The sequence below is a fragment of the Gemmobacter aquarius genome (assembly GCF_003060865.1).
In the GTDB taxonomy this organism is placed as follows: domain Bacteria; phylum Pseudomonadota; class Alphaproteobacteria; order Rhodobacterales; family Rhodobacteraceae; genus Paragemmobacter; species Paragemmobacter aquarius.
Window position 1 is genome coordinate 1 of record NZ_CP028920.1, and the last position, 55,293, is coordinate 55,293.

Annotated in this window: 55 protein-coding genes, 8 pseudogenes and 2 riboswitches (1 of these 65 only partly in view); of the genes and pseudogenes, 27 read left to right on the forward strand and 36 right to left on the reverse strand. The window is 63.5% G+C overall.

Annotated features, from left to right (window positions below; translation table 11 throughout):
* Positions 1-962: pseudogene (locus tag HYN69_RS19215) on the forward strand (FecCD family ABC transporter permease); the annotation flags it as partial.
* On the opposite strand, the pseudogene cobF reads toward HYN69_RS19215, so the two are convergent.
* The 7 genes and pseudogenes from cobF to cbiE form a co-directional block, all read right to left on the reverse strand.
* Positions 959-1,715, reverse strand: a pseudogene (gene cobF, locus HYN69_RS19220) (precorrin-6A synthase (deacetylating)). The pseudogenes HYN69_RS19215 and cobF sit on opposite strands and share 4 nt — an antisense overlap.
* Before the next feature lie 24 nt (positions 1,716-1,739).
* Complete coding sequence (locus HYN69_RS19225; protein WP_329608647.1) at positions 1,740-2,330, reverse strand: SAM-dependent methyltransferase; 591 nt, start codon at positions 2,328-2,330, stop codon at positions 1,740-1,742.
* A 23-nt stretch (positions 2,331-2,353) separates the two neighbouring features.
* Positions 2,354-2,584: pseudogene (locus tag HYN69_RS21845) on the reverse strand (SAM-dependent methyltransferase); the annotation flags it as partial.
* Positions 2,487-3,811, reverse strand: a pseudogene (locus HYN69_RS19230) (cobyrinate a,c-diamide synthase); the annotation flags it as partial. The pseudogenes HYN69_RS19230 and HYN69_RS21845, both read right to left, overlap by 98 nt.
* A pseudogene (gene cobM / locus HYN69_RS19235) lies at positions 3,808-4,580 on the reverse strand (precorrin-4 C(11)-methyltransferase). The pseudogenes HYN69_RS19230 and cobM, both read right to left, overlap by 4 nt.
* On the reverse strand, positions 4,540-4,938 hold the full coding sequence (locus HYN69_RS19240; protein ID WP_329608648.1) for a cobalamin biosynthesis protein: 399 nt from the start codon (positions 4,936-4,938) through the stop codon (positions 4,540-4,542). Before HYN69_RS19240 ends, cobM begins: the two are co-directional and overlap by 41 nt.
* Positions 4,935-6,112 (reverse strand): annotated as a pseudogene (gene cbiE, locus HYN69_RS19245) (precorrin-6y C5,15-methyltransferase (decarboxylating) subunit CbiE). The gene HYN69_RS19240 and the pseudogene cbiE overlap by 4 nt, the downstream one beginning before the upstream one ends.
* Between cbiE and HYN69_RS19250 the strand changes: the two are divergent.
* Positions 6,111-6,863 carry a cobalt-precorrin-6A reductase gene (locus HYN69_RS19250; protein ID WP_108437533.1) on the forward strand — a complete coding sequence of 251 codons (753 nt, stop codon included), beginning with the start codon at positions 6,111-6,113 and terminating at the stop codon, positions 6,861-6,863. The pseudogene cbiE and the gene HYN69_RS19250 overlap by 2 nt on opposite strands.
* Here HYN69_RS19250 and cobJ read toward each other — a convergent pair.
* From cobJ to HYN69_RS19285, 7 genes are read right to left on the reverse strand one after another with little or no spacing between them, the layout of a single operon-like run.
* Complete coding sequence (cobJ, locus tag HYN69_RS19255; RefSeq protein ID WP_108437662.1) at positions 6,836-7,573, reverse strand: precorrin-3B C(17)-methyltransferase; 738 nt, start codon at positions 7,571-7,573, stop codon at positions 6,836-6,838. The two genes, HYN69_RS19250 and cobJ, sit on opposite strands and share 28 nt — an antisense overlap.
* A complete protein-coding gene (locus HYN69_RS19260) occupies positions 7,573-8,313 on the reverse strand; it encodes a precorrin-2 C(20)-methyltransferase (protein WP_108437663.1) in 741 nt (246 codons plus the stop codon). The genes cobJ and HYN69_RS19260 overlap by 1 nt, the downstream gene beginning before the upstream one ends.
* A 13-nt stretch (positions 8,314-8,326) precedes the next feature.
* Positions 8,327-8,956: a precorrin-8X methylmutase gene (locus HYN69_RS19265; protein ID WP_108437534.1), complete on the reverse strand. Its 630-nt coding sequence runs from the start codon at positions 8,954-8,956 to the stop codon at positions 8,327-8,329.
* Positions 8,956-10,086, reverse strand: coding sequence for a precorrin-3B synthase (cobG, locus tag HYN69_RS19270; protein ID WP_108437535.1), 1,131 nt, complete (start codon positions 10,084-10,086; stop codon positions 8,956-8,958). Before cobG ends, HYN69_RS19265 begins: the two co-directional genes overlap by 1 nt.
* Positions 10,083-13,319: a cobaltochelatase subunit CobN gene (gene cobN, locus HYN69_RS19275; RefSeq protein ID WP_108437536.1), complete on the reverse strand. Its 3,237-nt coding sequence runs from the start codon at positions 13,317-13,319 to the stop codon at positions 10,083-10,085. Before cobN ends, cobG begins: the two co-directional genes overlap by 4 nt.
* A 9-nt stretch (positions 13,320-13,328) precedes the next feature.
* A complete protein-coding gene (cobW, locus tag HYN69_RS19280) occupies positions 13,329-14,363 on the reverse strand; it encodes a cobalamin biosynthesis protein CobW (RefSeq protein WP_108437537.1) in 1,035 nt (344 codons plus the stop codon).
* Positions 14,364-14,366: 3 nt separating this feature from the next.
* Positions 14,367-14,723 carry a DUF1636 family protein gene (locus tag HYN69_RS19285; protein WP_108437538.1) on the reverse strand — a complete coding sequence of 119 codons (357 nt, stop codon included), beginning with the start codon at positions 14,721-14,723 and terminating at the stop codon, positions 14,367-14,369.
* An 89-nt stretch (positions 14,724-14,812) separates the two neighbouring features.
* Positions 14,813-15,047: riboswitch (cobalamin riboswitch) on the reverse strand.
* A 43-nt stretch (positions 15,048-15,090) separates the two neighbouring features.
* Here HYN69_RS19285 and cobO point away from each other — a divergent pair.
* Positions 15,091-15,744: a cob(I)yrinic acid a,c-diamide adenosyltransferase gene (gene cobO, locus HYN69_RS19290; protein WP_108437539.1), complete on the forward strand. Its 654-nt coding sequence runs from the start codon at positions 15,091-15,093 to the stop codon at positions 15,742-15,744.
* A gap of 4 nt (positions 15,745-15,748) precedes the next feature.
* Entirely contained in the window at positions 15,749-17,206 is a 1,458-nt protein-coding gene (locus tag HYN69_RS19295) for a cobyric acid synthase (RefSeq protein WP_108437540.1), read from the forward strand.
* Here HYN69_RS19295 and HYN69_RS19300 read toward each other — a convergent pair.
* The 4 genes and pseudogenes from HYN69_RS19300 to HYN69_RS21595 form a co-directional block, all read right to left on the reverse strand.
* Positions 17,203-18,167, reverse strand: a pseudogene (locus tag HYN69_RS19300) (threonine-phosphate decarboxylase). The gene HYN69_RS19295 and the pseudogene HYN69_RS19300 overlap by 4 nt on opposite strands.
* A gap of 14 nt (positions 18,168-18,181) precedes the next feature.
* A complete protein-coding gene (locus HYN69_RS19305; protein ID WP_159082584.1) occupies positions 18,182-18,988 on the reverse strand; it encodes a propanediol utilization protein in 807 nt (268 codons plus the stop codon).
* Positions 18,981-19,661 (reverse strand): 5,6-dimethylbenzimidazole synthase, encoded by a 681-nt coding sequence (bluB, locus tag HYN69_RS19310; protein ID WP_108437542.1) that lies wholly within the window; start codon positions 19,659-19,661, stop codon positions 18,981-18,983. Before bluB ends, HYN69_RS19305 begins: the two co-directional genes overlap by 8 nt.
* A gap of 42 nt (positions 19,662-19,703) precedes the next feature.
* A riboswitch (cobalamin riboswitch) is annotated at positions 19,704-19,889 on the reverse strand.
* A gap of 262 nt (positions 19,890-20,151) precedes the next feature.
* Positions 20,152-20,346: pseudogene (locus HYN69_RS21595) on the reverse strand (hypothetical protein); the annotation flags it as partial.
* Positions 20,347-20,840: 494 nt separating this feature from the next.
* On the opposite strand from HYN69_RS21595, the gene HYN69_RS19320 reads away from it, so the two are divergent.
* The 5 genes from HYN69_RS19320 (at position 20,841) to HYN69_RS19340 (ending at position 25,956) form a co-directional block, all read left to right on the forward strand.
* On the forward strand, positions 20,841-22,226 hold the full coding sequence (locus HYN69_RS19320; RefSeq protein ID WP_108437543.1) for a Mu transposase C-terminal domain-containing protein: 1,386 nt from the start codon (positions 20,841-20,843) through the stop codon (positions 22,224-22,226).
* A gap of 1 nt (position 22,227) precedes the next feature.
* Positions 22,228-23,106 carry a TniB family NTP-binding protein gene (locus tag HYN69_RS19325; RefSeq protein WP_108437544.1) on the forward strand — a complete coding sequence of 293 codons (879 nt, stop codon included), beginning with the start codon at positions 22,228-22,230 and terminating at the stop codon, positions 23,104-23,106.
* Complete coding sequence (locus HYN69_RS19330; RefSeq protein ID WP_268902884.1) at positions 23,043-23,888, forward strand: TniQ family protein; 846 nt, start codon at positions 23,043-23,045, stop codon at positions 23,886-23,888. Before HYN69_RS19325 ends, HYN69_RS19330 begins: the two co-directional genes overlap by 64 nt.
* A gap of 117 nt (positions 23,889-24,005) precedes the next feature.
* On the forward strand, positions 24,006-25,364 hold the full coding sequence (locus tag HYN69_RS19335) for an ISKra4 family transposase (protein ID WP_108437546.1): 1,359 nt from the start codon (positions 24,006-24,008) through the stop codon (positions 25,362-25,364).
* Positions 25,365-25,398: 34 nt separating this feature from the next.
* Positions 25,399-25,956 carry a hypothetical protein gene (locus HYN69_RS19340; protein ID WP_108437547.1) on the forward strand — a complete coding sequence of 186 codons (558 nt, stop codon included), beginning with the start codon at positions 25,399-25,401 and terminating at the stop codon, positions 25,954-25,956.
* 73 nt (positions 25,957-26,029) lie between these two features.
* Here HYN69_RS19340 and HYN69_RS19345 read toward each other — a convergent pair whose 3' ends face one another.
* Together HYN69_RS19345 and HYN69_RS19350 are read right to left on the reverse strand one after the other, a co-directional pair.
* The gene (locus HYN69_RS19345; protein ID WP_230426603.1) at positions 26,030-26,545 is read right to left on the reverse strand and encodes a DUF411 domain-containing protein; all 516 of its coding nucleotides are present in this window, start codon (positions 26,543-26,545) and stop codon (positions 26,030-26,032) included.
* Between the two features lie 50 nt (positions 26,546-26,595).
* Positions 26,596-27,207: a hypothetical protein gene (locus tag HYN69_RS19350; protein WP_108437665.1), complete on the reverse strand. Its 612-nt coding sequence runs from the start codon at positions 27,205-27,207 to the stop codon at positions 26,596-26,598.
* A gap of 151 nt (positions 27,208-27,358) precedes the next feature.
* Here HYN69_RS19350 and HYN69_RS19355 point away from each other — a divergent pair, with 151 nt between their 5' ends.
* From HYN69_RS19355 to HYN69_RS19365, 3 genes are all read left to right on the forward strand, one after another.
* Positions 27,359-27,745: a hypothetical protein gene (locus HYN69_RS19355; protein ID WP_159082585.1), complete on the forward strand. Its 387-nt coding sequence runs from the start codon at positions 27,359-27,361 to the stop codon at positions 27,743-27,745.
* A gap of 71 nt (positions 27,746-27,816) precedes the next feature.
* On the forward strand, positions 27,817-29,292 hold the full coding sequence (locus tag HYN69_RS19360; RefSeq protein ID WP_108437549.1) for a multicopper oxidase family protein: 1,476 nt from the start codon (positions 27,817-27,819) through the stop codon (positions 29,290-29,292).
* Positions 29,293-29,350: 58 nt separating this feature from the next.
* Positions 29,351-29,872, forward strand: a complete 522-nt coding sequence (locus tag HYN69_RS19365) for a TlpA family protein disulfide reductase (protein ID WP_230426604.1) — start codon at positions 29,351-29,353, stop codon at positions 29,870-29,872.
* Between the two features lie 66 nt (positions 29,873-29,938).
* On the opposite strand, the gene HYN69_RS19370 is transcribed toward HYN69_RS19365, so the two are convergent.
* The 7 genes from HYN69_RS19370 to lnt form a co-directional block, all read right to left on the reverse strand.
* Positions 29,939-30,415: a DUF411 domain-containing protein gene (locus HYN69_RS19370; protein WP_108437550.1), complete on the reverse strand. Its 477-nt coding sequence runs from the start codon at positions 30,413-30,415 to the stop codon at positions 29,939-29,941.
* Complete coding sequence (locus HYN69_RS19375) at positions 30,412-31,641, reverse strand: M23 family metallopeptidase (RefSeq protein ID WP_216824709.1); 1,230 nt, start codon at positions 31,639-31,641, stop codon at positions 30,412-30,414. The genes HYN69_RS19370 and HYN69_RS19375 overlap by 4 nt, the downstream gene beginning before the upstream one ends.
* A complete protein-coding gene (locus HYN69_RS19380; protein WP_108437552.1) occupies positions 31,592-32,194 on the reverse strand; it encodes an SCO family protein in 603 nt (200 codons plus the stop codon). Before HYN69_RS19380 ends, HYN69_RS19375 begins: the two co-directional genes overlap by 50 nt.
* Positions 32,173-32,595, reverse strand: coding sequence for a copper chaperone PCu(A)C (locus HYN69_RS19385; protein WP_230426605.1), 423 nt, complete (start codon positions 32,593-32,595; stop codon positions 32,173-32,175). Before HYN69_RS19385 ends, HYN69_RS19380 begins: the two co-directional genes overlap by 22 nt.
* Before the next feature lie 54 nt (positions 32,596-32,649).
* Positions 32,650-33,243: an SCO family protein gene (locus HYN69_RS19390; RefSeq protein ID WP_108437554.1), complete on the reverse strand. Its 594-nt coding sequence runs from the start codon at positions 33,241-33,243 to the stop codon at positions 32,650-32,652.
* 104 nt (positions 33,244-33,347) lie between these two features.
* Positions 33,348-33,521, reverse strand: a complete 174-nt coding sequence (locus HYN69_RS21050) for a hypothetical protein (RefSeq protein WP_174213677.1) — start codon at positions 33,519-33,521, stop codon at positions 33,348-33,350.
* Entirely contained in the window at positions 33,518-35,080 is a 1,563-nt protein-coding gene (gene lnt, locus HYN69_RS19395) for an apolipoprotein N-acyltransferase (RefSeq protein ID WP_108437661.1), read from the reverse strand. Before lnt ends, HYN69_RS21050 begins: the two co-directional genes overlap by 4 nt.
* A gap of 267 nt (positions 35,081-35,347) precedes the next feature.
* Between lnt and HYN69_RS19400 the strand changes: the two genes are divergently transcribed.
* The 4 genes from HYN69_RS19400 (at position 35,348) to HYN69_RS19415 (ending at position 38,426) form a co-directional block, all read left to right on the forward strand.
* Positions 35,348-35,941, forward strand: a complete 594-nt coding sequence (locus HYN69_RS19400; RefSeq protein WP_108437555.1) for a L,D-transpeptidase — start codon at positions 35,348-35,350, stop codon at positions 35,939-35,941.
* A gap of 347 nt (positions 35,942-36,288) precedes the next feature.
* The gene (locus HYN69_RS19405) at positions 36,289-36,942 is read left to right on the forward strand and encodes a L,D-transpeptidase (RefSeq protein ID WP_108437556.1); all 654 of its coding nucleotides are present in this window, start codon (positions 36,289-36,291) and stop codon (positions 36,940-36,942) included.
* Positions 36,939-37,256 carry a hypothetical protein gene (locus tag HYN69_RS21850; protein ID WP_216824710.1) on the forward strand — a complete coding sequence of 106 codons (318 nt, stop codon included), beginning with the start codon at positions 36,939-36,941 and terminating at the stop codon, positions 37,254-37,256. The genes HYN69_RS19405 and HYN69_RS21850 overlap by 4 nt, the downstream gene beginning before the upstream one ends.
* 435 nt (positions 37,257-37,691) lie before the next feature.
* Positions 37,692-38,426 carry a cytochrome c biogenesis CcdA family protein gene (locus HYN69_RS19415; RefSeq protein WP_174213680.1) on the forward strand — a complete coding sequence of 245 codons (735 nt, stop codon included), beginning with the start codon at positions 37,692-37,694 and terminating at the stop codon, positions 38,424-38,426.
* Between the two features lie 3 nt (positions 38,427-38,429).
* Here HYN69_RS19415 and HYN69_RS19420 read toward each other — a convergent pair whose 3' ends face one another.
* Positions 38,430-39,755: an Nramp family divalent metal transporter gene (locus HYN69_RS19420; RefSeq protein WP_108437558.1), complete on the reverse strand. Its 1,326-nt coding sequence runs from the start codon at positions 39,753-39,755 to the stop codon at positions 38,430-38,432.
* Positions 39,756-39,873: 118 nt separating this feature from the next.
* On the opposite strand from HYN69_RS19420, the gene mntR reads away from it, so the two are divergent.
* Positions 39,874-40,326: a manganese-binding transcriptional regulator MntR gene (gene mntR, locus HYN69_RS19425; RefSeq protein ID WP_108437559.1), complete on the forward strand. Its 453-nt coding sequence runs from the start codon at positions 39,874-39,876 to the stop codon at positions 40,324-40,326.
* A 6-nt stretch (positions 40,327-40,332) separates the two neighbouring features.
* Here the strand turns inward: mntR and HYN69_RS19430 are convergent, their stop codons facing one another.
* The 5 genes from HYN69_RS19430 to HYN69_RS19450 are packed head-to-tail and all read right to left on the reverse strand — an operon-like array spanning position 40,333 to position 44,808.
* Positions 40,333-40,992, reverse strand: coding sequence for a DsbA family protein (locus HYN69_RS19430; RefSeq protein ID WP_108437560.1), 660 nt, complete (start codon positions 40,990-40,992; stop codon positions 40,333-40,335).
* The gene (locus tag HYN69_RS19435) at positions 40,989-41,426 is read right to left on the reverse strand and encodes a disulfide bond formation protein B (protein ID WP_108437561.1); all 438 of its coding nucleotides are present in this window, start codon (positions 41,424-41,426) and stop codon (positions 40,989-40,991) included. Before HYN69_RS19435 ends, HYN69_RS19430 begins: the two co-directional genes overlap by 4 nt.
* Positions 41,413-41,898: a signal peptidase II gene (gene lspA / locus HYN69_RS19440; RefSeq protein WP_108437562.1), complete on the reverse strand. Its 486-nt coding sequence runs from the start codon at positions 41,896-41,898 to the stop codon at positions 41,413-41,415. Before lspA ends, HYN69_RS19435 begins: the two co-directional genes overlap by 14 nt.
* Complete coding sequence (locus HYN69_RS19445; RefSeq protein ID WP_108437563.1) at positions 41,895-42,518, reverse strand: methyltransferase family protein; 624 nt, start codon at positions 42,516-42,518, stop codon at positions 41,895-41,897. Before HYN69_RS19445 ends, lspA begins: the two co-directional genes overlap by 4 nt.
* Positions 42,519-42,522: 4 nt before the next feature.
* Positions 42,523-44,808: a heavy metal translocating P-type ATPase gene (locus HYN69_RS19450; protein ID WP_404811434.1), complete on the reverse strand. Its 2,286-nt coding sequence runs from the start codon at positions 44,806-44,808 to the stop codon at positions 42,523-42,525.
* A gap of 89 nt (positions 44,809-44,897) precedes the next feature.
* Here HYN69_RS19450 and HYN69_RS19455 point away from each other — a divergent pair, with 89 nt between their 5' ends.
* The 5 genes from HYN69_RS19455 (at position 44,898) to HYN69_RS19475 (ending at position 51,179) form a co-directional block, all read left to right on the forward strand.
* Positions 44,898-45,338: a MerR family transcriptional regulator gene (locus HYN69_RS19455; protein WP_108437565.1), complete on the forward strand. Its 441-nt coding sequence runs from the start codon at positions 44,898-44,900 to the stop codon at positions 45,336-45,338.
* Positions 45,335-45,670 (forward strand): YnfA family protein, encoded by a 336-nt coding sequence (locus HYN69_RS19460; protein ID WP_108437566.1) that lies wholly within the window; start codon positions 45,335-45,337, stop codon positions 45,668-45,670. Before HYN69_RS19455 ends, HYN69_RS19460 begins: the two co-directional genes overlap by 4 nt.
* Positions 45,671-46,156: 486 nt before the next feature.
* Positions 46,157-46,552 (forward strand): FixH family protein, encoded by a 396-nt coding sequence (locus HYN69_RS19465; protein WP_108437567.1) that lies wholly within the window; start codon positions 46,157-46,159, stop codon positions 46,550-46,552.
* Positions 46,549-48,012, forward strand: coding sequence for an efflux RND transporter periplasmic adaptor subunit (locus HYN69_RS19470; RefSeq protein ID WP_108437568.1), 1,464 nt, complete (start codon positions 46,549-46,551; stop codon positions 48,010-48,012). The genes HYN69_RS19465 and HYN69_RS19470 overlap by 4 nt, the downstream gene beginning before the upstream one ends.
* Positions 48,009-51,179: an efflux RND transporter permease subunit gene (locus tag HYN69_RS19475; protein ID WP_108437569.1), complete on the forward strand. Its 3,171-nt coding sequence runs from the start codon at positions 48,009-48,011 to the stop codon at positions 51,177-51,179. Before HYN69_RS19470 ends, HYN69_RS19475 begins: the two co-directional genes overlap by 4 nt.
* Before the next feature lie 74 nt (positions 51,180-51,253).
* On the opposite strand, the gene HYN69_RS19480 is transcribed toward HYN69_RS19475, so the two are convergent.
* From HYN69_RS19480 to HYN69_RS19490, 3 genes are all read right to left on the reverse strand, one after another.
* Positions 51,254-52,099 carry a hypothetical protein gene (locus HYN69_RS19480; RefSeq protein ID WP_108437570.1) on the reverse strand — a complete coding sequence of 282 codons (846 nt, stop codon included), beginning with the start codon at positions 52,097-52,099 and terminating at the stop codon, positions 51,254-51,256.
* Positions 52,100-52,314: 215 nt separating this feature from the next.
* Positions 52,315-52,953: a hypothetical protein gene (locus tag HYN69_RS19485; protein WP_226341210.1), complete on the reverse strand. Its 639-nt coding sequence runs from the start codon at positions 52,951-52,953 to the stop codon at positions 52,315-52,317.
* Positions 52,950-53,360 carry a hypothetical protein gene (locus HYN69_RS19490; protein WP_108437571.1) on the reverse strand — a complete coding sequence of 137 codons (411 nt, stop codon included), beginning with the start codon at positions 53,358-53,360 and terminating at the stop codon, positions 52,950-52,952. The genes HYN69_RS19485 and HYN69_RS19490 overlap by 4 nt, the downstream gene beginning before the upstream one ends.
* 189 nt (positions 53,361-53,549) lie before the next feature.
* Here HYN69_RS19490 and HYN69_RS19495 point away from each other — a divergent pair, with 189 nt between their 5' ends.
* The 5 genes in view from HYN69_RS19495 to HYN69_RS19520 are tightly spaced (at most 22 nt apart) and all read left to right on the forward strand, a layout consistent with a single transcriptional unit that may run on beyond the window.
* Positions 53,550-53,888, forward strand: a complete 339-nt coding sequence (locus HYN69_RS19495; protein ID WP_151720041.1) for a hypothetical protein — start codon at positions 53,550-53,552, stop codon at positions 53,886-53,888.
* Positions 53,872-54,495, forward strand: coding sequence for a lytic transglycosylase domain-containing protein (locus HYN69_RS21605; protein ID WP_226341211.1), 624 nt, complete (start codon positions 53,872-53,874; stop codon positions 54,493-54,495). The genes HYN69_RS19495 and HYN69_RS21605 overlap by 17 nt, the downstream gene beginning before the upstream one ends.
* Before the next feature lie 22 nt (positions 54,496-54,517).
* Positions 54,518-54,817 carry a TrbC/VirB2 family protein gene (locus HYN69_RS19510; protein ID WP_159082587.1) on the forward strand — a complete coding sequence of 100 codons (300 nt, stop codon included), beginning with the start codon at positions 54,518-54,520 and terminating at the stop codon, positions 54,815-54,817.
* Between the two features lie 15 nt (positions 54,818-54,832).
* Entirely contained in the window at positions 54,833-55,099 is a 267-nt protein-coding gene (locus HYN69_RS19515; protein ID WP_008030690.1) for a VirB3 family type IV secretion system protein, read from the forward strand.
* A protein-coding gene (locus HYN69_RS19520) for a VirB4 family type IV secretion/conjugal transfer ATPase (RefSeq protein ID WP_108437575.1) crosses the window boundary here: on the forward strand, positions 55,089-55,293 show its 5' portion. Its footprint extends 2,138 nt past the window's final position; only the first 205 of its 2,343 coding nucleotides appear in the window; it begins with the start codon at positions 55,089-55,091; the stop codon falls past the right edge of the window. The genes HYN69_RS19515 and HYN69_RS19520 overlap by 11 nt, the downstream gene beginning before the upstream one ends.

Consider the following 55,293-nt stretch of genomic DNA (forward strand, 5'->3'; position numbering starts at 1 on the left):
GTTTCCGTCATGGTGGCGGTGTCGGTGGGGGCGGTGGCAATTCCATTGGCTACGGTCTGGGGCGTTGCGCTTGACCGCATTTTGCCGGGCATCGTGACCCCGGGCTGGAGCGCGGGCCGTGCCAACATCGTCTGGGAAATCCGATTTCCCCGCGTGGTGCTGGCTGGGCTCGTCGGGGCGGGGCTTGGGCTGGTGGGGGCGGCGTTGCAATCGGTCACGCGCAATCCGCTGGCCGACCCGCATCTGCTGGGTATCTCGTCGGGCGGAGCCTTTGGCGCGATTGCGGCGCTGTTGCCACCACCGGGCTGTTCCTTGGGCTGCTGACCGTGCCGCTGATGGCCTTTGGCGGTGCGCTGGTGGCGACTGTTCTGGTGCTTGGGGTTGCGCAATTGGCCGGGGCCAGCAGTGCCGACCGGCTGGTGCTGGCCGGGGTAGCCGTCAGCTTTGTCATCATGGCGGGGCCAATATCCTGATCTTTCTGGGCGATCCGCGGGCGACCATACGGTTGTGTTCTGGATGCTGGGCGGCTCGGGGCTGGCGCAATGGTCCCATCTGATCTGGCCGATGGCCGTGCTGCTGCCCTGTGGCTTTTGGCTTTGGGCACAAGCCGGGCGGCTGAATGCCATGAGCCTTGGCGACGAGACAGCAGCAAGCCTTGGCATCGAGGTTGGCCGCTTTCGCCTTGCCGTCTTTGTCGCCGCCGCCCTGATCACCGGCGTCATGGTGGCGTTTTCCGGGTTGATCGGATTTGTTGGCCTGATGATGCCGCATCTGGTGCGGCTGGTGGTGGGCGGTGACAACGCGCGAGTGCTGCCGCCTCGGCGCTGGCGGGGGCGGTGTTCCTGATCTGGGCCGACGCGTTGGCCCGGGTGGCTGTCGCCCCCGAAGACATGCCGATCGGCGTGGTCACCGGCCTTGTGGGCGGGGTGTTCTTCATCTGGATGATGGCGCGCAGGCCTTAGGTCTTGCGGATCAGGTAGATGTCCATGATCCAGCCATGCGCGGCGCGGGCTGTCGCGCGGGTGGCCAGAATGTCGTCTTGCACCTGCGCCAGCGGTCCTGCCCGCAGAATCTGCTCGGCCATGCCGACATAGGCCCCCACCAGATGGTCAGCTCGCCGGATCCAGCACCCGGAACGCGCCGCCCGCATCCAGCATGACGACGATGGTGGTTGCCCCGTCGGGCCAGCCGTCCATCCGCAGCGCCCGGCCCGTGGTGATGGTGACGGGTGCGGCCAGATCGTTCAGCGGGATGGCATGGGCCGCGCACAACATCTGGATCGCGGTGATGCCGGGGATCACCTCCAGCGTCAGCGGCAGCCGCAGGCCGACCCGCCCGGCGATGCGCAGCGTGCTGTCATACAGCGACGGATCGCCCCAGACCAGCAGTGCCACGCGCGGCCCGCCGCCCAATTCCAGATGCGCGCGGATCGCTGCCTCCCAACGGGCGGCGATGGCATCGTGCCAGTCATTGACGCGTGTGACATAGTCAGGCGTTGCCGGATCACGCACCGGCAGGTCAAAGGTCTCGATCCGGGTGGCGGGGTTGGTCACGCAGGCGCGGCAGATCTGCAGGCGCAGACCAGCCAGATCGGCCTTGTCCTCGCCCTTGAGCGGCACAAGGATCAGGTCGGCGGCATTCATCGCAGCCATCCCTTGCCGGGTGACGTGATCGGGGTTGCCAGTGCCGATCCCGATCAGCGACAGATGGATCATGGCCGAAGCCGGAATGCGCTGCACTCAGCCCTCCGCCGGGTCGGCCAGGGGGCCGTAGAGGATCAGCGCAGGCTTGTCGCTGCGACCGCCCGCCAGGCTGGTGGCAAGGGCGGCAATCGTGCTACGGTGCAGGCTCTGGTCGGGATGACCCACCGCCTCGGCCAGCAAGGCAGGGGTGTCGGGCGGCAGGCCATGGGCAACAAGCGCCTCGGCCAGCCGGGGAAAGGTGCGCTTGCCCATGAAGACGACCGTGGTGGCCAGGGGGTCGGCAAGGGCGGCCCAGTTCAGATCGTCGGGCAGGTTGCCGGTGGTATCGGCCCCGGTGATGAACTGCACCCGCCGCGCAGTCAGGCGCCGCGTCAGGGGATCCCGCCGCCGCCGCCGCCGCACAGGCTGTGGTGACGCCGGGATGATCTCATAGCAGATGCCCGCCTCTTGCAGCGCGAGGATTTCTTCCTCCAGCCGTCCGAAAATGCCGCCATCCCCTGATTTCAGCCGCACCACGCGCGCGCCGGTTTGCGCATGATCGACCAGCAGGCGGCTGACGTGGTCTTGCTTGGGTGATGGCCGGCCCGCCCGCTTGCCCACCGCCACCAGATCGGCCCCCGCCGGCACAGGGCCAAGATCGGCCCCGACGAAAGATCGTCAAACAGCACCACATCCGCCTCGGCGAGGCAGCGCGCGGCCCGGATCGTCAGCAGATCCGGATCGCCCGGCCCCGAAGATACGAAATACACATGGCCGGTCATGCTGCGGTCTCCGGGCTGGCGGGGCGATAAGGTGAAAGAAGGTGCCGCTGACAGTGGCGCCCTCGGTGGCCCGAAACGACCCGGTTTCGGCAACCGCTGCCCCCGTTGCATCAACCACATCGGCCAAGGCGGCGTCGGGCTGCGACAGGATCGTGGCATAGTGGAACTCGTGCCCGCGCAGGGCCATACCGACGGCAAAGCCCGGCAAGGCCAGCCTCGGCCTGGCCAGGCGATAGCCCAGATGCATCCGCCGCTTGGCAAAGCTGGTCTCCAGCCCCAATAGGCCCGCCATCTGGTGCCGCGTGCCATCAGCGGCCACCAGCCCTGCCCCCAGCGCCATATAGCCGCCACACTCGCCATGCACCGGGCGGGTGCGGGCAAACTCTGTCAGGCCCGCGCGGAACCCAGCCGCCGCCGCCAGCCGGCCCGCGTGCAATTCCGGATACCCCCCCGGCAGCCAGCAGACCGTTGCGGTCGGGTCGGGCCTTCGTCTTGCAAAGGCGAAAACGGCAGGATCGTCGCCCCACCCGCCCGCCAATCGGCCAGAAGATGCGGATAGACAAAGGAAAACGCCGCATCCCGCGCAAGGGCGACCCGGTCTCCGGGCGGGGGCACGCAGGGGGCCGACGCCGCGCGCAACTGCCCCCCGGCCTGCGCGCGAATGGCACTTAGGTCGCAATGCGCCGCGACAAAGGCCCCCATCTCGGCCAGGATCCCGGTCAGGCGCGGCAATTCCTCGGCCTGCACCAGACCCAGATGCCGCTCGGGCAGCGCCACACCGGCCTTGCGCGGCAGCGCGCCCAGCACCGGGATACCCGCGCTGGCAAAGCCTGCCCGCACCAGCGCCTCATGCCGGGGCGAGGCGATCCGGTTCAGGATCACCCCCGCAACCGGCACATCAGCGCGATACCGCGCCAGACCCAGCGCCACCGCTGCCGCCGTCTGCGCCTGACCCGAGCAGTCGATCACCGCGATCACCGGCCAGCCCAGCACGGCGGCAATGTCGGCGCTGGCCCCGGTGCCGGTCTCTCCGGGCCGGGCCACGCCGTCAAACAGTCCCATCGCCCCTTCGGCAATCACCAGATCGGCACCCATGGCTACCTGCGCCAGCGCCCCGATCCGGTCGGGCGTCATCGCCCAGCTGTCAAGGTTGACCGACGCCCGCCCCGCCGCCGCGCTGTGAAACGCGGGGTCGATGTAATCCGGCCCGCATTTGAACGGCTGCACCGCCACCCCTTGGGCGCGCAAGGCCGCGATCAGCCCCAGCGTCACGGTTGTCTTGCCGCTGCCCGACGCGGCGGCCGAAATCAGAAGACCCGCCGGGCGCTGAACACGGGGCGGTGTCATTCGGGAAACCTCGGGTCGGTGCCTACGGGGCGATAGCGGCGGTCGTAGTCGCCTGCGTATAGCCGGCTTTCGTCAAACCCCTCCGCCCAAGGGCGCGCCCGACCACGATCAACGCGGTCCGCTCTCCGACCCCTATCATGGGATCAAGGCTGGCAAGCGTCGCCCGCACCACCTGCTGATCCGGCCAGGACGCACGAAACACCACCGCAACCGGGCAATCCGCGCCATAGAACGGCAGCAGCCGCGCCACGACTTCGGCCAGCATATGCACCGACAGGTGGATGGCCAGCGTCGCCCCGGTGCGGGCGAAATTCTCAAGGCTTTCGGCCTCGGGCATTGCCGAGGCGCGGCCTGCCGTGCGCGTCAGCACCACCGATTGCGCCAATCCGGGCAGGGTCAGCTCGGCCTGCAACACCGCGGCGGCCGCGGCAAAGGACGGCACGCCCGGCGTCACGTCAAACGGGATGCCAAGGGCGCGCAGGCGGCGCAATTGCTCGCCCATCGCCGACCAGATCGACAGATCGCCGGAATGCAGCCGCGCCACATCCAGACCCGCGGCATGGGCTGCGCTTATCTCGGCCATGATGTCGTCCAGCGACAGCGGCGCGGTGTTCACGATCCGCGCACCGGGCGGGCAATGCGACATCAACGCCTCGGGCACCAGCGATCCAGCGTAGAGGCACACTGGGCTGCCAGCGATCAGGTCGCGACCGCGCAGGGTGATCAGGTCAGCCGCACCGGGCCCTGCCCCGATAAAATGGACGGTCATGTGATGTGTCCTCTGGTTTCGGCGATGGCGCAGGTCGCCATGCCGCCGCGCGCCGTGATCCGCGCACGCTCAGCCGCGCGTTCGGCCCTGCCGCCACAAGGGCGGCGGCTTCGGCCACCGACCCGGTGCCGTGCATCGCAAGGATGCGCGGCGATTGCGTAGGGGTTTGCACGCCTGCCACCGCCACGGCCAGTAGCGGCAGGCCGCGCGCATCGGCCAGGGCCTGCACGCCCGCGACCTTTTCTGCCAGCGTAGCCAGTGCATCGACGCGGCCCCCGGCAGCCTCGGCCAGCGCCAGCACCTCGTGCAGCGCCTCGGGTGGCGCGCCGTCGCGGTATCCGATTCCGGCCACCCTCATCTGATCCCCCGCCATTGCACCACGGGCCGCGCGGCCTGCCAGTCGCGGAACCGGCCAAGCGTGCCCGCCTCGGCCAGATCGATCCGCAACAGGGTGCCGCCATGGCGGGCGTGCAGATCGGCCAGCCGGGCTTCGGCCTCGAGTGTCACGCCATTGGCCACGATCCGGGTGCCCGGCGGCAGCACCGCCATAGCGCGTCGTATAGCGCCGCATCGCCGCCGCCGCCGACAAAGACCGCATCGGGCGGCGGCAAGCCCCCCAGCATCGGCAGCGCCGCGCCGTGCCGCAAATCCATCCGATGCGCCACGCCAAAGCGGTCGGCGTTGGCGGTGATGGTGGCGGCGCGGTCCGCCCGCGCCTCAAGGCAGACCGCCCGCCCGCCCGCAAGGCACCATTCCACCGACACAGACCCCGACCCGGCCCCGATATCCCACAACAGCTCGGCCGGGCGGGGGCCAAGCGCCGACAGCGTGATTGCCCGCACCGGGGCCTTGGTGATCTGGCCGTCATGCTGGAACAGATCGTCAGGAAGGCCGCTTGCACGCGGCAGGCCCGCGCCGGGCGGCAGATCGGCGCCGTCGATCGCCACCGCCACGGGGGCCGCGATGTCTGGCCAGCCGCAGCCGCTGCGGAGGCGCTCAACCGGCCCACCCAGCGCCTCGGCCACCGTGACCCGCGCCGCGCCAAAGCCATGGGCGGTCAGCCAGCCCGACAGCTCGGCCACCGCCGCCCCGTCGCGCAGGGTGCAGATCACCCGCACGCCCCGGGCCAGCACTGGCCACAAACGGGCATACGGGGCGGCATGCAGACCCAGACAGATCACGTCCTCCAGCCGCCAGCCCAGCCGCGCTGCCAGCAGCGAAAACGTGCCCGCCACCGGATGCGCCACCCATTCGCCGGGCGAAAGATGCGCCACGACCGACCCGCCTGCTCCGAACCAGAACGGATCGCCCGACACCAGCATCGCCACCCTTTGCCCGCGGCGAGCCAAGAGCGGGTCAAGGTCGAACGGCACCGGCCACGCTTGCCCCCGCGCCCCCACACCCGCCAGCGCCAGATGCCTGGGCGCGCCGAACACCACCGCTGCCTGCGCCAGCGCGGCACGGCTTGCCTCGGACAGGCCCGCCGGTCCATCCTCGCCCAGACCGATGATCGCAAGCCAAGGTTCAAACATGACGCGCATCCTGCTGCTGGGCGGCACGACCGAAGCCAGCCTGATGGCGCAGGCGCTGGCGCGGGCCGGGCTGGACGCGGTGTTTTCCTATGCCGGGCGCACGGACAGCCCCGCGCCGCAGCCCTTGGCCACACGCGTCGGCGGGTTTGGCGGGGTGCCGGGGCTGGTGGCCTGGCTGCGCGACCACCGCATCAGCCATGTGATCGACGCCACCCACCCCTTTGCGGCGCAGATGAGCCGGAATGCGATCACGGCCTGCGCACAGACGGGCATCGCCCTTGTGGGGCTGGAGCGTGCCGCCTGGCAGCCCGGGCCGGGCGATGACTGGCGCACCGTGCTTGATGTGGATGCAGCCGTGACCACCCTGCCCGACGCGCCCGCCCGGGTGTTTCTGGCCATCGGCAAGCAGACCCTTGCCCCCTTTGCCGCCAAACCGCAGCACCATTACCTGCTGCGGCTGGTCGATCCGCCGACCGGGCCCCTGCCCTTGCCACGGGCCAGCGTGGTGATCGCGCGCGGCCCGTTCGACATGGCCAGCGATGCCGCCCTGCTGCGCGATCACGCCATCACCCATATCGTGGCAAAGAACGCCGGTGGCACGGGGGCCGAGGCAAAGCTGACGGCCGCGCGGGCGCGTGGCCTGCCGGTCATCCTGATCGACCGGCCCGTCTTGCCGGCGCGCAAGGTGGTGGCCACGGTCAGCGATGTGATGGCCTGGCTGGGTCATGCAGACACCGAGCGGGGTGTATAGACCCAGCGCCCGACGCGACGGGTCGCCTGATTGCCGACGATCACCACCGTGCGCATATCGGCCATCTCGGCCTCGGCTTCGGCGAGCGTGACACAGGTCAGTGTTTCGTCCGGCGTGCTGACCGCACGGGCAAACAGGACGAGCCGACCGGGTTCGCATTCCTCGCGCAGGATGCGCAAGACTTCAACGAACTGGTGCGGGCGCGAGGCGGATCGTGGGTTGTAAAAGGCCATCGCAAAGCCGCCTTGTGCTGCGTGGCGCAGGCGGCGTTCCACCTCGGCAAAGGGTTTGAGATTGTCGCTCAGGTTGATGGCGCAAAAATCATGCCCGAGGGGCGCGCCCGCCCGCGCCGCCGCCGCGAGCATCGCCGTGATGCCGGGCAGGATGCGGATGTCGGTATCCTGCCTGTCGCGACGCACCTCCAGCGCCTCGAACAGGGCCGAGGCCATCGCGAACACCCCCGGATCGCCCGATGACACGATCACCACACGCGCGCCCGCCGCCGCCAGATCCAGCGCGTGCTGGGCGCGGTCAAGCTCTACCCGGTTGTCAGAGGCATGCAGCGTCAGCCCCGCACGCGGCGCGATGCGCGCAACATAAGGAATATAGCCCACCACATCGGTTGCCTGATCCAGCGCCGCTGTCACCTCGGGCGTGACGAGGCCCTCGGCACCCGGGCCAAGGCCGGCAACGGCGACCCAGCCGCCAATCATTCATCACCCCCTGCGACCGGGCGGCGGCCGTGGCCATGCACCAGCACGATCGCGAAATACGGGCAATCGGCGGCATCCACATCGGCCAGCCGTGCCATCCGCTGGCCCGGCATCGTGCCGCGTTCGATCAGCCAGGCGTCCTGCAACCGGCCCGCCGCCTGAAGGGCGCGCCGCACCCGGGGAAGGTTGCGCCCGGTCTTCATAATCGCCAGCGCATCAGACGTCTGCATGTAACGCAGAAGATCTTCTTCGGGCAGCGTGCCCATGAGCACTGTCAGGACATCGTCGCCCCAAGTAATAGGCACGCCCGTCGCGTTCCAACAACCCACCATGCCGGGAATGCCGGGGATCACCTCGACTGGCACAACATCGCGCAGGCGGATATAAAGATGCATGAAGGACCCGTAAAAGAACGGATCGCCTTCGCACAGGACCACCACCTCGTGGCCGGCCATGGCCAAACCGCGGAGCCGGTCGGCCCAATCGTCATAGAAGGCCGACAGCAGGCGGTTGTAGTCGGGGCTGTCAAACGGGATTTCGGTAGTGACCGGGTATTCCATCGGATATTCGCTGGCACCCTGCGCCAGCATGCCGTCCACGATCCGCCGCGCCTGACCCTGTCGCCCGGCCTTGCGGAAATAGGCCACGTGCTGCGCGGACCGGATCACCCGGTCAGAGCGGACCGAGATGAGGTCCGGGTCGCCGGGGCCAAGCCCGGCACAGATGATGCGGCCCATGGTCATTTCCCGGTCATTCCTTGCGACTTGCCAAGGCATTGACAGCGGCAACCGTAATCGCCGATCCGCCCAGTCGCCCATCCACGACCACTGCAGGTACCGGAGCGGCATCCATAAGGGCGGCCTTGGATTCCGCGGCACCAATAAAGCCCACCGGGCACCCGATGATCGCTGTCGGCCTTGGGCAATCGGGGTCTTCCAGCATGTTCAGCAGGTGAAACAACGCGGTCGGCGCGTTGCCGATGGCAACCAAGGCGCCCCCGAGGTGCGGCCGCCACAACTCGACCGCCGCCGCCGAGCGGGTGTTGCCCATGCGGGCGGCAAGCGCGGGCACCGCTGGGTCTTGCAGCGTGCAGATCACCGCATTGCCTGCAGGCAGGCGGGCGCGGGTGATTCCCTCGCTGACCATACGGACATCGCACAGGATCGGTGCGCCCGCTTCAAGTGCGGTGCGGGCAGCGATCGCCATGCCGGGCGAGAATCGCACATGCCGCTCCAGCCCGACCATGCCCGCCGCATGGATCATGCGGACCACGACCACCTCCTCCTCGGGAGTGAAGGCGGCAAGATCGGCCTCGGCCCGGATGGTGGCAAAGGATTGCACATAGATTTTCGCGCCGTCCTTTTCATAGACATGCGGCATCAGAACAGTCCCCCCAGGTCAATGGCATCCGCATCAAGGCCCCGTTTCATGGCGCGGTCGGTCGGGCTGCCGTTCAGGATCAGATCAAACCCCACGGCGGTCGCAACCAGGGTAACATCCGCGCGGCCAGGATGGGCGCACCCTTTGCCACAGCCCGACACATGCAGCAGGCGGCCAGTTGGCACCTGAGGGGCCAGGCGCCGCGCCAGATCACGCACCGCAGCCCGCCCTTGCAGGCAGGCGGGGGCGCCAGAGCAGGCCTCGACCCGCCGGATCGGATCGTCGGGGTCGGTGATCAGACCGGGCAGCGCCGGCATGACAGACACCCCCTCGATCAGCAGCATCCGCCAGGGCGTCATCCGCAGAGGGCCAAGATCGGCCAGTCCCGCAAGGGCTTCGGCCTGCATCTGGCCAAAGGCCACACCCACCAGCGCACCCTGCGCCACCAACCCCGGCTGCGGCAGTACAGCCTTTGGGGCGGGGGCAACCGTGCCGGTCAGCGCGTCCGTGGGCCGCACGCCGCGCCCGATCAGATCCGCCATCCGGCCCCGGCCATCGCTGACCCCGCCTGCCGCCACGAACCATCGCGCCAAATCGACAGCGGCCGCCGCACCGTCGTCCACCGGCGCCCCCAGCGCAGCACCGTCGCAGCGAATAAGCAATCGCCCATCCGCCGCACGTTCCAGCCGGATGTCGCCCGAGATGTCGCCCATCATCGGCACCGGGCCGCTATCGACGACAAAACCGAACTTTCCCGGCAAGGGGGGCATCTGACCCAAAGCTCCGGCCAAGGCGGACGCCAACCGCAGGGTTTCCACATCGGCAAAGGGCGTGACCAGAATGTTGCGCCGCTGTTCGGCCTCGGGCGAGGCGTCGATCAGGTCCATCCCACGCAAGCCGACGATCAATGCGGAATGCGACGCCGCAGTCACGCCGCGCACCTGCACATTGCCGCGCGCCGACAGGTCGATCAGCCCATTGCCATACGCGCGCGCCGCAGCCGCCAGCCCGCGTGCCTGATCCTGGGACAGCCGGCCCAAGGGAGGGCGCACCCGCACCACCAGCCCGTCGCCGGACTCCATGGGGCGCAACGCACCCGGGCACCAGCCCTGGACCTGAAACTCGTTCATGCCTGCACCTGAAGCATGGCCGCGATGGAATTGCGCCGCGTCACCCAGAGCCCGGCTTCGGCCAGGCGGCGAAACAGATCGCGCAGGGCTTCAAGGGCTTGCGGATTGTGCTGCGCCATAAAGGCCACCAGATCGTTGCGGCCCAGCGTCGCCTCGTGATACAGGTCGAACAGATGCGGCGGCACCACGCCCGCCAGATGGGCAAAGGCCGCCAAGTGATCGGCGGTCGCGGCAATCTCGGCGGCACCGCGATAGCCGTGGCGCATCATCCCGTGGGCCCAAGCCGGATCCGCCGCGCGGGCGCGCACCACGCGAGCGATTTCTTCGGACAAGCTGCGGGCACGGGGGCGGTCGGGTTGCGTGGCATCAAGATGATAAAGGGCGGGTTGCGCCGCCCCCAGTCGGGCAAGCGCGGCAGCAAACCCCGCCTCATGCGCCGCGTAATCGGCCGCCAGCAACAGATCGCTTTCGGGCAGATCCTGAGCATGCACAAAGCTGTCTGCGCTGCGCAAGCGGGCCTCCAGCCCGGCACGGTCACTGTGCGATTGCCCGTCCGCGCCGATCGCCCAACTGGAGGCCGCGATCCACGCCTCGCCCGCTGCGGCACGCGCTTCGTCGGTGAATGCGTCCATGGCAGTGCCCATGCCCAGCCCATACATGCCCGGTTTTGGGCCATAGACCCGTGCGGCGGCATCGCGGTAGGGGTTGTCCTCGGGGGCCTCGTCGCGGTCGGCCAGCATTTTGGCCCCGGTTTCAAACAGCGTCGCCAGCCCGGGAAACACATCCCGGAACAGGCCCGACACCCGCAGCGTCACATCTATGCGCGGGCGGCGCAGCAAGGCCAGCGGCACGACCTCGACACCCGACACACGCGCCGACCCTGCGTCCCAGACCGGGGCCAGCCCGGCCAGATGCAGCGCCATGGCGAATTCCTCGCCGGCGGTGCGCATGGTGGCGCTGCCCCACAGATCGACCACCAGCCCGCGCGGCCAGTCGCCGTGATCCTGCAAATGCCGGCGCAACAGTTCCTCGGCCAGCTTGACGCCCTGCGTTTGCGCGGCCCGACTGGGCACGGCGCGCGGATCGACCGCGAACAGGTTGCGCCCGGTTGGCAACACATCAGACCGCCCCCGCGCGGGCGACCCTGATGGGCCCGGCGCGACCCGAAGCCCCGCCAGAGCCCGCATCAGCCCGTCGCGTTCTGCCGCACCGCAAGCGCCGCGCCCCAGCACGTGCAACCCGTCGCCATATTGGCTTTCCTTGATGTCGCAGACAAAGCGGTCGATGCGGGTGATCGCCTCGGCAGGGCTGGCGCCCTCTGGAATGCCCAGATCGGTCTCGACGCCAGATGCCTGCGCTTCGCTGCGGATCTCGGAGATCAGCCGGTTGCGGCGACCAGGGTCCAACCCGTCGGCGGTGGAATATTCGTCCAATAGCCGTTCCAGACGGTGCATCCCTTCGGGCACCACGGCGGCGCGCAAGGGCGGCGGCATGTGGCCAAGGGTCAGCGCGCCGATGCGCCGCTTGGCCTGTGCGGCCTCGCCCGGATCGTTAACGATAAACGGATAGATCACCGGCAGATCGCCCACCAGCGCCTCGGGCCAGCAGGCGGCGGAAAGCGCCACCGATTTGCCCGGCAGCCATTCCAGCGTGCCATGCGCACCCATGTGCAGGATAGCGTGCAACCCCTGCGCGCGCAGCCACAGATAGAACGCCACATAGCCATGCCGGGGCACGCGCGACAGATCATGGTATTCGCCGTCGCGCAGGGCGACCTCGCCGCGTTCGGGTTGCAGCGCCACCAGTACGTCCCCAGCCCTCGTCGCGGCAAAATGGAACGCGCCATCGCGGCAGGCAGGGTCATCCTCGGGCGCGCTCCACGCGCCGTACAGCGCGTCGCGCAAAGGATCAGGCAGACTGGTCAGCGCGGCCAGATAGTCCTTCAGCGGCCATGCCAGCGTGTCGTTTTGCAAGGCTGGGGCCAGCGCGCATGGCCGCGCGCCATAGCCCGCCGCGCCCAGATCGGCCAGCAGGCCTTCGGTCGAGGCCAGCGCATCCAACCCCACCGCATGCGCCATCTGATGCGGGCGACCGGGATAGGTGGACAGGATCACTGCCAGACGGCGCTGGTCAACCGGCGTTTGCGCCAGCCGCAGCCAGCCCATGACCCGCGCCACCACGGCAGCCACCCGGTCCCGGTCCGCCCGATGGGCAAAGCGCGAAAATTGCAGGTCGGGATCGCGTTTGGCCGCAGTCTTGAAGGACACAAGGCCCGCGAACAGCCGCCCGTCCACCTCGGGCAGCACGACATGCATCGCAAGGTCTGCCGGTGACAGGCCACGATCCGACCCGGCCCAGTCGCGGCGGCGCGCGGTGGACAGCGCTACCTGAAACACCGGGCACCCCGCCACGTCAAACGGTGTGGACCCATCATCGCCGCGCGCCGAAAAGGCGGTTGCGTTGATGATCGCAGGCGGACATGCCTGCGCCAGCACGGGGCGCAGCCAATCGGCAAAACCCGGCGCCTTGAGCGACGGCGCAAAGACGCCCACCGCAGACACGCCCTGCGCACGCAGGCCAAGGATCAGCGCGTCGATGGGGCCGGTATCGGCCGCCGTAAGATAACTGCGATAGAAACTCACCAGCACGACCCGCCCCGGCGGCAGGTCCGCGATCACGCCCTGATCGGGGTCATAGATCCCCATGTCGGGCATCCGTTTATCGCCCGGCACCGGCCCGGCATACAGCCCCGCTGCCAGCGCCAGTTGCGCCAGCGCCGCCTGCGCTGCCACCGCGCCGCCCGCGTCACACAAATCCTGCAACCGCCGCAAGGTGGAGACCGGCAGGGTCGAGGCTGTATCCAGCGCCGGGTCCACCCGCCCGTCCGCAGGCAGCACCGCCAGCGCGATCCCCCGCCTGCGTGCCATGTCCTGCACCGACGCAATGCCGTAAGGCCAATAGGCTTCGCCGCCGATCAGGCGGATCAAGATTGCCTTTGCCCTCGACAGCGTCCGCTCGACATAGGTATCGACCGAGACGGGATGTTTCAGCGCAACAATATTTTGAAGCCGCAGGGACGGAAGACCGCCGCCAGCCCGCTGCCAGCCGGCCGCAAACGCGCCAAGGTCGCTGTCGGAAAACGACAGGACCACCAGATCGGCAGGGTCCTGCCCCGGATCAAACGGCGCCTCGGCCGTGTCCAACCCCCGACTGTCGCGAAAGACGACGTGCATCGCGGGTCCTTATGCCTCCAGCGCGGCGCGGATCGCGGCAGGGTCGATGTGGTGATGTTCCGCGATCACCACCAGCCGCGACTGGCGCGGCCCATCACCCCACGGTCGGTCATATTGGTGGCGCACCCGCTCTCCGACCGCCTGGACCAGCAGACGCATCGGCTTGCCCGTCACAGCGACATGGCCCTTGACGCGCAGGATGTGCTGATTGCGCGCCAGACGCTGGATGCGCAGGGCCAAATCGTCGGGGTCGGTGATTTCGGGCAGATCGATCACCACGCTGTCGAAATCCTCGTGCTCGTGGTCATCCTCGCCGTCGTGATGGCTGGGGCGCGCGGCGATGTCATCCTCGGCAGCGGCGTTAAGGCCCAGGATGAGGCGCGGGTCGATCCGGCCATCCGTCACAGGCAGGATCGCCACCTTGCGCGACATCTCGGCCTCGATCACGCCGCGGGCGGCGGTCAGCCCCACCTCGCCTGCCAGATCGGCCTTGGTCAGCAGGATCAAGTCGGCGCACAGGATCTGATCCTCGAACACCTCGGACAGGGGGGTTTCGTGGTCGATGCTGTCATCCGCAGCACGTTGCGCATCCACCGCCGCCACATCGGGGGCGAAGCGCCCGGCTGCCACCGCCTCGGCATCGGCCAGGCCAATCACGCCGTCAACGGTGATCCTTGACCGGATCGCGGGCCAGTCGAACGCCTTGAGAAGCGGTTTCGGCAGTGCAAGGCCCGAGGTTTCGATGAGGATGTGATCAGGGCGCACCGGCATTGCCATCAGCGCCTCGATCGTGGGGATGAAATCATCGGCCACGGTGCAGCAGATACAGCCATTGGCCAGCTCGACGATGTTTTCCACCGGGCAGTTTTCATCGGCGCAGGATTTCAGGATGTCGCCATCCACCCCCACCGTGCCGAACTCGTTGACCAGGATCGCCAGACGCTTGCCTTGCGGGTTTTGCATCAGGTGGCGGATCAGCGTGGTCTTGCCTGCCCCCAGAAAGCCGGTGATGACGGTGACGGGGATTTTGGTCAGGTCGGTCATGGATCAGGTCTCCAGCGGGGGAATGCGGGCAAGCGTTTGCTTGCGAAAGATGGTGGGGCGGTCGCGCCAGGGCACGATACCATCGGCAGAGCCGGCAAACAGCCCGGCCCCGCGCAGGATTTCGGGCACGTCATCGGTGGTCATCCGGCCATAGACATAAGACCAGCCGCCTGCTTTGCTGAGCGCGATCGCACAACCATGATCGCAGGCCGACAGACATTCCACCGCGCGCAGGGTCACGCCGTCGGGCAGGCCCGACTGCGCGACCGTGTCAAACAGGGTTTGACCGGGGGCGGTTTGCCCGTCGGGCAGCGGCTGACCAGCGCGGCAGGTGGTGCAGACATGCAAGACAGTCGTCATGGCCTCTCCCGTAAGTGTCGCACGGGGCAGCCTGCGGCATGGGCGTGATGCGCCCAAACTCCGAAGGTCGCGGAACACCCCGTCCGCGCGTTTCAGTTCTGGAGCTGGCAGGTCTCCCGGCTTGCGGATCTCAAGGCGGGCGCAAGGCCTGCCCCGGCGGGCTGCCCGTCTTCCCGAACCTTGCGGCCAGTGACGTGGGGCAGACCTTTCCGGTCACGGTCGCGGGGGCGGCTGCGCTTGGGGTTGCGGCAAGGCGTGCCGCAAATCCTGTCGCATTCCCTTTTCACCTGTCCTAAGACAGGCACCAACTCCTTCATGCCGTAGTCTGCCACAAGGATTGCGCTGTCAAGAACAAGGAAACGTCTCGATGTCCGCCACAAACGACACCTCCACCGAAGGCCCGGGGCCCGGTCAGGCCGACGATCTGGCCCGCCACGCAAGCAAGATGGCCAAGAAAAAGGCCGCCCGCGACAAGATCATGGCTGGAAAAGCAGGCGAACGCGGGCTTTTGATCGTGCATACCGGGGCGGGCAAGGGCAAATCCTCGTCCGGGTTCGGCATGGTCTTGCGCTGCATCGCACATGGGATGCCCTGCGCCGTGGTGCAGTTCATCAAGGGCGCCTGGGACACCGGCGAGCGGCGCCTGATCGAGGGTCATTTCAGCGCCCTGTGCCAGTTTCACGCGATGGGCGAAGGCTTTACCTGGGAAACCCAGGACAAGGCCCGCGACATCGCCGCCGCCCGCGCCGGTTGGGAAAAGGCCAAGGAGCTGATCCGCAACCCCGATATCCGCTTTGTGCTGCTGGACGAGATCAACATCGCCCTGCGCTATGATTACCTTGATCTTGACGAGGTGCTGGCCTTCTTGCGCGCGGAAAAGCCGCCGCTGACCCATGTCTGCCTGACCGGGCGAAACGCCAAGGACGCATTGATCGAGGCCGCCGATCTGGTAACCGAGATGACGCTGATCAAGCATCCGTTCCGGTCGGGCATAAAAGCCCAGCCGGGGGTGGAGTTCTGACGCGATGCCCGCGCTGATGATCCAGGGCTGCGGGTCGAACGTCGGCAAGTCGATGCTGGTGGCAGGACTGTGTCGCGCGGCGGTGCGGCGCGGGCTGTCGGTCGCGCCGTTCAAGCCGCAGAACATGTCGAACAATGCCGCCGTCACCGCCGATGGCGGCGAGATCGGCCGCGCGCAGGCATTGCAGGCGATAGCCTGCGGGCTGGAGCCGGTGACCGACATGAACCCGGTGCTTCTCAAGCCCGAGTCCGAGGTGGGCGCGCAGGTGATCGTGCAGGGCAAGCGGCTGACGACCGCGCGGGCGCGCGATTATGCGGCGCTGAAACCGCAGTTGATGGGGGCGGTGCTGGACAGCTTCCATCGCTTGCGCGGGGCGCATGATCTGATGATCGTCGAAGGCGCGGGCAGCCCGGCAGAGGTGAACCTGCGCGCGGGCGACATTGCCAACATGGGCTTTGCCCGCGCCGCCGATGTGCCGGTGGTTCTGGTCGGCGACATTGACCGAGGCGGGGTGATCGCGCAGATCGTGGGCACGCAGGCGGTGATCGACGCGGGCGATGCGGGAATGGTTGCGGGGTTTGTCATCAACAAGTTTCGCGGTGATCCGCGATTGTTCGACGACGGCTATGCCTTCATTCAGGCGCGCACCGGCTGGCGCGGCTTTGGCGTGGTGCCGTGGTTTTCCAAGGCCCATCTCCTGCCCGCCGAAGATGCACAGGACATCGGGTCAAGCCCGCGCGGTCTTGGCGGCAATGACGCCGTGACCATCGCCGCGCTCTGCTTTTCCCGTATCGCCAATTTCGACGACCTTGATCCGCTCAAGGCAGAACCGGGGGTCAATCTGGTGATGGTGCAACCCGGGCAGGCCATTCCCGGAGACGCACGGCTCGTGATCCTGCCCGGGTCGAAATCGACGCGCGGTGATCTGGCGTTTCTGCGGGCGCAGGGCTGGGATGTGGATGTGGCCGCCCATATCCGGCGCGGCGGGCATGTGCTGGGCATCTGCGGCGGCTATCAGATGCTTGGCCAGTCAATTGCCGACCCCGACGGCATCGAGGGCCCTGCCGGAGAAACGCCCGGCCTTGGCCTGCTTGACGTGCATACCCTGATGACCCCCGACAAGCGTTTGTCGCGGGTGCGCGGCTGCCATTTGGCCAGCGGCCAGCCCATAGAGGGGTATGAGATCCATATCGGGCGCACCAGCGGCCCTGATCGCGCCCGCCCCTTTGCCCGGATCGACGGCCGCCCCGAGGGCGCGATCCATGTCCAAGGGCGCATCAGTGGCACCTATCTGCACGGCATGTTCCAGTCGGATGGCTTTCGCGCGGCGTTTCTTGCGGGTCTGGGGATCGACGCCGCCGGTCGCAGCCACAGCGCCGAGGTCGAGGCGACGCTTGACCTGCTAGCCGACCATCTGGAAACCCATTTGGACGTGCCGGGCCTGCTGGCGTTGGCACGTTAGGGCCGCAGGTCCTGCGAAAGGCGGTCCCACTCCGGCTCAGGTCCCGGCAGGCCCAGCCGAAGCAGGCAGCCCGACCAGGGGAAGATCCGGCTCCAGATCCTGTGGCGCGCCAGCCGGTGCTGCGCGGCTTCTGCGTCGGGCGTCTCATAAAGACGGAACAGCGTTGTGCCCCCGCTATCTTCCAACCCGCCACCCGGGCCAGATCATCGGCGCGGCCAGCGTCTAGTGCCAACTGCGCGCGCATTGCATCCGCCCAGCCCGTATCGGAGATCGCCTGCCGTCCGATCTCGATTGCCGGGCCAGAGACGGCCCAAGGCCCAGCCATCCGCGCCAGCGCCGCAATGTCGCTATCGGCCCCAAAGGCGAAGCCAAGCCGCAAGCCTGCCAGCCCGTAAAACTTACCAAAAGACCTCAGGATTAGCAGGTTATCCTGCCCTGCCCGCGGCAAAAGCGAAAGCCCGGGGGAGATGTCACCAAAGCTTTCGTCCACCACCAGAAACCCAACCTTTCGGGACAGGGTAAGCAAATCGTGCGGGGTATGGCGGCGCCCGTCGGGTTTATTGGGGTTCACCACCACGGCAAGGCTGGCACTGTGCAGGGCTTCTGGCGTGCTGACATTGGCAACATCCCAGCCTGCCTGTGACAGACACGCCGCGTGTTCGTTATAGGTCGGCCCCAGCACTGCCGCACGCCCGGCGGGCCGCAACAAGGGCATTAGTTGAATAGCCGCCTGCGCGCCCGCAAGCGCTATTCCGGCCGCTTGATCTGATGCTCCCCATGCGCGCGCCGCCTGCGCCACCAAACCCGCCTGACTTGCCCGAGTCGGCAGGCTGCGCCAACAGTCCGGGTCAAGCAGGGGCAATGGCCAAGGGCGGCGGTTGATACCCGTGCACAGGTCAATCCAGTCGCCCGTGCCGAAAACGGCCATCGCCTGATCCAGATTTCCGCCGTGATCGCGCATAGATGTGCTCCTTGTCATTCGCCCAAGGTGGCCAGATGATGAACACCTCGCAACCCAGCCTCACGCAATGCCGCCATACCATGGCGCGGCAGAGCGCCCGGGGCAAAGATCAGCGCCCGCGCCGCACCCGAATGCGACATCATCCACCCAAGCGCCCCCAGATCGTGTGCAAGCCGTTCGGTCGGGTCCTCCGACGGGCCGCGAAGGGCAACGCAGCGCGCCGCACTCTCGCTGGCAAGAGCGGCACGGGTGGCCAGCGGGGCCTCGGCCTGCCAACGCTCCAGAAGGTCCGATACGTCGGCATATGCCAGATCGCCCGCTTGCGTCGGCCGTGCTGGACCCCAAAACCCGGCCAGCAGGTGCGCGCGCGGCTGCGGCGACAATCGCGCCAGAACCCGCCCCTGACGCGAGGCCCACAAGAGCCGCGAAGGTTGGGCGAACATCAGCGGATCGCTGGCTCCTTCGGCGGCCACACAAGCCCGCGCCAGAGACAGCGGCGCAAGCGCCCGCCCAGCAAAGGCCGCGACCCCCAGCAGACCAGCGGTGGACATGCCAGTGCCCAGGCCAGGCGGATAAGGCACCCGCAGTAGGGTCCGCCCCGGTGGCAATCCACCAAGCGCCCGCGCAAACCGCGCCAGCAACGCCGGATCCATTGGGCCATGCGTCACCGACTGACACGCCAGCCCGACACCCGCACGCCAGCGCGCAATCACCCGCGGACCGGCAGGCGTCAGCGTGATCAGCGCCACTGGGCCAGCTGGCCCCAGCCGCCCCTGCATCCATTCGCCGAAATGGCAGGGCACCGAAATCGGTCTAGGCACGCCGCCCCCAGCGTTCGGCAAAAACAAGATCGGCCAGTGGAACCCGCTGGGCCCAGCCTTTCGCTTGCAACTCGGGCTCGGAATAAAGCGCATCGACATGGCCAAGGCACAGCCACGCCACCGCGCTGACATGATTGGGCAGATCCAACAGTTGCTGCATGTCGGCGGGGTCAAAGATGCTGACCCAACCGACGCCAATCCCTTCGGCCCTTGCCGCCAGCATCAGGTTCTGCACAGCGCATACAGTGGAATAGACATCCATCTGCGGTTGATGCGTGCGCCCCAACACCACTGGGCCACCCCGGCTGTGATCGCATGTGACACACAGGCTTATGGGTGCGGTCAGTATGCCCTCCAGTTTGAGCGACGAATAAAGCGCACGGCGGTCTTCGGGAAACATCGCCTGTGCCTCGGCATTGGCCTTGGCAAATGCCGTCTGCGCCCGAAGCTTTACTGCCTCTGACCGGATCACGATGAAATTCCAAGGCTGCGACAGCCCGACGGAGGGCGCATGATGCGCTGCTGTCAGCAGGCGCAACAGTGTGGCGTCGTTAATTGGGCGGTCGGTAAACTGACTGCGTACGTCGCGGCGGGTGTGAATCGCGCGATATACGGCAGCGCGCTCGGCCTCGGCAAACGGCCCGGCATCAGTCAAGAACGGTTCGGCGGTCATAGTCTTCCCCTGCACAGAAACGGGACCTGCGCCGGCCATCGCCCGCCCCGGTTTCGTCTGGCCGGTCTTCTGACTTGGCTTCATCCGGAACCACGCCTTCCCGAACCTTTCGGCCAGTGGCATTTGTGGTCCCGTCCACTTTACAGCGTTGGGCACGTCGCGGAGTTGCACCGCGTTCCCGATTATCCCCTCGCCAAGACGAAGGGCACCAGACAACAACTGGCTTAATCCCACTGAAACGCGCGCGCAACTGCACATCGGAGGGACGCCATCTCCAAGAACGCCATAGCTTGTGTGGCGGTAACTGACAAATCGGACTTGGGCGTTTCTCATGATTTTGTTGCGGTCCAAATGCTGCAACTTCGCCTTTTGGGTAGCTTGCCGTTAGCAAACAAGAAAGAACGCGTTTCAGAGGATCGAAATTTGTTTGCTCTGCAAAAACAAAAAGCCGTACTGCGACTTCGGTTCGCGGTTTCAATTGGGAGAGGTATCACCTCCGAATTTCTCCGGCCAAAACAGCACGGCCATGAACTGCAAGCGTCGCCGTGAACCTCGGACAACCCAACTGCCGGATGACGTCTACGATGCGTGCGTCGTAAGCAGCCTGCCCGATGAGGCGACAAAGGTCAGAGGCATGAAATTCCCGGTTGGAACTCGGCGCGGCGCGGATCTGGTCATGAAATTCCTGCATCTTGGGATCTTCTTTGGCCAACGGTTCTGGCTCAGATGAAGCTTTTGGAGCCGTGCTTGACGAACCGGTCCGCCAACGGCGCATGAACCCGAGTGTCGCGTAGCCCTTAAATGCGGTATGCGAAAGTCAACAAAATCAAAGGGGCGGCTTTGCCATTAAATATGGTATCTTGCCTTTAAATTCGACATTCTTGCCATTAAAGCTGACACAGGGTGCGCGGGGTTGGACGGTTGGCAGCGATAGTGGGTAATGACGAAGACTGTGGCGATTCTGGTGTTGAGGCGCTGCGCCGGGCATCGGTCCTTCGACCGCTTGTACAGGCGTATCTCAGCCGCACCGGGAGCTTGGAGAGCGGCATACGTGATGCAGTCTGGGAGCTTGGCGTCAGCAAGACCACTGTCTGGCGCTGGATTCGACGACTTGCGGAAGAAGGTGGCCGGACAAGCGCTCTTGTTCCCCGCAAACGCGGCCGACCCACGGGGTCGGTCATGGTGCCCGCTGATGTCGAAGGTATAATCGAAGACCATTTGACTCGATACTACCTTCGGCGAGAACGCCCCAGCCTGGCGCGAGTTGTGACAGAAATCCGCAGTGCCTGCCTTGAGAGTGGGTTTCAGCCGCCGACGCGCCGCACCGTTCAGCGGCGGCTTGATGCGATGGATGCCCGCGAAGTCATGAAAGCACGCGAGGGCGCAAAGGCAGCGCGCCAAAGGTTTGCGCCGGTGACGGGAAGGAACAGATCAGTACGACCGCTGGACGTTGTGCAGATCGATCACACACCAGCGGACATCATCCTTGTCGACAGTTTCGAGCGCAAACCCATCGGCCGGCCTTGGGTGACCTTGGCGATCGATATCGCCACGCGCATGGTGACGGGATACCACGTCAGCTTCGAGGCGCCGTCTCGCCTTTCGGTGGCCCTTTGCCTAACGCGGGCTGTTGCGCCCAAAGCAGAGTTTCTGGCCGACCTCGAGTGTAGTGTCCCGTGGCCCGCGCAGGGCAAGCCGGACAGCATTCACGTCGACAATGGTCGCGATTTTCGGTCACGCGCCTTTCAATCGGCCTGCGCCGAATGGGGGATCAATCTGGTCTATCGCCCGCCGGGGAGCCCTCACTTTGGTGGGCATGTCGAGCGGCTGATCGGGACCATGATGGGCGCGGTGCATCTCTTGCCAGGAACAACGCAGTCGTCGGTCGCGGCCAAGGGCGGCTATAACGCGGAAGCCATGGCGGCGATGACTTTGCGAGAGTTTGATCGGTGGTTTGCCTTGGAAATCTGTCGCTACAACAACAGCATTCATTCGAGCCTTGGCTGCACACCTGTCGCCAAGTGGGAAGCGCTCGCCGGGGAGATGTCCGGCGACATCCCTTTCGACATGGAGGCGTTTCGGGTGAGTTTCCTGCCAAGTGAGCTGCGGCAAGTACGTCGTGACGGCATCCATCTGTTCGACCTGCGCTACTGGTCCGACGCCCTCGCGGGCTATGTCGGTCGCCAGGACGGAAAGGTGGTCGTCCGCTACGATCCCCGCGATCTCTCGTCCGTCTGGATCGAACTGGACGGCGACAGATGTGTCGAGGCCCGGTACCGCAACCTTGAAATCCCGCCGGTGTCGCTCTGGGAATACCGGGAGGCCATGCAAAAGGCACGGGCCATGGGCAAAGTGGGCACGAATGAATTGGTCCTTGCCGAATTGATCCGGCAGCAACGCCAAATCGAGGGTGAGAGCCGCGCGCTGACCAAGGCAGAGCGCCGATCCCGTGAAAGGAGTTCTTCGATGAAGGGTCTGGCCGCCGATGATCGGGTGTCGGAGGGGCTGCGACCAGTCGACACCGGTGATACATCGCGCCCCATGTTTAAGGTGGAGCGCTGGTGAATTGAGGACAGAAACAGAAGCAGACGGCCGCATCGCCCTCATTCAATCGGATATCTGGATCGGCTTTCCGCGGGCGGAACAAGTGCTGGACCGGCTGCAAGGCCTTATCGAGATGCCACGGCAGACTCGAATGCCGGGCCTTCTCGTGCATGGGGCCTCTGGCATCGGGAAGACGATGATCGCCCGCAACCTGTCGCGCAGGTACGCGCCGGAATACGATCCGGAATCAGGTATCACGCGCACTCCGCTGCTTCTTTTGCAGGCACCACCAGCGCCGGACGAGCGGCGGTTCTACATGCACATCCTCGCTGCCGTCGGCGCTCCGTCATCAGCGTTAAGCTTGCGGGCCCAAAGCGTCGCTTCGCTTGAGGTCCGCGTTGTTGGCCTTCTTCGCGACCTCGGGCTTCGGATGATCATGATTGACGAAGTCCACAACCTCCTCGCGGGAACCCATCGCGAACAACGCCGCTTCCTGAATGTTCTGCGTTATCTCAGCAATGAACTCGAGGCATCGCTGGTTTGCTTTGGAGTCAGCGAAGCGGTCGATGCCATTCGCGGCGATGTCCAACTCGCGCGACGCCTGGATGAACACCACCTGCCAAACTGGCGCGACGATGCCGAGTTCTCGGACATGATCCAGACCCTGATCGCGGCCATGCCGCTCGCGAAGAAGTCCAATCTGAAGGTCAAATCGCTCAAGCAGATACTGGCGCTGACCGGCGGGGTGACCTCGCGGGTATTTTCCTTGGTCAAGGACCTATCCATCGACGCAATCGTCACTGGCCAAGAATGCATCACCGACGATGCAGTCGCAAAATGGACGCCCGTTTGGTCGCGCCATGCGAATACCCAGCGACGGCTCGAGAAGGCCAGAGCTTGAAGCGGAGCCCGTTGCCGAAAACTGTCACGCCTCTTGCAGATGAGCTGCTTTCTGGATGGCTGACGCGATTGGCGGTCACCAACCATTGTGAGGTCGACGAACTCCTGGCGCATATCGGAGTCGATACGCGACAGGTCGCCATGCTGGATTTTGAAGTTGAGGTGGCCGCGACCACAGCAGAAAAGATATCGATTGCGGCCCGTGTTGCCTCTGAAACTGTTCAATCCCTTACCTTTGGGACAATGACCCAAACCGAAGCCCTGATGACGGCGCAGGTCGCGTTCCAGTCGTGTCCCGACTGCTCTCGGCGTGGCATAGCGCTCAAACAGTGGCGGAAGTTATGGGCATTCGATTGCCAGATCTGCGGCACCCGACTCCTTTCGATCCTCATCAAGCCTGATCGCAGCCGAATATCCGAAAAGCTGGTGCGTCGTGCTCGAAGCGGGGCAGGGATGCTCGAAAGCGCGGTGACGTCCAACTGCGCCAACAAACTTCGACGCGCCATGCGGGCGGCCACCTATGCCAAGGCGCTCAAGTCCGTTCGCGCGGATACCGCCTTTGCCCTTCAAAGCCCCAGACCCGACGTTAGACTCTTCTGCCTTGCCGCCATCGCTGCAGCTCAGTCACGTCCGCTGGTGAAAGCGGCAATGTTCAGCACTGGCCTCGATGGGTACGCAAGAGTTGCCTTGCTTCGTGCGTTTGAAAAGGAGCCCCGCCTTCTTGCCGCAGTTGACCGGATCGTACTGCGAAACAGGGAAAGACTCCGACGAGCTGGCGTCTGAATGCCACGTTTAAAGGCAACAAACGTCGCTCAACGCGCGGTGTGCAGGATTTAAAGGGAGTGGGCAAAACTTGGGGGTGTCTGTGTATGTTGGTGGTTCATTGAGAAGGGAACTGCCATGGAAGTGCGGATTATTGTCGAGACGACCTTTGAGAACGGAACCACAAAGAGGCATCGTCTCGGCCGTTTGTCCCGCCCGTTTCGACGCACGCAGCCTGAGGGGTTCGGGTTGTTGCTCGAAGATGCGAAGACGATCCTGGGGCAATTGCAAAGTGCGATCCTGCACGACCAGATCGAGGAAATTTCCGAAGCCAGCCGGATCTGCCCGGACTGCGACGGGGTCCGGGCTATACATGATTATCGGTCGCGGGTGCTCGACACACTCTTCGGCAGGTTCGAGGTCAAAGCGCCGCGCATTCGGCGTTGCGCCTGCAATGCAAAATCCGATGTTGTCTTGGGCGGACCGCTTTCGCCTCTCGCTCACTTTTTCCCGGATCGATCGACCCCGGAACTGCGACGCCTTCAAGCCGAACTTGGAGCGCGTCATTCCTTTCGGGAAGCGGTGCGTATTCTGGAAACCTTTCTGCCTTGCGCGAAGCAGGTGAACACATCGGTGCGCAATCGACTGGGCAAAGTTGCCCGGGAAATCTGCGACAGCGAGCAGAATGAGCCGCTGGTTCCTTCAGCCGCCGAAGAGGCGCCTGCGCTGACGGTTTTCCTGGACGGTGCGCATATCCGATGCAGGCCGGAATATCAGAAGCGACACCTCGATGTTGTGGTCGGTAAAATTGAAGGCCACGATAGGTGCCGTCGCTTCGGCTTGGTGCAACAGGCGGTCCTGTCACCTGCCAGTCAGCTTCGCCAGCACTTGAGGGCTCTCGGTTGGGATCACGAACAAACCGTCACGGTAATTTCGGACGGGGAACCAGCCCTGCCAAACCTCGTCCGCAATGCCGTCGATGGAAAGGTCCGCCACATCCTCGACTGGTGGCATATCTCGATGCGTATTCAGCACGTCGAGAACGCCGTAAAAGGCCTGCTGCAGAGCAGGGGTTTCTCCGGCATTCCAGTGTTGTTCAAACGTCCGGCCGAAACACTGCGATGGTACCTTTGGCATGGGAAAGTTCTAACGGCCACGACCAGTCTGCAATGGTTGATCGTCGATTGCACGCGGCTGAATACAGATGATCGCATGGCGGCTGAAGCAGCCCGACGCGTGCAAGCCCGGTGCCGGGACCTCTATTCCTACCTTGCGAACAACATGGACAGCCTGACCGACTATGGTCGGCGGTACCGCACGGGTTTTCCGATTTCTTCATCCCGGGCAGAGGGCTGCGTGGACGACATCGGGAACACCCGCATGGGCAAGCGCCGCCGCATGAGATGGTCGCCCAATGGAGCCCACCGCGTGGCTGTTGTCCGCGCCGCCGTTCTCGACGGTCGGCTAACCGGAGCCTACCAAAGAGCAGCCGCATGACCCCCAAGTTTTGCCCACTCCCAGTCCCGTCCTGGTGGCCGCACTGTGGATGGGGATGTCAGGGATTGCATCGGCGCATTCGTTCACGGCCGCACTTCTGGTCGTCGGCGAAGACCTTGAAGTAGGCCTCGCCGAAGCCGTCCGCGGTTTCCTGCTGGCGGCGGACGAGCGGGATGGGCACGCGAATGAGACGTCTGACGGGCATTTGGGCGGGGTTGATGTGCATGTTCTGCCGCTTCCGCGCGAAGCAGCAGGGTTGGTCGAGGACCTGTTAGGAACACCTAGCGAGCCCCCCGATGTGGTGGTGGTCCTTGGCCCCGAGCCAGCAGCCAGCGCAACCGCGCGCGCGTATCAATCGGAAGGCATCGTCTTGGTGCAGGATGTCCTTCCAGCGGGATGGGAAGGCGAGAGTCAGATGGACAGTTTCGCGGCGCGTTACCGGCTCGTCCATGGCACGGCGCCCAGTGCAATGGCGGCCACGGCCTATCACGCCGCGCGATGTCTTGATGCCGCGATCAGACCATTGGACGGCGTCAACCTGCAGGCCGCGCTGGAAGAAGTATGGCGGTCAACCGAGTTGGGTTTGCCTTGATACTGCTGTGGCACCTGGAGACAAGCGCTTCGTGCCACTGCTTCTTGTGACGCCCTTTCATCCTGAAGCGAAGTCAGGCGCTCGGATAGCTGGTGAAGACCTGGCTGCTGCCATCGAGTCCGACGAGAAGAACCTCGTATGCCTCGCGCTCCGTCTCCGGTCCCATTCCGGGTGAACCGAACGGCATACCCGGAACGGTAAGTCCGACCACTTCTGGACGTTCGTCCAGAAGGCGGCGGATGTCTGCGGCGGGGACGTGCCCGTCGATGGTATAGTCATCGATCGTCGCCGTGTGGCAGGAGGACAGTTCTTCCGGAATGCCGCGCTCGCGCTTATACGCCGCGAGTTCTTCGATGCTGCGCTCCTCAAAGCTTACATTGAAACCATTCTCGCGAAGGTGTCCGATCCAGGCATTGCAGCATGGACAGCCGGGGTCCTTGACCACATGGATGCGCGCATCCGTTTCCGCCAGCATCGGTGTGGCGGCGATGGCCAGGAAAACTGGACCTGCAGTCAGAATGGTGCGACGCGTCATGTTCATCAAATGTACCTCATGTCGAAAGTTGTCGCCGACGATACCGCCGAACAATTGCTGTGGCGAGTGAAGTCGTGGTTTCTGCCGGAGCAATCACCAAAAAACTACTCCAGCTGCGCATCGCTGGCCTGGACCAGCAGAACCCCATGATTTTGATCGGCATCGTCATCTGTGATTTTTCGGGTCGTCACGCCTGGAAGCTCAGCAAAGCCCTCCATCATCCGTTTCGGGAACCAGGTCATAGGGAGGCTCTCGAAGCCTGGAACGCCTTCCAGCACGCGCGACAAGGCAATGGTGCAGTTGGCCTTTGGTACGGCACCGTAAGCCATGGCCCGCTGCATGATCATCGCGGCTATTTCAGGGGAAACCTCGACTGTCTGTTCCACGACGTCGAAGGTCTCACGGGCGTGGTAGTCGATGTAGAAATCCACCATCTTCGGGGTGATCCCGAAATGGACATCATTGCGTTCGGGAAGTCTGGGATGCCGCCAGGATCCAGCCGGATCGAACAGAACACGCTCTGATCCGTTAATCAGGAGTCCCGCATGCGCACCCGCACCGCTTCGGGTCGAGAGTACCGTGTAGAGAGTAACCGAGGTCGGCCCGGGATGCGCATAGCGCGCGGTCGCGACGACATCATCCGGCGCCCAGATAGGTTCGGCCCCGCAGGCGGCCAGACTAATCAATGCTGTGAGGGCGAGGAGGAGCTTTTTCATCAAATCATTGTCCCGCATTTTCCTGAATGGTCCTGCTCGCCGGACGCGGTTTCCAGTAAACTTTGCGATAGCGTTTCAAGAAATCAGAAAACTCGGCATTGTTACCGCACGCGAGACAGCCCGATGTCGGGCAGGGACACCAAACTGTCAGGTGACGGCAACGGCCCATCCTGATAGTATTCCAACCATGACATTTACGACCTTTGGCATGCGTGTCCTGATCTTTGCCGCCTACCTTTTGGCGGCGATCTTGCCCGTGATGGCTTTGGGCGAAGGGCGCGGGCAATCTCAGGTCGACCATGCACAGATAATGGCGATGGCTGGCCATTTGATGCCCATGCAGACGACTGACGGTCCTGACAGCGACGCGCAACAGGTTCTTTGCCAGCAGCATTGCCTTTTCGCCACTGCGGCCTTGCCCGCACCGAACGGTGGTACCGAAGTGGTGGCGCGTGCCGCCGATGTCGAGCTCCATTTCGGCTTGCTGTTTGCTTCGCTGGCCATTCCGCCTCTGGGGCACCCTCCCAAAATGCAGTGATTTGACCCCGCGGTTCCGGCCTGAGCCGGAAACCGCTCGTCCCAATCATCTAGCGATTCAGGAGAACTCGCATGCTATCTCTTTCTCGTCGCGGCTTTTTGGCCGCTTCTGCGGCCACGGCCGCATCTTTGGTCCTGCCCGCTCGGGTGCGGGCCCAATCCGCCCGGATGTCTTTGACGGCCACAACCCGGACGCTTGACATCAAAGGCCGGGCCGCAACCGTCTGGGGGCTCATGGATGGCAATGGCCGCTCGGGGCTTGTACTCGATCCTGGACAGGCCTTTGCGGTTGACCTCAAGAACTCGCTCGCAGAGCCTACCATCATTCACTGGCACGGACAGATCCCCGACAACGCACAGGACGGTGTCCCCGACCTGCCGATGCCAATGCTGCAGCCCGGTGACATCCGCGCCTACGACTTCGCGGCAAGGCCGGGCACCCACTGGATGCACGCCCACGTCCCGGCGCATGAAATGCTACTTCTAGCAGCGCCACTGATCGTGCGGCGGCCCGAGGATGTTGCGGCAGATCGTCAGGAGGTGACGCTGTTCCTGCACGACTTTGCGTTCAAGTCGCCCGCCGAGGTGCTGACCGAAATCACCGGCGGCGCATCGATGGCCGGCATGGATCATGGCCAGTCGGGGCAAGGTGCCATGGACCATTCCGGGATGGACATGGGCGCCATGGAGCAGGGCGGCATGATGGCGATGCCGGGCATGGACGGCATGGCAATGGACCTCAACGACTACAACTTCGATGCCTATCTCGCCAACGACCGGACGCTTGACGACCCGGAAGTCGTACAGGTGGACAAAGGCGGGCAAGTGCTGGTCCGCGTGATCAATGCCGCCGCTGCGACTGTCTTCTGGATCGATACGGGCGCGCTTCCCGGACGGCTGGTTGCGGTGGACGGCGAGCCGGTGCAACCGCTGCCTGGCAGTCGCTTTGGTGTCGCGATGGGCCAGCGTCTCGACATCGAGCTGGAAGTACCGAGGGAGGGCGGGGCGTATCCGGTTCTCGCCTTGCGCGAGGGCGCCAAGGAAAGGACGGGTGTCATCCTGGCCACGCCGGGGGCCGCTGTGGCGAAGATCGCTGACTTGTCGGAGCGAGACCATCCCGCCTTCAGCGGCGATCTCGCACAGGAAAGCTTGCTTCGCGCGGTCACTCCGTTGCCCGAACGTGCGCCCGCATCGCAGCCGATGCTCATGCTGGGTGGCTCGATGATGCCCTATGTCTGGACGATCAACGGACAGACCTGGGGCACCCATGTGCCGGTAACGGCGAAGTCCGGCGATCGGGTCGAGATGATGTTTCACAACATGTCCATGATGGCACATCCGATGCACCTTCACGGTCACGCGTTTCAGGTGGTCGGCACTGGTGGCGCGCGTTTTGCAGGTGCGGTACGCGACACCGTGCATGTGCCGCCGATGGGCATGGTGACGGTTGCGTTGGACGCAGGTGAAGCCGCGCGCTGGATGCTGCATTGCCACCATATGCCCCACCTCTCGACCGGCATGATGACCGAGTTCGCGGTTTTAGCCTGAAGCGCGCCCGGACCTGCAGCCAGTCTGCGGGTCCGGGCCTTTTTACGGGGAACACGCCATGCTCACCCATATCTGCCGCCGGTCGGTACTCGTCGGCCTCGCCATGCCCTATCTCGCAACTCCGGCTGAGGCTCGGCCTCCATTCCGACTTCGGAGCGACCCTCAGCAACTGCTTTCACCCCCGATCCTGGATGAGAAAGGAACCACCCGGTATCTCGACGACTTCGCCGGACGGGTGATCCTTTTGAACATTTGGGCGACGTGGTGCCCGCCCTGTCGGGAAGAGATGCCGATGCTTGAGCGACTTGAAAAACGGCTCGGCGGCGCGGATTTCGCGGTCCTGCCTCTTTGCATTGATGACGCTGGGATTGGCCGGGGCCGACAGTTCTATGACGAGATCGGTCTGGACGCTCTGCCGCTCTATTGGGCTGAGCCATTAAGGGTTCAGCTTGCCCTGGCCTTTATCGGGCTGCCGACAACGCTTCTGATTGACCGTCAAAGCCGCGAGATCGGACGGCTACAAGGTCCGTTCGCTTGGGACAGCGACGACGCCGTCGAACAGATCGTCGGTGCCTTTTGACTGGTCTGTTGTGTCGGCCGAAGAGCGCGAAGGCAATGATCGGAATCCGCAAGCAATGATGTGATATCAGGCGGCCGGATAGCTGGTGTAAACCTCTAGGCCGCCATCGCGCCGGATCAGTACTACATCGTAGGCATCGCGGCTGTCTTCAGACCCCATGCCGGGCGAGCCGTAAGGCATGTCGGGCACGGCAAGTCCGACAGCGTCGGGACGCTCAGCCAGCAACCGCCGGATGTCTGCGGCGGGAACATGGCCCTCAAGCGCATAGCCTTCGACCGTTCCCGTGTGGCAGGAAAACGCCTTGACCGGAACTCCCTGATCCATCTTGAAGCGGATCAACAGCGTGCCCATCGAAACTTCATCGGTCACGGTGAAGCCTTGCTCCCGCAGATAGTCGACCCATGCTTCACAGCACTCGCAGCCACGCCCCTTGACGACATGGATTGGCGGTTCTTCCTCTGCCTTAGCTTTGGCGGCAGGGGTTACGGCAAATGCTGTTGCTGCAAGGATGACCTCGCGGCGTCCGATCAAATATCTGTTCATCCGCGTTCTCCGTCAGTTCCTGAAATGAAGCCAGTTTCGCTGCGCCAGGTGGCGAGCGCATTGAGATCATCTGCCGAAGCAATCTCCTGTTCCGGCAAGGCGTCCTGGTCTTTAGGATCGACCGGTCTGCCGTCGACACGAACTTCGTAGTGAAGGTTGGGGCCGCTCACGAGCCCTGTCGCGCCGACCGCGCCAATCTCGTCTCCCGCCTTGACCCGTGACCCCACGCGAACGTCTTCGGCGATCTCTGAAAGATGCGCATATCGCGTCACGACCCCACCGCCGTGATCAATGTCGATCGTGGTGCCATAGCCGCGGATCGAGCCCGCAAAGATCACCCGACCGGCGCCGGTCGCCGAGACTTCGGTGCCCACGGGTGCCGCGTAATCGATCCCGGTATGCATGCGAACCCCACCCAACACGGGATGGTTCCGGCGCCCAAAGACGGACGACAGTCGTGCACCAAGGATGGGTGCCGCTGAACGCTGCACGGCTTCGCCATCTTCAAAGACGATGACCGGGCCGGCGGCTTCGGTCGCAACGAGTTCGAGGACGCGGTCGCGAAGCTCCAACCGCGCGTAACTCAGGCGCGGCTCGCCCGCGATGCTGCCATCGGGAAGTTGGTCTTCCTGCCAGACCAGCGCGAAGGTCTCTCCGCCCTTCAGGTCGCGCCTGAAATCGACCTGGCCCGCAAGAACTGCGGTTAGGTCAACCGCAAAGCGTTCTGGTGCATTTCGGGCCGTCAAGGCGTCGTAAAGGGTTCCGTCGAGGGTCAAGGTCTCCCGCCGGTCCGTCTCACGAACCGGTGGGTCGATGCGCTGTGCGGCTAATGGCCCATCGAAGCGAAGAGCAATCTCCACACCATCTTCCACGAAGAGTGACAGGCGTGTCAGCGATGCTGAATCCCCGGACGCTGCCGCCCATTCGATCCGGTGACCGGGTCGCAGATCGGTCAAGTCGTAAACACCTGACAGCGCGAGGGCAGCTTCTGCCCGGATCGTCGCGGGGATTCCTGCGTGACCAAGGACGCTGTCCAATGTGTCACCGGGTTCGATTGTGGCTTCGAATGCCATCGGCAAATGCGCCGTCGGAGGATCTGCCACTGCCTGGAGCGGGGCGAGAGATGCGACAGCAAGGATCAGAAACGCGGAGCGGATCATCTGGCAGAATGACCTTTCAACTGAGGGTTCGGCGGATTTTGGGAACGGCGAAGCGCCGGTCTTCATGGAAGTCGATGATGCTGGCAAAGCGCCCATCGGGGTGGAACAGGAGCACACCGGCGGTGTGGTCCATCGTATAGTCGCCGCCATCCTTGTCGACGCGGCGATAGGTTACCCGGAAATCTGCGGCGGCCTGCGCGACCTTGTCGGCGGGACCCGTCAACCCGATGATACGCGGGTCGAAATTGCTGACGTAATCCGCAAGGACGTCGGGCGTGTCTCGTTCCGGATCGACCGAAATCAGCGCCACGATCAAGCGGTCCGCGTCGGCTCCCAGTTCTTCGAGCCAGAGCGATATGTCGCTTAGTGTGGTCGGGCAGACGTCCGGGCACCAGGTGAAGCCGAAGAACACCATGACCGGGCGACGGGCCCAGTCTGTGGGTCGGACGGACTGACCCCGGTGGTCGGTCAATGCCCAGGACATCTCGCCGATTGGCAAGGGCAGGACCTCGCTGAGAGCTGGCCTGTTGCGCGTGCGATAGGCTCCGACGCCCAGCATGAAGGCGACGGCTCCGATGGCACCTCCAGCGCCGAGGATTATTGCCCTGCGTCGGCGCAATCCGGACCCTCCGCGCGCAACGAAAGGACATCGACATTCATCGTGACCTCTCCGGCCTTTTCAAAGATGAGGGTGACCGGAAAGCTGTCCCCTTCCTTCAGGGCTGTCGTCAGCCCCATCAGCATGCCGTGGTATCCGCCAGGCGAAAGCTGCACGCTCTGGCCGGCCGGCACAGGGATGGACATCGCATGCGGCATTGATGCGATGCCGTCCTGAACGACAGTCTCGTGCAGCATCGGCATACCGGCTGCAGGCGTTGCAATGCCGATCAGCGCATCGTCCGCAGATCCAGCGTTGGTGATCCCCACATAGAAAACGCCGGGTCGCCCCGCGCCAATCGTCGCCTTGGACCAGGCGTGCTCAACGGTCAGATCACCGATGGTCACGGTCTCGCAGGCCATGGCGGCAGGCGCGGACACGATCAGAGATGCGGCAAGGAGGAAGTGTTTCATGGGTCAAAGTCTCGATTGAAGGTCGGAGAGGATTTCGGCCGCCGGAGTGCCGTAGGTGAATTGACGCAGCCACGCGCCATCTGGGCCGATCAGATAGAGGCCAGGGCTGTGCGCCATCGTGTAGCCGTCCGGCGAAGTGGTGTCGGCCTCCCGCTCGTAGAAGATCTTGAAGCTTGCGGCCGCAACTTGTGTTTCGGCCTCGCTGCCGGCCAGACCGAGGATCGCTGGGTGGAACGCCTTGGTGTAGTCAGTCAGTCCAAGCCGTCTGTCCCGTTCGGGATCGATCGAGATGAAGATCGGCTGCACCGATCCTGCCTCGGATCCAAGGTCATCCATGACCTGTGCAACTTCGGAGAGTGTCGTGGGGCAGACATCCGGGCAGCTTGTGAAGCCGAAGAACACCAACAGGAACTTTCCGCGGAATTCGTCCGTCGTACGGATACGACCTTCGCTGTCTGCAAGTGCGAAGGTGGGCGTGAAAGCAGATGCTGCAGCTGCGCTGTCCTCCGTTGCAGGCCACCACCGCGCCGCCGCAAAAGCGACGACCGCCGCAGTCGCGGCGACCCAAAGGATGATCTGAAGAGAACGAAGACGCATGAACAGTCCAGGCGATGAGAACAGCGTGCGGTCTAGAACCTCGAGCAACTAGAGGTTCAACCGACAAAAAGGTGAGGAGTGCAGCACCGGCGAGGTTTCGCCGATCAGGCCGCCCCAAGAAACCGGGCAAGGGCAACGCCAAGGAGGGTGCCAAACAGCCCGAAAGCGATGGCGAAGCCTGCGCCATATTGCAGGCGGTCCAGCGTCTTGCCGCCGCGCTGTCGGGCGAGATAGTAGCCCCACAGGAATCCGACGATCCCGAAAACTGGTCCGATCATTTCTGGCTTCCTTTCAAGACCGTTTTTTTCCGCCAGACCCAGAAGGCGAAAACTCCCCAAGAGCCAAGGATAAGGAGAAGTGCGGACCAGTCGCCAAGACGGGCGTAGAGGGTCGGTGGCAGGGATCTCGGTAAGCGCATGTCGATTACGCCAGAAGTCTCAATGTCCAGCATCGCCAGTGTCTCGCCGTAGGCATCGACCACCGCCGAGATTCCCGTATTTGCGGCCCGCACGAGTGGAAGCCCCTCTTCGATGGCTCGCATCCGGGCTGAAGCCAGATGTTGCTTTGGACCAATCGAGCTGCCGAACCAGGCGTCGTTGGTTGCATTGAATATCCAGTCCGGTCGGATGGCATCATCGACCACATGCCCGGGAAAGATGATCTCGTAGCAGATAGCGATGCCCGCATAGGGATGTGGGCCGAATGCAAGGGTGCGGGGACCCGGACCGGGGAGGAAATCACCTAAAGATTCGACCAATCGCTGGAACGGCAGGACTCTCCGCCACGGCACGTATTCACCAAAGGGCACAAGGTGATGCTTGGCGTAGCGCGTCAGGACGGAGCCATCCGGCGCGATGGCGAGCACAGAGTTTCGGTACACTGTTTCGTTAGAGGTAACCTCCCGCTCAGGACTGCCCGCCAACAATACGGCGGTCTTCGGCAAGAGCCACCCAAGCATGATACGGGCCCCAGTGTCTTCGGCGAGAAACCCCGGCCATGCGGTTTCGGGCCAAAGCAGGATATCGTAGTCGCCCGGGCGCGCAGAAAGAGCCAGAAGCCGAAGGATGTTGGCTTTCCGGGATCCTTCATCCCACTTGGCGCTTTGCGCGATGTTCGGTTGCACGACGCGGATTTGAGTGCCGCGCTCCGACGGGGGATCGGACAAGGTCAGGCGCGCAAAACCGAAACCAGCGACGGTGACCGCAATTGCGGTGGCGCTGGCGAAACGGATGACTTGCAACCTGCGAGCGGGCGCGCGGAAAGCCAGCCCGACCAGTGCTGAACAAAGCACCAAGAGGAACCCCAGCCCATAGCTGCCGACCAGGGAGGCCATCTGCGCGAGAGGCAACCAATCGGCCAGCGTGTAGGCAGCAAGGTTCCAAGGAAACCCCGTCAGAACATGCCCCCGCAGCCATTCAAGGCCGGTCCAGCCTGTCGCAAGCGAAAGCGAGAGCGGCAATCCGGCGCGCGCCATGCGGGCGGCAAGGGCACAGGCAAAAGCCGGAAACACTGCCAGCAGAGCTGCAAGGCCGAACACGGCTGGCAAAGCCAACCATCCGAACCGATCTGCCTCGACCTGAAAACTTTCGGTGATCCAGAAAAGCCCGGGCACGAACTGGCCTAAGCCAAACAGATATCCGATTCGAAACGCGACAGGCCACGGCGTGCCATGCAACATAATTGCCAGCACAGCGAAGGCGATCAGCGCAAAGGGCAGGATCGAATATGGCGGCAAGGCGAGGACAAGTGCGGCACCAGCGGCCAGGGCCACGCCCAAACCGGGCAGACCTTGAAGCAGCTTTCCGCCGGAAAAGGGATGAGCGTCTGAAGTGATCAATCCTGCGAAAGCCCCCGTCTTGAGTGGCGAGGGCTAATTGCTCTAGCTACTTGAGATGCAAGGCATGCGTTGCCGGATCACGGCAATGTCAGAGTGTCGAGACCTGTTGGTCGACTTCCATGGGCCCATCAGAAACCTCGCAAGAAGAACGGCGCAGTGATTGTAGCGCTTTCGGCCCAAACCGTGCTCTGTTGACGGCTCTTTGATTTGTCCCGGAGGCAAGAGGACGATACTGCCCATTCCGAAACGTAGGTGAAGGAGTGATCCATGGCCGAGGAACGGATCGGGCGACGGGCTTTGATGGGCGGAGCAGTCGGGATGGCGGGTCTTGCGGCCCTACCAGCCTTGGCGCAGGACGGCACGACCGAGTTTCAGGCTCCTGTATCCGGCAGCGTACGGAACAACGTGTCCAGCTTCCGGATGCCTCAGTGGCGGGACTATTTTGAGAATACTAAGGGTGGTGCAATTCTGGCGGACACAAAATCACGCGCACTGCATTACTGGTCAGAGGATCAGTCGATCTACCGGCTCTATCCCTCGTCCGTCCCCCTGTCCGAGGAACTGACGCGGCTCGGGCGGACCGAGATTGTCCGCAAGGCTGTGAACCCGCCGTGGCGTCCGACGGCATCCATGCTCGAGCGCAACCCGGACTGGCCGAAGATGGTCGAAGGCGGATCCAAGGACAACCCGCTTGGTGTCCGCGGATTGTATCTGTCCTGGCCTGCCTATTTGATCCACGGCACCCATGATACCCGGAAGATCGGTCGCAGATCATCGAACGGGTGCATCGGCCTCTACAACGAGCATGTCATTGAACTTTACGAGCTTGCACAAGTCGGCACTCAGGTGCTGCTGATCTGACGATCAAGGGGCAAGCTGTCGGACCGCTTGGCAAAAGACCTTTTGCATCCGGCTCAGAGCTTACCGCCTTAGCCCACCGTTCTGCGTGAGAAAGTGAGAGCGTTTCGGCCGCATGAGATGCAAATGTATCGAGAAAAGCACAGGGCGGTGTTACATCGAAAGGCGCATTAGAGCTGGTGGTCTGTTCTGGGAAAAATTTGTGTCCGGCAGTAAGCGCGACAGTCTTCGTCTTGCTGTATTGCGGAGGTAACAGTGACTTGACTGGACTTGAGACCAGAAAGCGGTGCCGTTAACGACTAACCCTTCTGGTGTATTCGGGAGGCACTCATATTGTGAAAGCGAAGCGGATGGTCGATCGACGCGGATTTTTGGTAGGCGCCGCCGCGCTAGTTTCCTCTCCAGTGGTGGCGGGCTCGCATCTTCAAGACCAGTGGGACGCGTGGGACGCAGAGGTGACACCACTTGGCTATGAACCTACCACAACGAACCCTTGGGGACTTCATCCGCGCCTGTTGCCGACGCGCGTCCAAGCGCGCACTGGTCTGGTTCCCGGTGACATCCATGTTGATGCGATCGCCCGGTACTTATACCATATTCAACCAGATGGATCAGCTATGCGCTACGGTGTCGCCATCGGCCGCGACGGACTTTACGAACCTGGAACCTACACGATCAGGCGCAAGGCGAAGTGGCCCAACTGGACACCAACCGCGTCGATGATTGCGCGGGAACCAGAGATCTACGCCAAGTTCGCTGACGGGATGGCACCGGGTCCAGGCAATGCCTTGGGATCACGCGCACTTTATCTCTACCTGGGCGAAAGGGATACGTATTTGCGCATTCATGGAACCCCACTCCCGCGGTCTATCGGCAGCCGGGCAAGCTCAGGTTGCGTCCGCATGGTAATGCCACACATCAATGATCTTTACGATCAGGTCCAAACTGGTGTGACAGCCCACCTTTATCCAGCTGAAGAAGGCGATAGGGTCACCACCGCATGACCCTTCCGCTTGGCCGCGCGTTCCATGGTCAACACTACAACATGGACACGCTCGACCGAAAGTGGACGTTTGTTCGTATCGCGACTATTGGCTCAGCCCGTTACTTCGGATTGAACAGCAGCCTGTGTGCAGATTGGGCGCCCCGCGACGGTTCGCAGTGGCAGCATTGTCGTCTCGACCGGCCCGACGTAGCGGTACCAGTAGCAACCGTCCTCTGGCCTCAAAAGCACTTCCTGAAGATTCTGGTAAGGTGCGGCAATCGCCCCAACCCCTTCCGGCAATTCTTTGAGAAACCCTGTTTCCTTGTCGATTGACTGACTGGCCGGAACTGAGCAGGCACCCACAATTAAGCAGCACCCAAGTCGCACAAGAATTAGCGTCGATCTGCCTAACATAAAAATTCCCCTTGCTCGGGCTGAACGCCACCTCAGACCGTGCGGAAGTAAACAAGCCAGCGATGGAGCGCTAAAGTCGTCCCATGCTTGCCCCAGAGAGCAGTTCGGACGACAATCTCTGACGGCACGGATACACCCACTTATGGATCGAGGTTCAAGTCTTGTCGGCGAACTGCGCGCGCGGTTCACTCAAATGTGTACCATGATCGTCTTGATTCCTGCCCTGCATGGAAGCGGGAGGCAAGAACCTGCTTGCTGCTCAGGTTGCTTGAGGTGTTAGCGAACTCTCAGGCTTATCGCGTCGAATGTCGGGCGATGGTGTCAATTTCATTTGTCGAAAAGAGAGCAGGACCCGTGTTTGAAATTTCTGGCGTTGGAGTCCTCGCGGCCTTTTTGGGAGGGGCTCTGTCTTTCCTGTCCCCGTGCGTGCTGCCGCTGGCGCCCGGTTATGTGTCCTACATAGCAGGGCAACCGGGCCAGAGTGCGCACGGTGTCGTGCAGATGAAAACTCGCCTGAATCGCCTGCTCTTGAGCCTTTATTTCGTTATGGGTTTCTCGACAGTATTTATTTCCTTGGGCGCTGGTGCCAGCCTTCTCGGTGGCTTGCTTTTGCAATGGAAATACGAGCTCGGCATTGTCGGCGGTGCGCTTATCATCGTGTTTGGATTGGTCATGACCGGGCTTATACGGCCGGGCATCCTGCTCCGTGACACGCGATTCACATTTGATGCAAAAGGCGGAAACCCTCTTGGCGCCTATTTGCTTGGGCTCGCGTTTGCTTTTGGCTGGACGCCTTGCATTGGGCCAGTTTTAGGGTCGATCTTGACGGTGAGTGCGGCTTCGGGGGCAGATGGCGTGGCCCTTTTGACAGTGTACTCGGTCGGCCTTGGTGTTCCGTTCCTGTTGCTCGCCGCATTTACGAATGAACTGGCCGCACGCATCAGGCGACTTGGTCGTGCAAGCCTCTGGCTTCATCGGGTAGCGGGCGTTGTCATGATCGCTATGGGTATCGCTGTAATGACCGGGCAGATCACGGATATTGCTTTCTGGTTGCTAGAGACATTTCCTGTTTTGGGAACGATCGGCTGAGGGTCAGCCCAAAAGCACGGTCGACAGCAGGTTCACGTTCAGCACGATAATCACGGCCGCAATCAACCAACAGAGGCCGGTCAGCCAGCGGGGTGCGACCAGTTCGCCCATCTTGGCGCGGCTGGCTGTGAACATCACCAAGGGCACTATGGCGAAGGGAAGCTGGAATGACAGCACCACCTGACTCAGGATCAAAAGCTCACCCACACCACCGCTGCCGTAGAGCAGGATCACGAAGATCGCTGGGATGATGGCAAGGCCCCGGGTAATCAGCCGCCGCGCCCAAGGGGCGATGCGCAGGTTGATGAAACCTTCCATCACGATCTGTCCGGCCATGGTGGCGGTGACAGTAGAGTTCAGCCCCGCGCAGAGGAGTGCCACACCGAACAGGACCGGCGCGAGCGACGAGCCGAGCAAGGGCTCCAGCAACAGATGCGCCTTGTCAATTTCGGCTACGTCGTTTTGCCCCACGGTGTAGAAGGCAGCAGCGGCCAGGATCAGGATCGATGCATTGATCGTCAGCGCGAACATCAGTGCGATGGTGCTGTCCCAAGTCGCCAACCTCAGCGCCTCGCGCTTCGAGGGCAGATCAAGCCCGAAGGCGCGAGTCTGCACGATCCCCGAATGCAGGTATAGGTTATGCGGCATTACCGTCGCCCCGATAATGCCAAGAGCGAGGTAGAGCATCGTCGGGTTGTTGAAAATCTCGCGGCTTGGGGCAAAGCCTGCGATGACCTCGCCCCAGACTGGGTCGGCCTGAGCAATCAACACGACAAAACAGGCCGCGATCAGCGCCATCAGCGAGATGATCAGCGCCTCGATCCAGCGGAACCCCTTGTTCTGCAGCCACAGGATCAGGAACACGTCGGCGGCTGTGATGAAGATGCCGATCTCGAGCGGGATGCCGAAGAGCAGGTTGAGGCCGATGGCCGTGCCGATCACCTCGGCCAGGTCTGTGGCGATGATGGCCAGTTCGGCAAAGATCCAGAGCGGGACGGACATCCATTTCGGGAAAGCATCGCGGCAGGCCTGCGCCAGATCGCGGCCCGAGGCGACAGCCAGCCGCGCGCAGAGAGACTGCAGGAGGATCGCCATGATGTTCGACAGAAGCGCGACGAACAAGAGCGTGTAACCGAACGCCGCGCCACCGGCGAGCGAGGTCGCCCAGTTGCCGGGGTCCATATAGCCCACTGCCACCAGATAACCGGGACCGATGAAGGCGAGGAACCGGCGGAACCGGCTGGTGCCACCGTTCCCGACCGCGATGGTGCGGAAGACTTCGGAAAGGGAGGGAGTCTCGCTTTCCTGCCGCCAGGCATTGGTCGTCATGGCTCTTGGCACTCCTGGCTTGATCGCGCCCGACAAGACGCGGCGCATAAAGTTAGACAATGCTAACATTCTGCCCCGCGCCTTTACTTGTCAATCCATCCCGTGCGAGACTATTCACATGACAGAGTTCGATCCTGCACCCCAAGCCACAACGGATGACCGGCCCGCGGACCTGCGCGCCGGGGCGTTTCAGGGTGTTCGCGAAGCCCGGCGCAATGAACTAGCCGAGGACTATGTCGAACTGATCGCCGAACTGATCCACCAACACGGCGAAGCGCGCCCCGTAGACATCGCCGCCCGGCTTGGTGTGAAGGTGCCGACAGTGAGCAAGACGCTCGACCGTCTGGCGCGGGAGGGACTGATCACCCGCGCGAAGTATCGCTCGGTGTTTTTGACGGACACAGGCCGTGCGCTCGCGAAGGAATGTCGGCGGCGGCACGAGATCGTGCTACGCTTTCTCATCAGTCTGGGCCTTGATCCCGAGACAGCGGAACGCGATGCCGAAGGCATCGAGCACCATGTCAGCGAGCGAACGCTGGCCCTGTTTTCAGCCTTCGCCAACCGGTCCTGAAGGCCTTCAGCTATTCTCGACCGCAAACCGCACATCGGCGATGAGGCTGTCGGCGCTGAAATTCTCCAGCCGTTTGCCATTAAGGAAGAAGGTTGGCGTTTGGCGGATAGCCAAGGCTTCCACGTCGGCCGCATCCTGATTCAGGATACCAGTGATGCCCGGGAAGAACTGGTCCGTCTCGGCCTTTTCAAGATCGAGGCCTGCAGCCCCGGCAATCTCCCAGGCGACATCCATCTCGGGCGAGCCATGGACAGCCCAGCCTGGTTGCTGTTCCAGCAGCGCATCCAGCACCGGCTCGAACTTGTCTTGCATCCGCGCAGCCTCGAGGATGCGCACTGCCTCGTCCGAGCCTTCATGGAAAACGGTGTAGCGCAGCACCACCCGGACCTGCGTCGGGAACTGCCGCCGGATTTCCTGCACCACGGGGTGGTATGCACGGCAGGCCTCGCAGGAGGGATCGAAGAATTCAACCAGTGTGACGGCGGCATCGGCGGGGCCGAAGCTAGGGGAGTAGTCACGGACCAAGAGGGCCTGATCCTCGGTTGGCGTGGCGGCGGCCGCCGCTTCTGCCTCGGCGTCGCGGCGCTGTTTCAGCACGAAGGCGCCACCCGCGAAGGCAGCAACACCAAGTGCGGAGGCTCCAAGGATAAGGGTGCGGCGGTTCATGTGCGGTGTCCTTTCGGCAGGATGAGACAGGCAAGGATCGCCGCAAAGGCGACCGCTGAGAGATAGGGGATCGGCAGGCCAAGGATCATCTGCGCCTCACCGGTGCAGGAGGGGCCATTTTCAGTGCATGGCACGATCGGTGCGGGCAGGATCCCTGCGTACAGGCCCGAATGCCATGCCGCAAGTGCGAGCCCGGCGAAAGCCAACGGCAAGCCATAGGTGCGCGCCATCCCGTCTCCCCGCCAGAGCGACAGGCCAAGGATCGGCACCAAGGGGAACATGGCGATACGCTGATACCAGCAGAGCGTGCAGGGCATCTGACCAAGCACCTCTCCGATGAAGAGCGCACCAAGCGTGGCCGCCAGTGCGATCAGGAAAGCGACGGTCAAGGAAAGGTCGTCACGCGACAGGCTCTGCGGGTCAGCTTTGGTCAAGAACCGGCTCCTTGCGGCGACGAAGGGGAAGCGAGGCGGCAAGGATCAGGACCGTGCCGAGAGTGATCGCAATATCGGCGACGTTGAACGTGGGCCAGTGCCAGTCACGCCAATAGAAATCAAGGAAATCAGTCACGGCACCCTGCCGAAGCCGGTCGATGATGTTGCCAAGCGCCCCGCCCACGACCAGTGCAAAGCCTGCCCTTTCCAAAGCAGGTTGCGCCCGGAATGCCATGACGGCGAAGGCGATGGTCAGTGCGCCCGTCAGCGCAGCCATCAGAAGGGGCTTACCCGCCATGAACCCGCCCATCATGCCAAAGCTCGCGCCGGTATTGAACCCGAGGGAAAGGTTGAGGCCCGGCAGGACCGGGACCGCAGTCCCCTGCGACAGCAGCGACAGCGCTGCGGTCTTGGTCAACTGGTCTGCCACCACTGCGGCAGCAATCAGCGAAGTCAGCATCACCCTGGTCATTCTACGGCCTTGCTCTTGATGCCGATCCAGCGTGGGACCGACGCGGCGTAACGATCATAGTCCGGCCCGATCGCCGCGCGCAGGGCGGCCTCTTCCGACCTGACTTGCGTGCTGGCCGACCAGAGGAACAGGAGCGGGGCCAGGACCGTAGGGATTGCCGGAACCGCCATCGCAACACCCACCAGCAGCGCCGCTTGACCCACAAAGGTTGGGTTGCGACTGAAACGGTAAAGCCCGCCCGAAACCAGATCGCCCGTCTCGCCGCCCACCAAGCCGACGCGCCAGGATGATCCCATCGACATCTGCGCGGCAAAGGCCACCATCGCGCCAAGCCCCGCGACAAAGACCCCGATCAGACCAAGGAGGACGCCGCGCCCCTCGGTCCAAAGCGGATCGATCTTGTGCAGGATAGGCACGGCGAGCCAGAGGAGCGGCCCGAAGAACGCCAAGGCAAAGGCCACGCGAAACCCGATTGCCGCCAGCCGATCGCGCCCCGTGGCGCGGGCGAACAGCCATACAGGCCGACCCGCCGCTTTCGCGGCCAGCGCGCTGCCCCAAAAGAACAGGGCCAGATAGCCGAAGAGAAGGGCCAGTGCGGCCCAGCCGAAACCGGAGATCATCGTCCTACGCCTCCCGTTCCGGATTGAACCGCAGCAGGCGCAGCGCGTTCAGCGTCACCAGCACAGTCGCTCCGGTGTCAGCCAGGATCGCGATCCAGAGACCGGTCAGACCGAATACCGAGGTCACGAGGAAGACGGCTTTCAGCCCGAGCGCGATGGTCACGTTCTGGCGGATGTTGGCCATCGCAGCGCGCGACAGACGGATCGTGGCGGGAATGTCGGTCACTCGGTCACGAAGAATGGCCGCATCGGCCGTTTCCAGCGCCACATCAGTTCCCGAGCCCATCGCCACGCCAACGCTTGCCTGTTTGAGCGCGGGGGCGTCGTTGATGCCGTCGCCGATCATCATCACGCTGCCTTGGGTACCGATCTCGCGGATATAGGCGAGCTTGTCCTCGGGCAGCATGTCGGCCTCGAACTTCAGCCCAAGACTTCCGGCAATCGCGGCGGCCGTGCGCGGGTTGTCCCCGGTCAGGATCACCGATGTCACTCCCATGGCCGTCAACTGGCGCACCGCGTCTTTGGCATCCGCACGCGGCTCGTCTCGCATGGCGATAAGGCCCAGCGGGTTCTTTTCGCGGAACACGGCGACGGCGGTCTTTCCGTCCTCCTCAAAAATCGTGGCCTGCCGAAGACCGATGCCATCGAGCCCGCCATGCTCCATCGCATAACGGGGCGAGGATACATAGGCCACCGCGCCGCCCACGGTTGCAACAACGCCTTTGCCCATCAGGGCCTTGGCATCCTGCGACGGCAGCGCGGAAACGCCCGCGTCCTTGGCCTTGTTCAGGATCGCAATCGCCAGCGGGTGGCTCGACCCTGTTTCGACGCCCGCAGCAACGGCAAGAAGCTCGGCCTCGGTCGTTGCCCCGAACGGCACCACATCCGTCACCTGCGGGCGGCCATGCGTCAGCGTTCCGGTCTTGTCGAAGGTCACGACCTCCACCTTCGCCGCCGCCTCGATCACTGCGCCGCCCTTCATCAACAGCCCACGCCGCGCCCCGGTGGACATGGCGGAGGCAATGGAGGCGGGGACCGAAATGACCAGCGCGCAAGGGCAGCCGATCAGGAGCAAGGCAAGGCCGCGATACACCCAGGTGTCCCAGGGTTGACCGAATGCCAGCGGCGGTACCACCACGACCAGCGCCGCAACGGCGACGATTGCGGGCATATACCAGCGGCTGAAACGGTCTATGAAGCGTTCGGTCGGCGCGCGCGCCTCCTCGGCCTCTTCGACCAAGCGGATGATGCGGGCGATGGTGTTGTCTTCCGCGCCCTTGGTGACCTTCACCCGCAGCGCGGCCTCAGTGTTGATTGCGCCTGCAAAGACCGCATCCCCCGGCCCGCGCGTTTTGGGGACGCTTTCGCCGGTGACCGGGCTTTCGTCCACGCCCGAGGTGCCATCCAGGATCTCGCCATCGGCCGGAATCCGGTCGCCGGGGCGAACAAGCACGGTCTGGCCGATGGTCAGGCTTGCGGCGGGCACCTCACGCGTGGTGTCGCCGGTGACCAGTTGTGCCGTTTTCGGGACAAGGTTCGCCAAGGCCCTGATGCCGTCTCGCGCCTTGCCAGCGGCCACGCCTTCGAGCACCTCGCCTACGGCGAACAGGAAAACGACCAGCGCCGCTTCTTCCGCCGCGTTGATGAACAGCGCGCCGATGGCCGCGATGGTCATCAGGCTTTCGATGGTGAAGGGCTGACCCATGCGCAAGGCGGAGAAGGCACGCTGCGCCACTGGGGCCACGCCGATCAGACAGGCGGCGACAAAGGCCCATTTGCCGATCTCGGGCGCAAGATACTCGATGATCCAGGCCGCACCGAGCAACAGCGCGGTGAAGATGACCAGCTTGCCCTTGGCCGTCTGATACCAGCGCTTGCCCCGGTCGGCGGGGTCATCATGGACATGGCCGGGGCTGCCGTGACCGCTGTCGTCGCGCTTTGCGGCGGCCGCCTTCGGGCCGTGGTCGTGCCCGGCGTGATCGTGGCCCTCATGTGCCGCATGGTCATCGTCATGCCCATCGTGGGCACCGGGCAGAACGAAGTCCTTCTTCGCCCCAGCCGCGCGTGGCGCAATCTGATAGCCAAGCGCACGGACGGTCTTCTCGATCTTGTCCCGCTTGGTCTGCGTCTCGTCCAGGGTCAGCCGCAGGCGCTCCGTCATGATCCCGACCTCGACGCCGCTTACCCCCGGAAGACGCGCCACCGCATCCCTGATCTTGGTCGCGCAGGACCCGCAGTCCATGCCCGTCACGGTCCAGTCGCAGTACGTTTCGCGTGCAGCTTCCGACATTGTCATTCCTCCTGCCGCAGGGCGGGCAGTTGCTTTCATCGAATCAAGAACCTAATGTCTCTAGCAACTATAGCTTCAAGGGGAATCTGATGCTGACCATCGGAAAACTGGGCGAGGCAGCCGGGGTGAAGGTTCCGACGATCCGCTATTACGAACAGATCGGCCTTTTGCCCGAGGCGGAACGCAGCGCGGGCAACCAGCGGCTCTATGGCCGCAAGGCGATGGAGCGTCTGGCGTTCATCCGGCATGCGCGCGATCTGGGTTTCACGCTGGAAGCGATCCGCGATCTCCTCAGCTTGTCGGACAGACCCGACCAGTCGTGTGCCGCCGCAGATGCCATCGCAAGGGCGCAACTGGCCGAAATTGAAAGCCGCCTTGCCCGCCTGACCGCGCTGAAGGCCGAACTCGAACGCATGGTCGTGCAATGCGCAGGCGGGAAGATCGCCGACTGCCGGGTCATAGAGGTGCTGGGAGACCATTCCCTGTGCGCGACAGATCACCGCTACCCAGAAAGCGAGGTGCCGTCATGACCGCGCCCGGCACACTCGCCATCTATGCCGGAGCGGCCCTGGCCGAAATCCTCGGCTGCTTTGCCGTCTGGGCCTGGATGCGGCAAGGCGCAAGCCCGCTCTGGCTGCTGCCTGGCCTGGTTAGCCTCGCCGTGTTCGCCTGGCTTCTCACGTTTGCCCCGGCCGATTTCGCGGGGCGCGCTTATGCGGCCTATGGCGGTGTCTACATCGCTGCCTCTCTCGTCTGGCTTTGGCTTGTCGAGAAGCAGCGTCCGGATGCTTGGGACATGACGGGTGCTGCGATTTGCTTGCTCGGCGCAGCAATCATCCTTCTTGCGCCCCGGGCGGCTTGATCAACAACAACACTCGGTCAACCGTTTGTGCGTTGTCGAAATTGTCTCCTCATGTCATGCACGTCGAATGTCGTGGATTGTCCGATCATTTCTTGCGGTGCTTTTGGCTGTGTCCCTGTTCGGGGCCGCAGTCAGTGAGGTATCGGCCGGACTTGCAGCGGAGATTGCGGCAGCTGCCGACCCGTGCTGCGAAGGCGATTGCCCTGAGGACACGGCATGCGGCGTCGCCTGCGAAATGATGGCGCGTGGCGGAATGACAATGCTCGCTCTGGTACAAGTCCCAGGGCTGTCCGTTACCGAGGAGGCATCTGCTGCTGTCCTGATGCTTCCTGACCGGCATCCTCCATCCGGGCTTCCGCCGGATGGCTTGAGGCGACCTCCCCGCATTTGACCCTGCCGCGTGCGTCAGCGCGCGGATGATGCCGTTTGCACCTGCGCCAGTTGGCTTCGCGGGTGCGCGATCGTTGCAATCAAAGGGTCTTCCTCATGACAAGCATGTTCCGCCGCATTTGCGGCTCCGTTCTGGCACTTCTCATCGGCGCATCTGCCCTCTGGGCAGGTGCCGACGACTACCGTTTCGAAGTCGTCTCGACCGACCATCGAGTCGGATCTGGGGTGACGATTGAACTTCGTCTGACCGATCTTCGCACCGGCCAGCCGGTCGAGGGCGCGGTTATCTATGCCACGCGCATGGACATGGCCCCCGACGGGATGGAGATGATGACCTCACCCGTCACCGCATTGCCGGCCGAAGGTCCGGGCACTTACTTGTTCAGCACGGATCTCACCATGGCGGGCGGATGGCGGTTTTCGGTGGCGGCCAAGGTGCAGGGTGAACCGGAAACCGTGAAGGCAGAACTGGAATTGCGAGCCGAGCCATGAGCGCGGTTGGCAAGCTGACTGCCGCAGTCCTTGTTGCAGGCAGTGCCGGATGGATCGGGCTGACCGCAGGCGAAAAGGGAATCACCGTGGCCAGCCTGATAGGCATGGCTGAGATGCAGCTTGCCGTCTTGATGGGCAATGACGCAGTCGCCATGCCGGGTGCTGACGCCCCTGAAGCAGAGCCGACCGGCCCGGTGATCTACTGGAGGCACCCGGATGGGTTGCCCGAATGGTCGGTATCCGAGCGGCAAACGGCAGATGGGCGCGCCTTCCTGCCTGTTCTCGCCAGCGAGGATCTCTCGCTGGGCCCTGCGCCCGAGCCCAGTTCAGAAATGGCAATGGCTGAAACAGGTGAGCGGACCATCCTCTACTACCGCAACCCGATGGGCCTGCCAGACACCTCGCCAGTGCCGAAGCAGGACTCAATGGGGATGGATTACATCCCCGTCTATGACGGTGAAAACAGTGATGACGGCTCGGTCACTGTCAGCCCTGGCAAGTTGCAGCGCACCGGGGTGCGGACGGCCGAAGCAGTGTTGGCACCTCTGGCGGCCACATTACGGGCGCCGGGCATCGTGGAACTGGACGAACGCCGGATCAGCGTAATTTCGTTGCGCGCCGACGCCTTCATAGAAACCGTTGCCGATGTGACCACGGGCAGCACGATCGCCGAAGGCGCACCGCTCGTGACGCTTTATTCACCCGAGATCGCTGCCGCTCTTGCACAGTTCCTGACCGACGTGCGGTCGGAAGGGCGGTTGAGGGAGGGCGCGCGGCAACGATTGGAAAACCTCGGCGTGCCGGGAGAGGTGATCGACCGCATCGCGACCGAGGGCCAGACGACAGTGAGTATTCCGATCATGGCCCCGCGCAGCGGCGTGGTGCTGGAGCGGATGGCGGTCGAAGGCATGATGTCGGAAGCGGGCGATACCCTGTTCCGCATCGCTGACACCTCGACCGTCTGGGTCATCGCCGAAGTGCCTGAAGCGGCGCTGATGGAGATTGCAGTAGGAACAGAGGTTCGGGTGAGCTTTCGTGGCCTCACGGATGGCCCGATTCCGGGCCGTATCGACACCATTTACCCCGAGATCGATATGATGACCCGCACTGGAAAGCTGCGGATTGAATTGCCGAACCCGGACGGGCGCCTACGCGCCAACATGTTCGCCGAGGTCGAAATCATGCTCGGCGGTGCACCCGTGGTGCAGGTACCAGAGGGTGCTGTGATCGACACCGGCGACAGGCAGGTGGTGATCCTTGATCTGGGTGAAGGGCGGTTCCGGCCCGAACCTGTGACCGTGGGGCGCAAGGGCGACGGCATGATCGAGATCGTCAGCGGCGTGGGCGCGGGCGACATAGTGGTCAGCTCTGCCACCTTCTTGATCGACGCCGAAAGCAACCTCAATGCGGCTTTGGCTGCCCTTGCAGCGCCCGGATCCACCCCGGAGGCCAACCCATGATCGCCCGCATTATCGAATGGTCGGCCCGCAACGTGCTGCTTGTGCTCTTTGCCACCGTCTTTACCGTGGCTGCGGGCCTTTGGTCCCTGCGCACACTGCCGATCGACGCCATCCCCGATCTGTCGGATGTGCAGGTGATCGTGCTGACCGAATATCCTGGGCAAGCGCCGCAGGTGGTCGAAGATCAGGTGACCTATCCCCTCACTTCGGCCATGCTGACCGTGCCACAGTCACGCGTGGTGCGCGGGTTCTCGTTCTTCGGCATCTCTTTCGTCTACATCATCTTCGAAGATGGCGTGGACCCCTACTGGGCCCGCTCGCGCGTGCTGGAATACCTCAACGCCGCCGCAGCACGTTTGCCGGATGGAGTGACGCCCGCGCTTGGGCCAGATGCGACGGGCGTGGGCTGGGTCTATCAATACGCGCTGAAGGGCGAGAACCTGAGCCTGGCCGAGCTGCGGTCCTTGCAAGATTGGGTAATGCGTTTTGCCATCAGCGGTGCCGACGGCGTGTCGGAAGTCGCCAGCGTCGGCGGGTTTGTGAAACAATACTCGATCACCGTCGATCCGGTGCGGATGCGGGCGCTTGGCATCACCCTGTCCGAGATCGGTGAGGCAGTTGCGGCCAGCAACATGGACACCGGCGGGCGCACGGTCGAGCTGTCGGAATTCGAGTTCATGGTGCGCGGGCGCGGCTATCTGGACGGCATAGCCGATCTGGAAATGGTCCCGATCCGTGCTGAGGGGGGCGTGCCGGTTCTGCTGCGCGACGTAGCGCGGGTCGAGATCGTGCCCGATGAGCGTCGGGGCATCGCAGAGCTTGATGGCGAGGGAGAGGTCGCCAGCGGCATCGTGCTACAACGAGTGGGGGCCAATGCACTCGACGTGATCGATAACGCCAAGGTCGAGATCGAGACCATCGCGCGAAGCCTGCCCGAGGGGGTGGAGATCGTCACGGTCTATGACCGGTCCGACCTGATCCTGTCGGCCATCGAGACCCTGCGGACGACCCTGCTTGAAGAAAGTATCGTCGTAGCCCTGGTCACCTTCGTGTTCCTGCTACACGTTCGGTCATCGTTGGTGGCGATTATCATGCTGCCCGTGGGTCTTCTGATGGCCTTCACAGCCATGCGCGCGCTTGGAATCGGGGCCAACATCATGAGCCTTGGCGGTATCGCCATCGCCATCGGTGCCATGATCGACGCCGCCATCGTGATGATCGAGAACGCCCACAAGCATCTGGAGAGGTCAGAACCCGGCAAGCCACGGGTTGAGGTGCTGATTGAAGCCGCATCCGAGGTCGGCCCCGCTCTGTTCTTCAGCCTACTGATCATCACCGTCTCCTTCCTGCCGATCTTCGCGCTGGCAGGGCAAGAGGGCCGCCTGTTCGGCCCCTTGGCTGCAACCAAAACTTTCGCCATGGCGGCAGCAGCACTCTTGTCGGTGACGCTGGTGCCCGCGCTGATGGTGATCTTCGTGCGCGGGCGGATTGTGCCCGAACACAGGAACCCGGTGAACCGGGTCCTGATCGCACTCTATCGCCCCGTCATCCAATGGGTGCTGCGGGCGCGGGTGTTCACCATACTCTTGGCGCTGGTCGCACTGGTCGCCACGATCTGGCCCGCGCGCCAATTGGGGTCCGAGTTCATGCCTGCGCTGGACGAGGGCACGATGATGTACATGCCCACCACCCTGCCGGGCCTCTCGGTCACCAAGGCCGCGGAACTGATGCAGATGCAGGACCGCATCATCCGCAGCTTCCCGGAAGTCGAGACTGTCTTCGGCAAGGCGGGACGTGCGCTAACGGCAACCGACCCGGCCCCGACCGAAATGTTCGAGACGATCATTCAGCTGAAGCCGAAGGATGAGTGGCGCGAGGGCGTCACGATGGAAAGCCTCCGGTTGGAAATGGACGCCGCGCTGCAATTCCCCGGCGTCTCGAACGCCTGGACCCAGCCGATCCGGGCGCGCATTGACATGCTGGCGACCGGCATCCGCACGCCGGTGGGGGTAAAGGTGTTCGGCACCGACCTAACAGAAATGGAGGCCGTCGCGCGACAGGTCGAGGCGGTGTTGCGCAATGTTCCCGGCACCACCAGCGCCTATGCCGAGCGGGTGATCGGCGGCTATTACCTCGACATTGTCCCAGACCGCGAACGGCTGGCGCGTTACGGCCTGTCGATTCAGGACGTGCAGGAAGTAATCGCCATGGCGCTTGGGGCCGAGGCGATCACCCAGACCGTCGAGGGGCGCGAACGCTACAACGTAGCACTGCGCTATCCCGCAGCGCTGCGACAGGATCCCGATGCCATCGCGCAAGAGGTTCAGGTCGCGCTTCCGGGTGGTGGCACTGTCCCCTTGGGCGAGGTCGCCGCTGTCGAGCGTACACGGGGTGCGACGTCGATCCGCACTGAGAACGGTCAGCTTGCTGTCTACATCTTCGTGGACATCGCGGGCCGCGATCTGGGCGGCTATGTCGCCGAGGCACAAGCGGCAGTGGCTGGCGAAGTGATCCTGCCGCCCGGCTATTCGCTGGGCTGGAGCGGTCAGTTCGAATACCTCGAACGTGCCAAGGCCCGGCTGGCGATCGTCGTGCCGATCACGCTGGCGGTGATCTTCCTGCTTCTTTTTCTGAACTTCCGCCGCCTGACCGAAACCCTGATCGTCATGCTGTCGCTGCCCTTCGCGCTGGTCGGCGGGGTCTGGCTGATGTGGTGGATGGGGTTCAACACCTCCGTGGCAGTCGCCGTCGGGTTCATTGCGCTGGCAGGCGTAGCGGCAGAAACTGGGGTGATCATGCTGATCTACCTCGACCACGCACTGGCCGAACGCCGGGCCGAGGTTGCCCGCGCAGGCCGCCCATTCACCCGCGCCGATCTCGATGCCGCCATCATGGTCGGCGCTGTCGAACGGGTCCGGCCCAAGATGATGACTGTCGTCGCAATCATGGCGGGTCTAATGCCGATCCTCTGGGCGCATGGCACTGGATCCGAGGTCATGAGCCGCATCGCCGTGCCGATGATTGGCGGCATGGTGTCGTCCACCATCCTGACATTGGTCGTGATTCCGGCTGTCTACGCACTGATCAAGGGGCGCGGGCTGGCGAAGGCAGAAGACATTGCCAAGGGTGGTGCAGTCGTAAAGCCAATGGGTCAATCCCTGGCCTGAAAGTAGTCGGAAAAACCCCAGCAAAACTGATTGGAGCAAGCAATTCCGAGGTCTCTCTTCCGCGTCAAGCCATCTCATCGGGAGATTTCTCCTGCCAAAACGGCGCGTCCGTGCACGGCGAGGATTGCAGCGAACCTTGGACAGCCAAACTGTCGCACGACATCTAGGACACGAGCATCGTAGGCGGTTTGGCCAATCAGGCTGCACAAATCCGATTCGTGAAACTGTCGGTTGGCGCTCGGAGCAGCCCGAATCTGCTGATGGAGCTCAAGCGTTTTGGGATCTTGGTTGGCCAGCAGCTTCGGCTCAGAAAAAACCGTTGGAGCCCGGCTTGACGAACTGGTCCGCCAGCGCCGCATGAAGCCGAGCAAGTAGCCAGCCGGGACATGGGCATTGCCGCGCGACCGGTTGAAGGTCAGGAAACGTTCCCAGATGACCTGCGTGTCGACGTTCCAGCAGGCCAGCGATGTCTTCGCAGCCTTGATCAAGGCTGCCCAGGGTGTTCGATAGACGTTCGTTCCTACGCCGATCTCGATCTTTCCTGCAAAGATAGTTTTGTTCTTAGACTCTCTAGATTGTGATGTGTCGCCTGGGGCTGACACGACATCTGGCAACGCATCGACATCGCTGCTCCCCGCGAACCGGAAAAGCCAAGGCGCGAACTTGCCGTTCGTCTTCCACCGGACCAGCGCCAGGCCAGAGGCTGCGAGCTCGACCAAAAGCACCGTCAGATGTTGCCGCGACACCCTCATTTTTTCCGCAAGATGAGCCAGCGTGAAAGCGGCAGTCCCGCGCTCGAGCCCGTTGTACCCATCTTTCCAGGCAATCCCGTCGAGGATGATCGTCGCGAGCTTATGGGCCGCCGTGGATAATGGGGTTTCCGTGATGCGGCGCAAGATAGCGCCCGTGGTGAGTTCCATGATGTGTCGTTCCGTCTTGGGGCGACATCAGACCGCGAGGCGTGCAAAATTTCGTTCCGGCAAAGGTATTTGCCGGTTGAACGGACCCAAAGCTCGCGCTAAAGTCCCACTACCACGAGGAAATCAGTGCGGCGTCGGGCCTATGGTCTGGCGTCGTTTCTGTTTCTAGGGGTTACGTCTTTAGATCGTTTCGGAGGGGGTAGTCGTTCAGGTTCTCAGTAGTGAACTTCTTCGTGTCCGTAGCTGCCTTCATAGTCGCGCCACTCGACGAAGACCGACCGGTGCCAATAGCTGCGACAGTCGGTCGGCACGGCGAAGTCTGAGGCGGTCGGCACCGCAGAAACGCTGCTCCGACGGCGGCTGTATTCGCCTTGATCGCCGTAGCTGCCCATGTAGACACTGCCCCAACTGTTACAGTCGCCATCAGAGCTGCGCCGCTGCTGGTAAGTGATCTCGAACACGCGGATCGAGCGGACGAAGTCAAACGCCGGGTCCGATATGTCGACATCCGCCCGATCTTGGACAAGCTGAAATGCGAAGGGCGTTTCCGGGACCGAGACGAGCGGCACAGGCTCACCGCGGAGCGCGATGTCGAACAGGCGCTCTATCGGTTTCGCCTCGCCCCGGAAACTCACCCGCATCGGGCAGTTCCAGATCTGCAGCGGCGGCTCAATCGGCCACGGCGTGATGCGGCGGATGAAGACTGCACGGGCATGCGCGCATTCTGCCGAGGCCGGCCAGCCCCCTGCGAGGCAAAGAAGGATCGCGCAGTCGACTGGGTAAGCCATTGCCGGAGTGACGGTTACGGTTGAGAGACCGACACCCAGGAGGAGGGCAGGGAGGAGAGGTTTCACGGGAGGTCCTTCTGAGCTGGCTGGATGTTGAGGAAGGTTGAATAGGCCTCGGTTGCCCTGTGGGCTTCCGACAGGGCGCGATTGCGCTCTGTGTCGAGGCAGGCGATGTGGGTGCTGACGGCCGCAAAATAGGCTTCGAACTCGGCCGCGATCTCTGCGCGGTACTCGGCGAGAACCGCCTCGGGGAGGTCGGTGACCGGCACTTCGGGCGGCAGGCAACGAATCACCTCTGGTTGTGCAATGGCTGCGGAGTTCATAAACATGAACACAATGATCGCGGCCAAATTCAGCTCTCGTCTGCGCATCTGAAGTGCTAATCCGGCCGATTGAACCGATCCGTGAACCCGCAAAAATGCCAATATTTCTTGGTCTTTTCTCAACGTCTGCGTCTCATTACGTGGCTCCATTTTCTCGAGGACCGACCGGTGCAGCTGCCTTCATGACACGCCGTCCGGTTCAACCGCAGGTTCGGGCATACGCCCTTCTTCTATTGTGTTTGTCATTTTTGTGTTGAATGCGCCATACTTTCTGTTAGGCATCGCCTCACAAAGAAATCTGCGATACAACGTTCCCAACAGATGATCCGAGGGGACCCCATGAATACCAAACGGCGCGCATTGCCTGTCTTGCTGGAGCGTGACTTCCGCAAGCTGGCCGCATCCGAAGGAGCGACTGTTGAGATCGAGTGTGTCAGTGCGCCCAACCCCGACGAACGGTTCTCGGGGGAATGGCTGTTCTACGTTGTCAGCCCCGCGGGCGAACGCTTCCTTCTGGTCACGGCGCTTGCGCGGGAACGTATCGTCAATTCCCCGATCGGTATGTTCGGGCTCGCCTTCGGCAAGCTCAACCTCGACCATCTCGACGTGCCTGCTGTCGCTGGCGCTGTCTGCACTGGCATGCGGAGCCGCCCAGGCGGAAGTGATCCGCTGGAATGATCCGGAAGGGCAGGGCGGAGAAGTCCACCTTGCAGCACTTGATTCATCCGTCCTGCGCTATGACGGTCAGGGGCAGCTCATCGTTCCTATTCACCCTGAACCAGTTGAAGAAGAGACGCGGGAAGGGGAGGGGGCAGAAGTCGCCGCTGATGTCTCCTTCAGCACCAAAGGGGTTGCAGCCCCAAGGGATGTCTTGCCACAGGTCCGGCTGATTGCGACCCGCTATCAAGACCATCCGGCCTTGGCGCAACTGGAGCTTTCGCCCGCTGAATGGGCCGCATTCTTTCAGGCAATGATCAAGGTCGAGAGCAATTACACACAAGAGGCTGTCAGCCATGCCGGTGCGCTTGGCCTCGCGCAACTGATGCCCGGCACGGCTGATTATCTCAACGTTGACCCCTCGGACCCCATCGAAAACCTCGACGGCGGCGCACGCTATCTTCTGGAACAAATGGCCGCCTTCGGCAGCCTAGAGCTTGCCCTTGCCGCCTACAACGCCGGCCCCGAGGCCGTGCGCAAATACGACGGCGTGCCACCCTACGCCGAGACACAATCCCACATCGTCAAGGTGATGGCGGTCTATGACCGCATCCTCACCGAGCTCTGAACCAAGAAGGACAACTCACCCAATGCGCAACCAAAACGTGGCTCTTCTGGGCCTGACCCTTTGCACCCTTTTTCTGGCGCAAGCCGAGCCAGCACTCGCGCAGGTGGTCTTCACCAAGGCCGAAACCGTGGCCACCGGCGTTCTGGCCTCCTTCCGGGGCACCCTCGCGACAGCCTTCTTCGGCATCGCCTTCGTGGTGACCGGCTTCCTCGCGGCCTTCAACCGGATTTCCTGGGCCTGGGTGGCATTGGTTGTGGTAGGTGCCTTCCTTGTTTTTGCCGGCCCCGCCATTGTCGCCAACCTGCGCTCGTCCTTCAGCTGAGGCGAGACCAGACCCATGGAGAAAAGCGCGGTCATCCTCGGGCTCTCGCGGCAAGCCAAGTTTCTTGGCCTGCCGATGCCCTATGCCATGGCAGTGGGAGCGATGACCGTGCTGCCCTTCATCTTGTTCAAGCCGGTTTGGTGGTTCTTGACCGCACCGATCTGGTACGGGCTTGCCCGCTTTGCGACGAAGCTGAACCCGAATGGGCATCACGTCTTTGCCGTTATGATGCAGGTGACGCCGATGGCCATCCTGCGGAAAGGGCGGCGTCATGTTTCTTGAGAGAGAAGGCCTGCGGGGCAGGGCGCGGGCGCTGATCCCGGCGGATCCGAAGATCTATGCGCATCTGCCTTATGTCATTGAGCTTGATGACGAGGTGGTGCGCACCCGCGACAACGGGCTGATGATCTCGCTCGAAGTGACCGGCATTGACGGGATCACATCCGGGTCTTCGGCGGTCACCGCCCTTCGGGCGG

What these genes read in the sequence shown, in the direction of transcription:
- HYN69_RS19240 (WP_329608648.1), bottom strand. Translation starts at nt 4,938, where the DNA reads ATGAGGGTGGCCGGAATCGGATACCGCGACGGCGCGCCACCCGAGGCG.
- HYN69_RS19250 (WP_108437533.1), top strand. Translation starts at nt 6,111, where the DNA reads ATGACGCGCATCCTGCTGCTGGGCGGCACGACCGAAGCCAGCCTGATG.
- HYN69_RS19260 (WP_108437663.1), bottom strand. Translation starts at nt 8,313, where the DNA reads ATGGGCCGCATCATCTGTGCCGGGCTTGGCCCCGGCGACCCGGACCTC.
- HYN69_RS19265 (WP_108437534.1), bottom strand. Translation starts at nt 8,956, where the DNA reads ATGCCGCATGTCTATGAAAAGGACGGCGCGAAAATCTATGTGCAATCC.
- cobG (WP_108437535.1), bottom strand. Translation starts at nt 10,086, where the DNA reads ATGAACGAGTTTCAGGTCCAGGGCTGGTGCCCGGGTGCGTTGCGCCCC.
- cobN (WP_108437536.1), bottom strand. Translation starts at nt 13,319, where the DNA reads ATGCACGTCGTCTTTCGCGACAGTCGGGGGTTGGACACGGCCGAGGCG.
- cobW (WP_108437537.1), bottom strand. Translation starts at nt 14,363, where the DNA reads ATGACCGACCTGACCAAAATCCCCGTCACCGTCATCACCGGCTTTCTG.
- HYN69_RS19285 (WP_108437538.1), bottom strand. Translation starts at nt 14,723, where the DNA reads ATGACGACTGTCTTGCATGTCTGCACCACCTGCCGCGCTGGTCAGCCG.
- cobO (WP_108437539.1), top strand. Translation starts at nt 15,091, where the DNA reads ATGTCCGCCACAAACGACACCTCCACCGAAGGCCCGGGGCCCGGTCAG.
- HYN69_RS19295 (WP_108437540.1), top strand. Translation starts at nt 15,749, where the DNA reads ATGCCCGCGCTGATGATCCAGGGCTGCGGGTCGAACGTCGGCAAGTCG.
- bluB (WP_108437542.1), bottom strand. Translation starts at nt 19,661, where the DNA reads ATGACCGCCGAACCGTTCTTGACTGATGCCGGGCCGTTTGCCGAGGCC.
- HYN69_RS19320 (WP_108437543.1), top strand. Translation starts at nt 20,841, where the DNA reads ATGGTGCCCGCTGATGTCGAAGGTATAATCGAAGACCATTTGACTCGA.
- HYN69_RS19330 (WP_268902884.1), top strand. Translation starts at nt 23,043, where the DNA reads ATGGACGCCCGTTTGGTCGCGCCATGCGAATACCCAGCGACGGCTCGA.
- HYN69_RS19335 (WP_108437546.1), top strand. Translation starts at nt 24,006, where the DNA reads ATGGAAGTGCGGATTATTGTCGAGACGACCTTTGAGAACGGAACCACA.
- HYN69_RS19350 (WP_108437665.1), bottom strand. Translation starts at nt 27,207, where the DNA reads ATGAAAAAGCTCCTCCTCGCCCTCACAGCATTGATTAGTCTGGCCGCC.
- HYN69_RS19360 (WP_108437549.1), top strand. Translation starts at nt 27,817, where the DNA reads ATGCTATCTCTTTCTCGTCGCGGCTTTTTGGCCGCTTCTGCGGCCACG.
- HYN69_RS19365 (WP_230426604.1), top strand. Translation starts at nt 29,351, where the DNA reads ATGCTCACCCATATCTGCCGCCGGTCGGTACTCGTCGGCCTCGCCATG.
- HYN69_RS19370 (WP_108437550.1), bottom strand. Translation starts at nt 30,415, where the DNA reads ATGAACAGATATTTGATCGGACGCCGCGAGGTCATCCTTGCAGCAACA.
- HYN69_RS19375 (WP_216824709.1), bottom strand. Translation starts at nt 31,641, where the DNA reads ATGAAGACCGGCGCTTCGCCGTTCCCAAAATCCGCCGAACCCTCAGTT.
- HYN69_RS19385 (WP_230426605.1), bottom strand. Translation starts at nt 32,595, where the DNA reads ATGGCCTGCGAGACCGTGACCATCGGTGATCTGACCGTTGAGCACGCC.
- HYN69_RS19390 (WP_108437554.1), bottom strand. Translation starts at nt 33,243, where the DNA reads ATGCGTCTTCGTTCTCTTCAGATCATCCTTTGGGTCGCCGCGACTGCG.
- HYN69_RS21050 (WP_174213677.1), bottom strand. Translation starts at nt 33,521, where the DNA reads ATGATCGGACCAGTTTTCGGGATCGTCGGATTCCTGTGGGGCTACTAT.
- HYN69_RS19400 (WP_108437555.1), top strand. Translation starts at nt 35,348, where the DNA reads ATGGCCGAGGAACGGATCGGGCGACGGGCTTTGATGGGCGGAGCAGTC.
- HYN69_RS19405 (WP_108437556.1), top strand. Translation starts at nt 36,289, where the DNA reads ATGGTCGATCGACGCGGATTTTTGGTAGGCGCCGCCGCGCTAGTTTCC.
- HYN69_RS21850 (WP_216824710.1), top strand. Translation starts at nt 36,939, where the DNA reads ATGACCCTTCCGCTTGGCCGCGCGTTCCATGGTCAACACTACAACATG.
- HYN69_RS19420 (WP_108437558.1), bottom strand. Translation starts at nt 39,755, where the DNA reads ATGACGACCAATGCCTGGCGGCAGGAAAGCGAGACTCCCTCCCTTTCC.
- mntR (WP_108437559.1), top strand. Translation starts at nt 39,874, where the DNA reads ATGACAGAGTTCGATCCTGCACCCCAAGCCACAACGGATGACCGGCCC.
- HYN69_RS19430 (WP_108437560.1), bottom strand. Translation starts at nt 40,992, where the DNA reads ATGAACCGCCGCACCCTTATCCTTGGAGCCTCCGCACTTGGTGTTGCT.
- lspA (WP_108437562.1), bottom strand. Translation starts at nt 41,898, where the DNA reads ATGACCAGGGTGATGCTGACTTCGCTGATTGCTGCCGCAGTGGTGGCA.
- HYN69_RS19445 (WP_108437563.1), bottom strand. Translation starts at nt 42,518, where the DNA reads ATGATCTCCGGTTTCGGCTGGGCCGCACTGGCCCTTCTCTTCGGCTAT.
- HYN69_RS19450 (WP_404811434.1), bottom strand. Translation starts at nt 44,808, where the DNA reads ATGTCGGAAGCTGCACGCGAAACGTACTGCGACTGGACCGTGACGGGC.
- HYN69_RS19455 (WP_108437565.1), top strand. Translation starts at nt 44,898, where the DNA reads ATGCTGACCATCGGAAAACTGGGCGAGGCAGCCGGGGTGAAGGTTCCG.
- HYN69_RS19460 (WP_108437566.1), top strand. Translation starts at nt 45,335, where the DNA reads ATGACCGCGCCCGGCACACTCGCCATCTATGCCGGAGCGGCCCTGGCC.
- HYN69_RS19465 (WP_108437567.1), top strand. Translation starts at nt 46,157, where the DNA reads ATGACAAGCATGTTCCGCCGCATTTGCGGCTCCGTTCTGGCACTTCTC.
- HYN69_RS19470 (WP_108437568.1), top strand. Translation starts at nt 46,549, where the DNA reads ATGAGCGCGGTTGGCAAGCTGACTGCCGCAGTCCTTGTTGCAGGCAGT.
- HYN69_RS19475 (WP_108437569.1), top strand. Translation starts at nt 48,009, where the DNA reads ATGATCGCCCGCATTATCGAATGGTCGGCCCGCAACGTGCTGCTTGTG.
- HYN69_RS19480 (WP_108437570.1), bottom strand. Translation starts at nt 52,099, where the DNA reads ATGGAACTCACCACGGGCGCTATCTTGCGCCGCATCACGGAAACCCCA.
- HYN69_RS19490 (WP_108437571.1), bottom strand. Translation starts at nt 53,360, where the DNA reads ATGGAGCCACGTAATGAGACGCAGACGTTGAGAAAAGACCAAGAAATA.
- HYN69_RS19495 (WP_151720041.1), top strand. Translation starts at nt 53,550, where the DNA reads ATGAATACCAAACGGCGCGCATTGCCTGTCTTGCTGGAGCGTGACTTC.
- HYN69_RS19510 (WP_159082587.1), top strand. Translation starts at nt 54,518, where the DNA reads ATGCGCAACCAAAACGTGGCTCTTCTGGGCCTGACCCTTTGCACCCTT.
- HYN69_RS19515 (WP_008030690.1), top strand. Translation starts at nt 54,833, where the DNA reads ATGGAGAAAAGCGCGGTCATCCTCGGGCTCTCGCGGCAAGCCAAGTTT.